This window comes from Deltaproteobacteria bacterium (genome assembly GCA_016235345.1).
Taxonomy (GTDB): Bacteria; Desulfobacterota; Desulfobacteria; order Desulfobacterales; family Desulfatibacillaceae; genus JACRLG01.
Genome location: JACRLG010000018.1, coordinates 1 through 41749, shown reverse-complemented (window position 1 = coordinate 41749; position 41749 = coordinate 1). Strand labels below are relative to the sequence as shown.

Annotated in this window: 28 protein-coding genes; 9 read left to right on the top strand and 19 right to left on the bottom strand. The window is 58.4% G+C overall.

Annotation, left to right across the window (positions count from 1 at the left end; all coding sequences use genetic code 11):
• From HZB23_09320 to HZB23_09310, 3 genes are all read left to right on the top strand, one after another.
• On the top strand, positions 1-1580 hold a 1580-nt coding region (locus tag HZB23_09320), incomplete at its 5' end, for a citramalate synthase (protein ID MBI5844852.1).
• 154 nt (positions 1581-1734) lie between these two features.
• Positions 1735-3285 (top strand): 2-isopropylmalate synthase, encoded by a 1551-nt coding sequence (locus tag HZB23_09315; protein MBI5844851.1) that lies wholly within the window; start codon positions 1735-1737, stop codon positions 3283-3285.
• A gap of 224 nt (positions 3286-3509) precedes the next feature.
• Positions 3510-3986 carry a cyclic nucleotide-binding domain-containing protein gene (locus HZB23_09310; GenBank protein ID MBI5844850.1) on the top strand — a complete coding sequence of 159 codons (477 nt, stop codon included), beginning with the start codon at positions 3510-3512 and terminating at the stop codon, positions 3984-3986.
• Positions 3987-4172: 186 nt separating this feature from the next.
• On the opposite strand, the gene HZB23_09305 is transcribed toward HZB23_09310, so the two are convergent.
• The 5 genes from HZB23_09305 to HZB23_09285 all read right to left on the bottom strand — a co-directional run bounded on the left by HZB23_09305 (position 4173) and on the right by HZB23_09285 (position 11835).
• Positions 4173-5042 (bottom strand): radical SAM protein, encoded by an 870-nt coding sequence (locus tag HZB23_09305; GenBank protein MBI5844849.1) that lies wholly within the window; start codon positions 5040-5042, stop codon positions 4173-4175.
• 142 nt (positions 5043-5184) lie between these two features.
• Positions 5185-6342, bottom strand: coding sequence for a TolC family protein (locus tag HZB23_09300; GenBank protein MBI5844848.1), 1158 nt, complete (start codon positions 6340-6342; stop codon positions 5185-5187).
• Positions 6343-6389: 47 nt separating this feature from the next.
• On the bottom strand, positions 6390-9611 hold the full coding sequence (locus tag HZB23_09295; GenBank protein ID MBI5844847.1) for an efflux RND transporter permease subunit: 3222 nt from the start codon (positions 9609-9611) through the stop codon (positions 6390-6392).
• Positions 9612-9614: 3 nt separating this feature from the next.
• Positions 9615-10862: an efflux RND transporter periplasmic adaptor subunit gene (locus tag HZB23_09290; GenBank protein ID MBI5844846.1), complete on the bottom strand. Its 1248-nt coding sequence runs from the start codon at positions 10860-10862 to the stop codon at positions 9615-9617.
• Between the two features lie 112 nt (positions 10863-10974).
• Positions 10975-11835: a hypothetical protein gene (locus tag HZB23_09285; protein MBI5844845.1), complete on the bottom strand. Its 861-nt coding sequence runs from the start codon at positions 11833-11835 to the stop codon at positions 10975-10977.
• A 306-nt stretch (positions 11836-12141) separates the two neighbouring features.
• On the opposite strand from HZB23_09285, the gene HZB23_09280 reads away from it, so the two are divergent.
• From HZB23_09280 to HZB23_09270, 3 genes are all read left to right on the top strand, one after another.
• The gene (locus tag HZB23_09280; protein ID MBI5844844.1) at positions 12142-12309 is read left to right on the top strand and encodes a hypothetical protein; all 168 of its coding nucleotides are present in this window, start codon (positions 12142-12144) and stop codon (positions 12307-12309) included.
• Positions 12310-12711 (top strand): hypothetical protein, encoded by a 402-nt coding sequence (locus tag HZB23_09275; protein ID MBI5844843.1) that lies wholly within the window; start codon positions 12310-12312, stop codon positions 12709-12711.
• A 100-nt stretch (positions 12712-12811) separates the two neighbouring features.
• Entirely contained in the window at positions 12812-13252 is a 441-nt protein-coding gene (locus tag HZB23_09270; protein MBI5844842.1) for a universal stress protein, read from the top strand.
• Positions 13253-13365: 113 nt separating this feature from the next.
• Here the strand turns inward: HZB23_09270 and HZB23_09265 are convergent, their stop codons facing one another.
• From HZB23_09265 to HZB23_09200, 14 genes are all read right to left on the bottom strand, one after another.
• The gene (locus tag HZB23_09265; protein MBI5844841.1) at positions 13366-14388 is read right to left on the bottom strand and encodes a DUF4101 domain-containing protein; all 1023 of its coding nucleotides are present in this window, start codon (positions 14386-14388) and stop codon (positions 13366-13368) included.
• Positions 14389-14563: 175 nt separating this feature from the next.
• Positions 14564-15709, bottom strand: a complete 1146-nt coding sequence (locus tag HZB23_09260) for a carboxypeptidase regulatory-like domain-containing protein (GenBank protein MBI5844840.1) — start codon at positions 15707-15709, stop codon at positions 14564-14566.
• A gap of 16 nt (positions 15710-15725) precedes the next feature.
• The gene (locus HZB23_09255; GenBank protein ID MBI5844839.1) at positions 15726-16535 is read right to left on the bottom strand and encodes a trypsin-like peptidase domain-containing protein; all 810 of its coding nucleotides are present in this window, start codon (positions 16533-16535) and stop codon (positions 15726-15728) included.
• Positions 16536-16637: 102 nt separating this feature from the next.
• Positions 16638-20639, bottom strand: a complete 4002-nt coding sequence (locus HZB23_09250; GenBank protein MBI5844838.1) for a hypothetical protein — start codon at positions 20637-20639, stop codon at positions 16638-16640.
• Positions 20640-20917: 278 nt separating this feature from the next.
• Complete coding sequence (locus tag HZB23_09245; GenBank protein ID MBI5844837.1) at positions 20918-21397, bottom strand: hypothetical protein; 480 nt, start codon at positions 21395-21397, stop codon at positions 20918-20920.
• Positions 21398-21507: 110 nt separating this feature from the next.
• On the bottom strand, positions 21508-23268 hold the full coding sequence (locus tag HZB23_09240; GenBank protein ID MBI5844836.1) for a hypothetical protein: 1761 nt from the start codon (positions 23266-23268) through the stop codon (positions 21508-21510).
• Positions 23269-23377: 109 nt separating this feature from the next.
• Positions 23378-24715 (bottom strand): hypothetical protein, encoded by a 1338-nt coding sequence (locus HZB23_09235; GenBank protein MBI5844835.1) that lies wholly within the window; start codon positions 24713-24715, stop codon positions 23378-23380.
• Positions 24716-24758: 43 nt separating this feature from the next.
• A complete protein-coding gene (locus tag HZB23_09230; protein ID MBI5844834.1) occupies positions 24759-26840 on the bottom strand; it encodes a hypothetical protein in 2082 nt (693 codons plus the stop codon).
• Between the two features lie 49 nt (positions 26841-26889).
• Positions 26890-28716, bottom strand: a complete 1827-nt coding sequence (locus HZB23_09225; GenBank protein ID MBI5844833.1) for a hypothetical protein — start codon at positions 28714-28716, stop codon at positions 26890-26892.
• Positions 28717-28773: 57 nt separating this feature from the next.
• A complete protein-coding gene (locus tag HZB23_09220) occupies positions 28774-30366 on the bottom strand; it encodes a hypothetical protein (protein ID MBI5844832.1) in 1593 nt (530 codons plus the stop codon).
• Positions 30344-33205 (bottom strand): Hsp70 family protein, encoded by a 2862-nt coding sequence (locus HZB23_09215; protein ID MBI5844831.1) that lies wholly within the window; start codon positions 33203-33205, stop codon positions 30344-30346. The genes HZB23_09220 and HZB23_09215 overlap by 23 nt, the downstream gene beginning before the upstream one ends.
• A gap of 825 nt (positions 33206-34030) precedes the next feature.
• Positions 34031-34948 carry a 4Fe-4S binding protein gene (locus HZB23_09210; GenBank protein ID MBI5844830.1) on the bottom strand — a complete coding sequence of 306 codons (918 nt, stop codon included), beginning with the start codon at positions 34946-34948 and terminating at the stop codon, positions 34031-34033.
• A gap of 25 nt (positions 34949-34973) precedes the next feature.
• Positions 34974-36731 (bottom strand): NAD-dependent epimerase/dehydratase family protein, encoded by a 1758-nt coding sequence (locus tag HZB23_09205; protein MBI5844829.1) that lies wholly within the window; start codon positions 36729-36731, stop codon positions 34974-34976.
• A 227-nt stretch (positions 36732-36958) separates the two neighbouring features.
• Positions 36959-37594 carry a TetR/AcrR family transcriptional regulator gene (locus tag HZB23_09200; protein ID MBI5844828.1) on the bottom strand — a complete coding sequence of 212 codons (636 nt, stop codon included), beginning with the start codon at positions 37592-37594 and terminating at the stop codon, positions 36959-36961.
• 564 nt (positions 37595-38158) lie between these two features.
• Here HZB23_09200 and HZB23_09195 point away from each other — a divergent pair.
• The 3 genes from HZB23_09195 to HZB23_09185 all read left to right on the top strand — a co-directional run.
• Positions 38159-39448 carry a GMC family oxidoreductase gene (locus HZB23_09195; protein ID MBI5844827.1) on the top strand — a complete coding sequence of 430 codons (1290 nt, stop codon included), beginning with the start codon at positions 38159-38161 and terminating at the stop codon, positions 39446-39448.
• A gap of 253 nt (positions 39449-39701) precedes the next feature.
• Positions 39702-40313 (top strand): TetR/AcrR family transcriptional regulator, encoded by a 612-nt coding sequence (locus HZB23_09190; protein MBI5844826.1) that lies wholly within the window; start codon positions 39702-39704, stop codon positions 40311-40313.
• 205 nt (positions 40314-40518) lie between these two features.
• Positions 40519-41749: hypothetical protein (locus tag HZB23_09185; protein MBI5844825.1), on the top strand; the 1231-nt coding region annotated here is incomplete at its 3' end.

Genomic DNA, 41749 nt, shown 5'->3' with positions numbered 1-41749 from the left:
ACACAACGCTAAGGGACGGTACCCAGGGCGAGGATGTCAATTTTTCTGCGGAGGAAAAGCTGCGCGTTGCCAAGCGCCTTGATGAAATGGGCATCCATTTCATCGAAGGCGGCTGGCCCGGCGCGAACCCCCGCGATGACCGCTTTTTCGAGCTTGCCCGGAGCGTCGTTTTTCAGAACTCCACCCTGGTGGCCTTCGGCTGCACAAGGAAACCCGGCATAGCGGCGTCCAAGGACGCCACCTTGAAGGCCATCTCCGAATGCGGGGTAAAAGCCGCCTGCATCTTCGGCAAAAGCTGGGACCTGCACGTTGAAACCGTGATGGAAAACACCCGCGAGGAAAACCTCGCCATGATCCGGGACTCGGTATCCCATCTGGCAAGGCGGGGCATGGCCGTCTATTACGACGCAGAGCACTTTTTCGACGGCTATAAGTCCGACGCCGACTACGCCCTTGCAACAATCATCGAGGCCGCCGAGGGCGGGGCGCGGTGCATCACACTCTGCGACACCAACGGCGGCACCCTGCCCCACGAGATCGAACTGATCGTCAAAGTGGTTAAGGCCACCGTGAAGACGGACATCGGCATCCACACACACAACGACTGCGGCCTTGCCGTGGCCAACACCATTGCCGGTGTCCGGGCCGGGGCAAAAATGGTGCAGGGCACCATAAACGGCTACGGAGAGCGCTGCGGAAACGCAGATCTCACCAGCATCATGCCCATTTTGCAGATAAAAATGGGCTACCGCTGTGTACCGGATGAAAACCTCGCGGGACTGCGAAGGCTTTCCAGGTTCGTGAGCGAAGCGGCCAATACAATACCCCGCAAGAACCGCCCCTTTGTGGGTGAAAGCGCCTTCGCCCACAAGGGCGGGGTCCACGTCTCCGCCGTCATGAAAGCTCCCAAGGCTTATGAACACATCAACCCGGAGTTGGTTGGAAACAAGCGGCGGGTGCTGGTTTCCGACCTCGCGGGCAAGAGCAACGTGGAGTACAAAGCCTGGGAGCTTGGCATTGATCTTAATGAAGGCGCGAACGGGAGCGACGTCAAAAAGATCGTAACCGACATAAAGCGCATGGAAAACCAGGGCTACCAGTTCGACGCGGCTGAAGGCAGCTTCGAGCTTTTTCTGAAGCGCAAGGTGGGCCAGTTCGTGCCGCGCTTCGAGCTTCTGTCCTTTCTTGTCACCATAAGAAAGGAAAAGGACCGGCCCTGCTTTGCCGAGGCCACGGTGAAACTTTCGGTGGACGGCCAGGAGCGCTTCACCGCAGCCGAAGGACGCGGCCCCGTTGGCGCGCTTGATAACGCCATAAGAAGGGCCCTGTGGAAGTTCTACCCGAAGGCGCTGGATACCATGAGGTTGAAGGACTTCAAGGTGCGAGTCATTGACGGGCGGGACGGCACTGCGGCCAAGGTCAAGGTGTTCATCGAATCCGGCAGCCATGAACAGACCTGGAAAACCATAGGGGTGTCGGAGGATATAATTGAAGCAAGCTGGCAGGCCCTGGCGGACAGCTTCCATTATCTGTTGATGAAATCCCCCCAGGAACAGCAGCAAGAGGATTGTAACATCTAACACGGAATATGGTCATGGACATTAATGGAGTAATTGCCGCCGGCAGGTTCGTTACAACCATCCGGCGGAGGGTGCTTGAATGACTTGAAGTCCCCGTGCTTGCAACTTTTTTTGATCAAGGCGTAAACACATTCATTTCAAGGAGACTTGAGTCATGGCGGATCGTCTGATTTTGTTCGATACAACCCTGCGCGACGGAGAGCAGTCACCCGGCGCGAGCATGAACACCAACGAGAAGGAACGGGTGGCGGTTCGCCTGGAGCGCCTTGGGGTTGACGTCATAGAGGCCGGTTTTCCCGCTGCGTCCGAGGGCGATTTCGAGGCGGTGAAGGCCGTGGCGGCCCGCTGCGAGCGCTCGCAGGTGGCGGCTCTCGCCCGCACCGGAAAAAGCGACATCGAAAAAGCATGGGCCGCAGTTAAGGACGCCAAGTTCCCCCGCATCCACACCTTTATCGCCACCAGCGACATTCACATGGTTCACAAGCTCAGGATGAGCCCTGAGCAGGTGATAGCCCAGGCCGTGGACGCCGTGAAGCTGGCCAAAAGTTTCACCGACAACGTCGAGTTTTCTGCGGAGGACGCCTCCCGCTCGGACCGCGACTTTCTGTGCAAGGTCTTCGGGGCCGTCATCGCCGCCGGAGCCACCACCATCAACGTGCCGGACACCGTGGGTTACGCGGTTCCCAACGAGTTTTCCGAGCTCATAAGCTACATAATCGCCCACACCGAGGGGATCGAAAAGGCCGTTGTCTCGGTCCACTGCCACAATGACTTAGGCCTTGCCACGGCGAACACCTTAGCGGCCATCCAGGCGGGCGCGCGCCAGGCGGAGGTCACCATCAACGGCATAGGCGAGCGGGCCGGAAACGCCTCCCTTGAAGAAGTGGTCATGTCCATCCTCACCCGCAAGGGCTGTTTTCCGGTGGAGACAAGCATTGTAACCCGCGAGATAGTGCCCACCTCCCGCCGGGTTTCCTCCATCACCGGAATGCTGGTACAGCCCAACAAGGCCATCGTGGGCGCCAACGCCTTCGCCCACGAGGCGGGCATACACCAGGACGGGGTCTTGAAAAACCCCATGACCTACGAGATAATGAAACCGGAACTGGTGGGCCTGGACCGCAACCGCATGGTCCTCGGGAAGCATTCGGGCCGCCACGCGCTCAGAAGCCACCTGGAGGATCTGGGCTACCAGCTCAGTAACGACGAACTGGCCACGCTCTTCACCCGGTTCAAGGACTTATCGGACAGGAAAAAGTACGTCACAGACGCGGACCTTGAAAACCTGGTGGCGGAAGTGATAGTAAAGACCTCGGAAGCCTTCGAGATGAAGAACCTCTACGTGGTGTGCGGACATCAGGTGGTGCCTGCGGCAAGCATGACCATGATGGTTCACGGCCTGGAGGTGAAGGCGGCTGATTTGGGCAACGGCCCCATCGACGCCACCTTCAACGTGATCTCGAAGCTCACCAACATGAAGCCGGAACTGACCCAGTTCCTCATCGCCGCCATCGACCCCGGAACCGACTCCCAGGGCGAGGTTACGGTGAGGCTGTCGGAAAACGGGTTAACCGCCCTTGGCAAGGGCACGGACCCGGACATCGTCACCGCCTGCGCCAAGGCCTTCATCAACGGCCTTAACCGGCTGGTGTACCTGAAACAGCATCCCGTGGCGTTTTCACCGGAGGAGCCTGTGGAAGTATAATCGCCTGTCCAAAAACGCGAACTACTGTGTCAGGTTTCGCGGCGCGGGTCGTCATGTACGAAAAGTACTATTCCTTCCCGCGCCGCTCACCTTCCTTGCATTTCATCGTTTTTGATCAGGCTTTGCACGTGCCTTCTGGGATGACACAAAAATAGCGACAGCGCCCGGCAGTGTGGAATTTTGCCTGCCGGGCGCTTTTACAAGCATTCACGAGGATTAAACCCATGACCAACCCGGATTTTCTGCAGCGGACGCTCATTTTCGATGGCCTGGATGACGGGAGCCTGGAAAAAATCGTGGCTTGCTGTTCGGAAATTCTCTGCAAGGCTGGTGACAGAATCTTCCGGGACGGCGAAAAGGCAGAAACCATGTTCATCGTGGAAGAAGGCAGGGTTGATCTGCGGAGCGAGGTACCGGACAGGCCCACGTCCCCGGAGGACACCATAAGCACGGTTCGCCAAAGCCAGGCCTTCGGCTGGTCGGCCCTGATGCACTCGCCCATCTACAGCCTGTCCGCCTACTGCGCCACGGAAAAGTGCAGGCTGGTGGCGATCTCCCGCGAATGCCTGCTGGCGCTTTTCGAGGAAGACCCGAAGCTCGGATTTACGGTGATGTCCAATCTCGCGGAACTGATACGAATCCGCTTCCACCAGCTTCAGGAGGAACTCTGCCGCAAAAAAGGCCGCATAATGCCCAGATAAGCAAAAATCCTTTAGCTTCCCCGCATCCAGGGCGATCACAAGCGATGAACACGGAGCACGAGCAGCGCGGGAGCAAGCGTACCCGCCCAAGAAATCGCAGAGTTCTTGGGCTAAATCAGGATGTTCGTACGTGGCGGACCGCGCCGCGATGTCTGACACCGCAGTTCGCGCTTGTGGACGCCCGAATCACAAGGCCCGCATCCATTCGGGCTTTAGCGCCACCTTGCCCGCCAAGGCGTCGCCGATGAGCTTTAAGGTCTTTTCCTTGTCCCTTGGAAGCTCGGCCCTTATGGGAAGATAGTTGGAGGCGTGGTTGGCATGGAAAAGGCCGCCGGTAAGGTTGGTGGCTGCGATCATGGCCCCCAGTTCCGACAAGAGACCCATCTGGTCTGGAAGAACGAAATCCCCCCTTTCAAAATCCGTGTACATTTCGGTTCCGGGTATCAGCATCAGCATGAGCGCGCCCACGTATTCCGGGTTTATGGCGGACAAGACCTCGCCCGTGGCTTTCGCGTGCTCCATTGAGCGGTCTTTGCCCGCAAGACCCAGAAGCACGGTGACGGAAAGCTTTATGCCCGCCTCCCGGCATCTGCGGCCCTGCTCGATCATCAAGGCCGCGTCGCCGTGCTTGCGGACTTTTTTGAGGGTTTCGTCGTCCCCGCTTTCAAGGCCCATGTAGGCTATCGCAAGGCCGTGGGCTTTCAACTCTTTCAGTTCATCCAGAGTCTTCATCTTGAGGGCCTTGGCGTTGGCGTAGGTTCCCACCCGTTTCACCCAGGGGAGTTTCCTTTTTATCTCGGAAAGGATGGTAAGAAGCCTTTTCTGGGGCAGGATGAGGGCGTCGCCGTCGCACAGGAAAAGCCGGTCCTGGCGCTTGCAGTAGCGCTCCGCAAAGGCGATGTCCTCCATTATTATGGAGTCGTCCTTGATCTTGAAGCGTTCGCCCTTGTACGCCCCGCAGAAAGTGCACTTGTTGTGGGAGCATCCCACGGTGACCTGAAGAAGGATGCTGTCGGCCTCGCTGGGCGGCCTTATGATGTTGCCCTCGTAATGCATGTTTTTCCCCGTTCTGAGAAATTTGAAAAAGCGACCCAACCAAGATAATCAGCCCAAGGCCTTTTTTCAAGCCCCCTAAAAGAAGCGGGCGAAAAGGCCTTTTCGCCCCTTCGCCCGCCGAACCGCTTTAAATTTCACTCCGCTATTTCGATTCCTCTCCCAACACGCCCATTGACCAGAGGAATTTGACCCTTGCAACGAGGTAGTCCCGCCGGGCCTGGGCAAGGCCGCCCTTGGCCTGCATGAGGCCCAGAAGCGCGTCCTCGACGTCCAGCCTGGTTTTCACGCCGTAGTCGAAGCCCTTTTCGGCCATGGAAAAAAGCCGCTCGGCCTGGGACACGGTGCCTTCCAGGGAGGCCACTATCTGGGCCGCCTCCCTAACCGAGGTAGTCCCGCCGGGCCTGGGCAAGGCCGCCCTTGGCTTGTCTGCGGAAGATATCACCGTCACGTATTCCTTGGCCATTTCCGCCTGATGCGAAAGCCCGACCAGTTCCGGCCTGTTGGAAAGGGCCTTTTTGTAGGCGTCGTCGCAGGTCATGGAGCATTCCGTTACCGGGCCCGCAAGGGAGCCTGCCAGGGAACCAGCTATCCTTGACGGGATATCGTCAACTCCAAGTAGAAAGGCCAGGCGCTGGCGGGCGGTGACGGCTCCGTTTTCGGTGCGGATCACATCCGGGCGGGCATTGTCCACTGCGACCCTGGCGGCCAGTACGTCGTAGTCCGTGGCGAGCCCGGCCCGGAGCCTCTTTTCGGCGGCGTCTTTGTGGCGTTCCTTCTGGGCGAGGTTTTCCTTCGCAATGGAAAAAAGCTCCTGGACCAGGAGCACGTCGTAGAAGCCTTCGGCCACGTCCCGCAAAGCCGCCTGCCTATAGAGCCGAAGCTCGTCATCTGCGGTGGCGAGCCCCACCTTGGCCCCGCGAATGGCCGCCCCAACCTGGCCCCATGTGAAGAGAACCTGATCCACAGAGAGAATGGCGCTTGAAGTGGCGTGGGTGGTGGGCATGTACGGGCCGCCCACCGCCTTCTGGCTCTCGTCCCTGTCCCGGTAGTGTCCGACCTGCAAGGTGAATTTGGGAAGAGCCGTGGCGCGGGCCTCCACGTAGATGCCGCGAACTTTTTTGGCGTATTCCCTGGCCGCCGCAACGTCCTTGTTATGGGAAAGAGCGAGTTCCCAGGCCGCGTCCAGGGTAAGGCCGTCCGCCGCGTCTGCGGCCAAAGCCTGTGCTGCAAGACAAAAAACCAGGGCCAGCGGCAAGGCCATGCGCAGCCCATGGGCGCGAATCAATTTTATCGATATCATTTTCGCACGCTTTTCGTGGGTTAACGGATCATGTTTCGCTTGTTTCATCAGGCCCCGGCCTCTGGATAATCGTGAGCCCCGACCTTTTCCCCTCTTTTTTTGTGCAGTTGTTCCGCCTGTTCCTCAACGCTCATTTTCGGGCGCAGGCGGCGGTAGAATATGACCAGATCGTCCAAAAGGGTATAGACCACCGGCACGACAATAAGCGTAAGCAGGGTGGATGTTATGAGGCCGCCTATGACGGCCCTGGCCATGGGGGCGCGCATTTCAGCTCCCGGCCCGATTCCGAGCGCCAGGGGCAGCATTCCGAAGATCATGGCCAGCGTGGTCATGAGAATGGGCCGAAGCCTTATTCCGCCCGCCATGACAAGGGCCTTTTTGCGCACGCGCCTTATTTCGTCGCGCACGCACTCGCCCTCAGCCGGGTTGCACGGGTCTTCCAGCCTTCGTATCTGCTTGGCGAAGTCGATGAGAAGGATGGCGTTTTTGGTCACGAGCCCCATGAGCATGATTAGTCCGATCATGCTCATGATGGAAAGGGTGTCGCCGGTGAGAGTGAGTATTCCCGCCATGCCAACGATGGAAAGGGGAAGCGAGAACATGATGGAGAAGGGATCGATGAAGCTCTCGAACTGGGCCGCAAGAATCAGGTACACGAAGACGATGGCCAGAAGCAGGGACTCGAACATGTAACCGAAGGATTCCGCCATGTCCTCGGCCTCGCCGGTGTAAATGATGCCGTAACCGGGCGGGAGATCGAGCAGCTTGACCTTTTCCTTCACTTTTTCCATTGCGGTGCCAAGGGCAATGTCCTTGCCGAGCCCGGCGGAAACAAAGACCTGTCGGGAAAGGTCCCAGCGGGTGATTTCGGAGGGAGTGGGCTTCTGCTCGATCTTCACGAACTCGGAAAGGGGCAGAAGTGCCACCTCCCCCTTTTGCTGAGGCACGGTGATGAGGAGGCTGCCAACCTGGGCGGGGTCCTCCCTCTGGTTTTCGGGAAGCCGTATGCGAACGTCAACGGCGTCGCCGTCCTCGTCCTCGTAAGTGGTGACCGCGTAACCGCCCACCAGGGCCGAAACCGTGCGGAGGATGGCTGCGGTGGAAAGGCCCGTGGCCCTGGCCCGCTCGCGGTCCACGATGAAACGCACTTCCTGGGTTTCCTGCTCAAGGGTTGCGGAAACGTCCTCAAGGCCGTTTATGGTGAGCATTTCCTTTTTAAGCTGGGCCGCCAGGAGCTTCAACTGCTCCAGGTTGTCGCCCCTTATGCCCACCATGACGGGCTTTCTGCTGTCTGTGTCCCCCACTTCCTTGATATCGATTTCAATGCCCGCGATGGTGGCCATTTTCCTGCGCACTGCGTCCTGGAGTTCGAGCTGGCTGCGCTTGCGTTCATTCTTGGGCGTAAGTTTCACGTAAACCGAGGCGTCCCGCACGGTGCTCTGGTCGCCTGCTCCTATGGTGGCGAAGGTTTCCGTGACTTCGGGGAATTCCTTCAGGCCCTTTAACACGGCCTCCAGCCGGTTTTCGGTCTCGGCCAGGGACGCGTAGGGCGCGGTGGTGAAAATAAGCTGAAACTCGGCCTGGTCCTGTTCCGGCCTGAAAGAGGTGGGCAGATTCCCGAAAAGGTACATGCCCCCCACAAAGGCGGCAAGGGCCGCCGACATGATGAACACACGGTGGGACAGGGCCCATCCGATGGCCTTCTTGTAGAACTCGCCCAGCTTGAAAAAGGCCCCGTTGAAGTAATCCAGGAGCCGGTAAAGGAGGTTTCCGGTTCCCGGCTTCCTGTGGATGTCCGGGTCGAACCAGCGGGACGAAAGCATGGGGTCCATGGTGAAGGAGACCAGAAGCGACACCAGCACCGCGAAGGCCACCGTAATACCGAAGGAGAAGAAAAACTTGCCGATTATGCCCTTCATGAAGGCCACGGGCACGAAAACCGCCACCACGCTCAAGGTGGTGGCCATGACGGCAAGGCCGATCTCGTTCGTGCCGTCCCGGCTGGCCGTGAAGTGGTCCTTGCCGCGTTCAAGATGCCGCACGATGTTTTCCCGCACGACAATGGCATCGTCTATCAGAAGCCCTATTGCCAGCGATAATGCCATAAGCGTCATGATGTTTAAGGTCATGCCCATGAAATACATGACGGAAAACGAGCTTATGACCGAAATGGGCAGGGTGATGCCGGTGATGATGGTGGAGCGCCATGAACTCAGGAAGCAGAACACGATGAAGACGGTGAGAATGCCGCCCAGGACCATTGTGTGCTCGACTTCGGAAACAGAGTCCCGGATGAACTGGCTGCCGTCCCGCACGAGCTTCACTTCCACGCCCTCAGGAAGGTCCTTGCCCAGCTTTTCGGTGATCTTCTTTATGGTGTCCACCAAAGCGACGGTGTTGGAGCCCGATTGCTTCAATATATCTATGCCGATGGCCGGAACCCCGTTCACCATTGCAAGGCTGTCGGGCTCCTCCATCCCGTCGACGATCCGGGCGATTTCCCCAAGGGTGACGGGCCGGCCCGAACGGGAGGCGATCACCATGTTCTCGAAACCGGCAACGTCTTCGGGCTTGCCGGATATGCGAAGGGGAAACTCGGCGTTTCCGCGTTTGAGTGAGCCTAGGGGCGCGTTCACGTTTTCGCTCTGAAGGCCGCTGATGACCTCGTCAAGGCCCATTCCCAGGGATTCCAACCGGGTGCGGTCAATGACTACGTTGACCTCGCGCTTGGAAAGTCCAACGAGGTTCACCTTGCCCACGCCTGATATGGTTTCCAGGCGCGGCTTTATCTTTTTTTCCACGAAGGTGGAAAGGGCCACCGGGCTCATGGATTTGGACTGGACGGAAAGCGAGGCCACGGGCAGGGCCTGGAAGTCCAGCTTGTCCAGTATGGGCTCCTCGATGTCGCCGGGAAGCTCGCCCCGTATGGCGGAAACCTTGGCGCGGGCGTCCTGGATGACCTCGTTGACCTTGGTTTCCAGGTTGAATTCCACGTAGATGATGGAAACGTTTTCCAGGGATGAGGAGGATACGTGCTTCACCCCGGCTATGGGGTTGACCGCCTCCTCGATGCGCTTGGTGACCTCCCTTTCCACCGTTTCGGGAGACGCCCCCGGATACTTGGTGATGATGGAAACCACCGGGATTTCCACGTTGGGAAACTGGTCCACCGCAAGGCGGCGATAGGAAAACATGCCCAGCACCATCAGGGCCAGCATGATGACTGTGGCGAAAATCGGCCTTTTTAATGAGACATCTGAAATAAGCACGGTTTATTTGTCTCCCGGCTGGGTCGTAACTGCCACTTTGTCGCCGTCCTTCACGCGGTAGCCTCCACGGGTGATGACCAGAACGCCGGAAGAAAGCCCCTGGGCTATTTCCATGTTTTCGCCGTAAACCGATCCCACGAGAACTTCCTTTTTCCTAGCGATTCCGTTTTCAGCCACAAGGAGCTCGCCCTTTTTCGTGATGAGGTCCAGAGAGGAAAAAGCGATTCTGGGAGCCAGGAGCACCCCGGTCTTCCGGCTGGTGACTATCCTGCCCTTCACGAAGAGCCCGCCTTTCAGGACGCCCTGCCTGTTGTCCACGTCGGCCTGCACCTTTATCGCCCGGTCGGTCTCGCTGACGGTGGGGTTCACAAAGCGCACCGTGGCGGTGAATTCCCTTCCGGGATAGGCGTCTGCGGTGAACATTATGGTCTGGCCCCTGGAAAGCTCAGCAAGGTGTCTTGACGGAACAGCCACGGTGAGTTCCAGGAAGGAGTCGTCCACTATCCGGAACATCACCTTGGGGGAGGCCGGGTCACCCACAAGGTCTCCGGGGCTCACGCCGCGATAGGCCACCACCCCGTCCATGGGGCTTTTTATGAGAAACTTGGAAAGCCGGGTTTCTGCGTGGGCAAGGGATTTCTCGTTCGCCACCACGCCGCTTTTCGCCGAAGAAACCTGGGCCTGGGCGGACTCGACACCGGCCCTGGCGGCCTCAACCTGGCTTTCGGCCACTTCCAGGGCCGTTTTGGCGTCGTCAAGGGACTGCTGGGTCACAAGCCCCGCGTCCTTGAGATTCGTAAGCCTCGCGTGCTCACGCCTGGCCCTGGAAAGCCCGGCTTCCGCCTGGACCAGAGAGGCTTTTGCAGCCGAAACCTGGGCGCGGGCGGTGGCCTCCTGGGCGCTTGCGCTGCCCACCTGGGCGCGGACGGCCTCGACCTGGTCGCGCCCCTCCCTGGTGTCCAGCTCGGCAAGGAGATCGCCCTTTCTCACCCTCACCCACTCGGTCACGAACACCTTCGTCACAACGCCCTGGTACTCGCTTTTCACGATGGTGTCGTACTTCGGCGCAAGCGAGCCTACGATGTCGATGCCTTCCAGGGTATCGGAGGCTTTCACCGCCACCGCCTCCACCGCCACGGGCGGGCGGGCCGCAATCTGATCTTCCGGTTTTTCCCCGCCGGACTTTCCGCAACCGACAAGGGCCAGGGCGAGGGCCAGCATGGCGGCCCCCAACGCGCAACGCGACTTCATGGGTTTTTTCGCCTTTCGGATGATATTAAAAACGTCCGGGGCCTTTCGCCGCGAACGTTTGAGAGTACATAGACGAATTCCGAAAAAGTGGTTCAGGATTCGGGGAAAGCCCTTACTGGATCAGCATGGTTTTTCCGTCTTTCAGGTCCGCCCTCTTTCCGGGAGCAAGGCCAAAGGCCCTCACCACCTCCCTTACAAGGGCGTCCACGGCGTGGGCTCCCTCGGCGTCAGCCTTGCCCGACCCGGCTACAACGGTAAGAAGGGCCGCCCTCTTGTCCTTGTCCCCAAGGTCCACCTGCTTTTCGATGAAGCCCAGGCGGTTTTTGTCCGTAACGTAGAAAACGCAGGGGCCGATAATGGCTGTTTTGGCGCGGCTCTGGGTGAACCTGCCCATGGACTCCACGCCCGGCGAATCGAAAACGTCGGAGGGGGTCTTGTTGTAGCCCAAAAGAGCCCCGAAGAGCGCCAGATTTTTCACCAGGGCCGGGGCGTCGGCGGTTTCAAGGCAGGCCCTGGTTTCCGCCCCCATTTCCTCGATGTCTTTTTGGGTGAACGAAAGGTCGAGCTGATCCAGGATTTCCCTGTGAACCGCGTTTACAGTATCCTGGCGCTTGGTGGACACAAGGGCCTTGTCGTTGTAGAGAATTTTTACAAAATTGTGAACCATTTCTTTTACGGTAGGGCTTTTGTGCACCAAAACCTCGTCAACGGTGGTGTTCCTGTAAACCGGAAGATCACCGTCCATGACCATTATATCCTTGCGGCCCGTGGGAAGGAGCGAGGTGTAAAGCTCAAGGTCCCTTGCCCGCTCCATTTTCCGGTCAGTCTCGGCCAGAAGGAGCCTCATGGCTTCCTTGTCGATCTTCCTTGGTCCGTCCGCCTCGGCTGGCAGCGCGTAAACCTGCCGGGCCAGGCGGTCCATCCTCATCTTTTTCCGCAGACGCTGCGCAAATGTGGCAGTTTCGGTGTTCACGGCATCCCTTTCAAAAAGCGATCGTTCGCCAAGTTTTCCCGAAACCACCTTTACCACAGCCCTTGAAACCTGTAAAGACGCTCTTTTGACGCATATTGTCAAACCGGTTTCCGCTCCGCCTCCGGCGGAATAGCGAATTGTGATTCACAATGCACTATGGCTCCTCTTTGTGTCAAGTCAAAAGTATGAAGGTCTTAAGACCTGTTTGCAAAAAATTTTTCCTTTTCGGCAGGGCCGACTTGGGCTATTCTTTCAAGACTGGCAACAAGCGTTCATTTACGTTCAACAACCCCAAGAGGATCACCCATGTCCGATATAGCGATGCGCACCTACAGATCTCCAGCCGAATTCGCAAAAATCCTGTTCGATTTTTTTCGCGGCCCCACCTTTTTGATGACATTTCGCCGCATGGACCCGATTTTCCGGGAAAAACTGATCCTGGCCTTTTCCTCCACCAACAATTGCGCCCTCTGAGTGAATTTCCACTCAGCCCTGGGCGTGTCCCAGGGTCTTCAAAAAGACGAGATCCCAAGGCTGGTGAGCCTTGACAAACAAGATTTTTCCGAAAAGGAGTGGCTGGCCTTGAACTATGCCCGGAAATTCGCAGCCCTTAGGGGACGCGAACCCAAGGGCCCCCAGATTTTCGCATACGAGACGGCCTATTCCAAAAAGGAGCGGGCCGACATAAAAAAAATTCTGCGGATGATGCGCCTGGCCAATTATTCCGCCAACCTTTTTTTCGGCCTGCCTTTTCGGGACGCCCTGGAACCCGGAAGGGATTTTTCCCGCACAGGGCTTTTGAAACGCCTTCCGGGCAGGTTGAAAAAGATATCCGCCCTGGCCGAAAAAGCCCTGAAATCGGTTTCTGTTTCATGACAGAGCATCGATTTATCAATTGCGCGTTCGATCACCCATAAAGGGCCGTGAATAAATCCAGGCAGGGACTGCCCATCAAATTCAGCGAAAGGAAAACATCATGCTGATAGCAGTGGATCATTCCGAAAACGCCGAAAGGGCGGTCATGTATGCGGCCCGCATGGTGGGAAACCATCCCGAAATCGCAGTCACCATCCTAAACGCCATAAGAAGCCCGGAAGAGGACGCTGAGCGGGACCCCAAGGCCCGCTCCCTGATCCTTGAAGAAAGGCGGCAAAAGGGACAGGCCCTGGTTTCGGGGCTGGCCGGCCTTTTGGCCGACGCCGGGCTTCCCAAGGAAAGAATCAGGACTAAGGTTGCCGTTTTCACAGCGCCCCAGACGGCGGCGGACGTCATTTTGAAGGAAAAGCACGAGGGCGGCTACCTTACTGTGGTGGTGGGCAGAAGGGGAGTGAGCAGAAAGGAGGAATTCATGTTCGGAAGCGTGTCCGCGCGGGTGATGAGGGAATCCGGGCCACAGGCCGTGTGGGTAGTCTCCTGAAGCCTTTTCAACGGGCTGTTGGGGACCTGTGCGGAAGAACGGAAATCACCCGCTTAAAAACCGGATATCCGGTATATGATAGTCAGTCGGCTTTTTAGGGCAGGCGGCCCGATTCAGGGAGACAGACATGCGTTTTCACCGGCCATGTCCTGCTTTTCCATCTCCCCTATTATGCTGTTTTCGTCGCAATCAAGAGGGTCCCCTGGCTTGAGGGCCTCCAGGCAGGAAATGTACCACGAGCCGTTGACCTTTTTAAGCCTGTAGGCGGCCTGATAGGTGGATTCCTTCATGGGCCTTATGGTGGACCCGTTCATGCGGTACCGGCCAAGGGATTCGGTTATAACCGCTGTCACGGTGGCCGTGTCGCCGTACTGCACCACGCTTCCTATGCTAACGTCCTGCCTGCCGAACACGTACCTCTGATCGTGCTTTCTGAGCCAGCATGTGGAGCGTTTCTGCTTTTCCAGAATGGGATACACCAGTATCCCGTCCCACACGCTGTCGTTCAGATCGCTCGTCCCCATGCGCTTTATTTCCGGGTATCGCATGACGATTTCACGTATCGCCGCCTCGTCGTTCACGGTTTCGGAAGAGGGCGTGGGGGCCTGTTCCAACCCCCCCGCCCTGGCATCCACAGAATTTTCCCCTGCGGAATACGGAATCATGGGCTCATTTCGCCCGTCCCTTTTCCCCACCCCGGCAAGATAGGCCACCACGCCCGCCAACAATATGCAGGCGAAAAGGAAAAAGGCGGTGAGAACGGCGAATCGGTAACTTTTCCCCTTTGGGGCGGATTCGTCCCCATCGTAAACATACCCTTTGCCGGGCTCTTCGGGCGACCAGCCATCGGCGCTTTCGGAACCGGACTCCTTGGGCGCGGGGGTCCCAAGCCGACCTCCGCATTTGCTGCAAAAGGCTGCGGAACTCGATGACCGTGGGCGCACCAACTCGTAATCGGAGCAGTAAGGGTTGTTGCATACCAGGGGCAGGAAAACGGGCGCTGGTTCCGGCTCGGAAGCGGGCAGGAGGCGGCTTCCGCAGGAGGTGCAGAAAAAGGGGTCTTCCGATGGAAGCGAATGGACTTCCTTATACTGGCTGCACGAAGCATTCCGGCAGCACATGTTGACGTTGGGCATGGCGTTTACCTGTATGGAGCGCCCGGCAAAATCTCGGCGTTGACTGTTTTATGGAATCTTCGATTTCATGAAAGCCGGGTTCTAATTAGCCCTTCCTGAAAAAAACTTCAAGTGGCCGTCAGAGGGGCCGGGGCGACTTCCCCGCCCCGGTGCTTTGAGCGGCTGCAATTATACCTTACGGCCTGCGGCCTTCGGTGGCGGGCGCGGCGGCTGCAGGTGCCGGGGAGGCGCTCCCGGCGTCATCCTCGTCCTTTTTGGTGGCCCTTATCTGCCAGTCCTTGGGAAAGGACTCCATGCAGACATTCTTGGGAATTATCCTCATGTCCGGGGTGAGGTCGAAAACGTGCCACACCCTGCCTGAGCAGCCTGCGGGAGGCCGGAAGGTCTCCTTTCTGCAACCTGCCGAGACCACCTCCACGGTGGCGTCCGAAGCGGCAATGCTTCCCTGGCCCGCGAAAAGATGCACGGCGTAATGGGTGGTATAGGCCAGAGGCGTGAAAACCGTTATGGTTTCGACCCCTTCGGAGTTGGTGTTGTCAACGTCCAGCATGGCCAGGAGTTTTCCGTTCTTTAAGCTCACCTTCTTGTTGGCGAAGTAAACCCAGCCCTTTCCCTGTATCTCGGAATGCCGCTGCATGAGAAGATGGGAGTCCAGGTCCCTGGGATCGGGCCCCCAGTCCAGCATGATCCTCATTCTTTCCCGGCTTGGGTCGAGTTCCGGGGAAAGCGGCGCGACAAGCTCGGTCACCCTGCCCTTTTTCACCACGGCCTGCCTTTCCTGGTCGCAGTAACCCTGGGCCGTGACGTTCACGAGGTAATTTCCGGCTCCGATATCAACCTGCCTGAAACCGTTTTCCAGGGCCGTGAACGTGACGTCCCTATCCTTCAGCCTTATGGCCGCGCCGTCCACCACCCGGCCCTGGACCCTTGCGTCCACGGGTTTCACCAGAAGCCTTCCAAAGTCGGGGGTTAGCGAAACGGAAAGTTCCGCAAGGCCCAAGGACGGCACCTCGATCTTCTGCGGAGCGCTTTTTTCAAAACCGGCGACCTTTACGATCAGGGCCTGCTCGCCCGCTCTGATGTTGGCGAGAAGGCACCTGAATTTTCCGTTTTCAAGGTTTATGACGCCCGTTGCGGAAATTTTATCGTCGGCGGAAAAAAGGGCCATCTCCCTTCCCCCAAGGTCGGTGGAAAAGGCCGCGTCTTTAAGCGTAACAAGCACGCTTCCCGGCGGCGTCAGAAAAAGGGGAAGCGCGTTCAACCCCACACCCATAAGCGCAAGAAACATCACGAAATAAAACACGCCCTTGTTGCGACCCATCTTTACCCCCTGGCTCTCAGCCCAACTGCTGACCGGTCTTGTCCCTGAAAAAGGCCTTGTAGGTGTTGATGGGGATCACGCAGTCAACGGAGCGTATCTCCACACCATCCCTGGATACCGGCCTGTAGGACACCACGAGCCCCACCACAAGGCCGGTGGAAGTCAGAAAGACCGGCCCGCCGCTGTTCCCGTGGTTGAAATTGGTGCCCGAAGGATAGAAAAGGCCCGCAGGGCCGTTGTAGTTGAGGCTTCCTGCGGATGACACCATGGGCTTGTCCTTTTCCGTGAGATCATCCACAAAGGGAAAGCCGATTGTCAGAACCTGCTCGCCGCTGACGCCCTGGTATTTGGACGAATCGGCCAGTTTGAGCGGGGCCATAGAGGTGTCCCGAATTTTCAGGACCGCCATGTCCTGGCTGGACCCGTTGGGCGCGCCAAGGCCCTCTATTTCGGCCTCCTGCCTTTCGCCCTTTGAATATACGTAAATTTTTTCGGCGTTTACGAAGTCCCTGCCGTCCTTTAAGCACATGGCCACGTGGGCGTTGGTGGCGACGTAGCCGGGCCGCACGATGAAGCCGGTTCCGCTGCCGCCCTGGACCCCGGCCTGGGTGGAGAAGGTTTCGATAAGGACCACGCCGTTTTTCGCCGATTCCACAAAGGGATGTTTTTCCAGGTTTTTCGGCCGTGCCTCATCCGAAAAAAAGGGCAGGAAACCCAGGATTCCCCATTTTTCGTGGGCCGGAACCAAAAGGTTTAAGGCGATGCCCATAAAAAACAGCAGGAAAAGGAACAGTTTCACCTTTCCGGTGGGCCTTTGGGCTTGCATGATGGCGTCTCCACTTTTTTGGACGGGCCGGGCGGCCCCTCAAAAAACATTACAGAAACATTGGATCAATCAGGCTTCCGCGAGCCTTCCCGCGAACCGGCTTCAGATCACGGTTCCGCAGGCAGGGCAGACGGCCTGGCCGGGCGAAAGCGGATTCTGGCACACCGGGCACCTGTCCTTCGGGTCTTCCTGAAGGGCATCCGTCCCCCCCGCGCTGGTCGGGGCGTCGGAAGCGTCCGCGCCGGGGGCGTCTGCGGGCCGGGAGTCAACGCTACCCACGTTTGCTGCTTCTTCTTCAGGCTCGTAACCGCAGACATGGCATGGAAAGCCCGCGCCCATGTTCTTGCACATGGGGCATTCCACGTCCTCCACCCAGGCGTTTCCACCGCATTTTGCGCATTCGCGGGCATCGTTCGGGGTCTCCGCTCCGCAGGCCATGCATTTCACATGCTCCGCCACTATCTTCTTCTCGAACCTGCAAAAGATGGAACTGGCCGGTATCGGTTTTCCGCATGAGGGGCAGGGCCTTGTCGCCACGTCGGCGGAGGGAGCCGGTGAGGCCGCTTTTTCCGGGGCATGTGCCATTTCGGGATTTTGTGCAACGGCGCTCGTTGCGGCCTGAACCGGCTCTGCCTTGGGCGCTGAGGGCCAGGCGGCATCGGGCTCTTCCGCCTTAAGGTCAAGGGCTGGCATGGAGCGATACATTTTGCCCACGCCCGCCGAGGTCCTGATGTGGGCCAGGAACTTGCCCGCCGGCCTGGTGAAGGGCCGAAGCGCCTCCTCGTACTCCTCGAAGGTGAGGGCCTGGGCCGTGGGCTTTCCCCTAAGCGCCAGAAATTCCCGGCTCAGGCGCTCCTTTTCCTCCCGGCTCGGGGTGAACTCGTCCAAAACGCGGTTTTCCTCGTTTTCAAGAACCAGATATTGCAGGGAATACCTGGTGAGCGGAGGCTGGCCCTCGATCCCGCAGTCAACCTGTTTGGGCGGATAAAAATGGGTCTTGAAAAAGTCGATGAGCAGAAGGTAGGCTGGAAGCCATCCCTTTGTCTGGACCATTCCCAGGGCCTCCTCCACCTGCCCCAGAAGCACCTGCCTGTGGGTCTCGTGGGCGGGGCGCCTGTCTCCGTAAATGATGTCCAGGGAATGATTTTCGGAGCCTAAGGAAATCTTCTTCTCCCAGGGGCCGTTCATGATGATGTAGCCGAACTGGTTGTAATGGCTGTGATTCTTCTCGTCTCCCCCGTCCGTCACCGAGAGTATCCCCAAAAGCCACGCCCTCATGAAATCGCGCACGCCCTCGATGTTCTTGCGCACTTCCTCGTCGGTCTTGGGAATGATGTCCGAGAACTTGAAGCGGTTCTTGTCCGTGTGAAGATCAGCGCTTCTGCCGAATCCCGGCTCGTCCGGGTTTTTCCAGAAGGCCTCGTAGCACTCCTTCATGCCGAGCGTCTGGGTGACGCTTGTGGGATAAAAGGCGGTGACGCCCGCAAGCTCGTTGTAAAAGACTATGGCCCCCTTCTTGGGGGTGCCTATGTTGATGAAGGCGTGGGGCGGGTCGCCGGGATGCACCACACCGGAAAGCAGTTTCCTGAACTGCTCGGTTCTGACGGGCGAGGATTCGGTATCTAGGCCGATGAGGCAGGGCTTCTGATCGTTGCCCACGGAAAACAGGGCGTGGCCGATCTTGTCCGACTGCCTGAGCCAGGGCCGGGCCCTTCGGTACATGGTCTGGATTATGGACTTGCGCTCGGCGTCCGAGACCCTCTTGTCGTCGAAAAACATGTCCAAGGCCGAGGGCTGGACCGGGTGGCTTTTGAATATGGCGTGGCAGAAGCCAGTAACCTGATCCTCAATGGTTTCGAGGGAGGTCTGCCTTATGTAATTTAAGGCATGGGGCACGGATTCCGCGTGAAACACCGCGTCCAGCATGGAGGCCCCGGTTGAAACCAGCCTGGCCTTCCTGGCCTCCCCCTCCCCCATCCACCTGTCGTACCAGGCGTCCACGTCACCCTCACGGTACAGGTCGCGGTGGTTGCCGTATTCCCGGCTCGAAATGAAATAATCCTCCCTTTTCTTCAAGTTGGCCTTCAGTTCGTCCAGGTCGGCGAAAACAGTGCGGTACTCGGCGATAAGGCCGTAATTGGGCGAGTCCTTCTCCACTATGGCGTCGACTCCGAGGAACCTGTCTATCTCCTCGCACAGGCGCTGGCCGCGCTTGGCCGCCTGCCGCATCACCCGCGCCATTACGTAGTTGTAGAGATGCCCGGGGTCCCTGCTGTCGCGGGTCACCAGCTTACCAAGGCAAACTGCGGTCTTTTCCTTTTTGTGGAAGATGTCCTTTTCCACTCGGCCCAGATCGTCGATAAGGGCGGAAAGCCTTGAGTTCGCCTGCTGTATGTTGGCGTCCTGCCTGGGCTCCTCTGCGACGTAATAGGGAAGGTAGCCGTAGTTGGGATTTTTGAGAAGGCTTTTAAGCTCCCTTAAGATGTCCAGAACGTAGGCCACGCCCTTTTCGTTGTCATCCTGAAGCGCAAGGGCCCTGGCCCTTATGCCTTCCTTCACCTTGTCGGCGTAAATGGAAAGATTGTCCTCAAGCCTCCTTAGGTCCTGGCCCCATTTTTTCCGGTCAGCCTCGCCCTCCCCCGCCAGCTTCAGGTCCCAGTCCCTGAGGGCCGCGTTAAGGATGCCGGATTTCTGCCCGTAGGGGGCGCTGTCCAGCTTCGAGCGAAGGGAGAGGCACTCGCGCCATACGTAGGCGGGGAAGCGCTCGGCGTTGCTCCTCTCGTACATCAGAAGCTCGTCGTTCAGCTGGTTCCAGACCTTCCTCTCCCTTGTGTCCGGCCTGGTGTAGGTCCCCTGGGCGAAGACGACGGGCGCTTCGCTTAAAAAATCGGTGAAAAGGACCTTCAAAATATCGCCGTGCTGCTCTTTCTGCCAGATGTCCAGGATATCCTGGGCCATGCGGCAGGACGCGGCCCAGTGCAGCCTGTCGGTGGGAAAGCTGATGGAGGACATGCCGAAGGAGCAGAAGCGCGTGGAGTAGCTCTCCTCCTCGCCCACGGCCACCTGGGAGCCGTCGGAGCCAGCCACGGTGTGCAGAAAAACGTCGTTGACGAAATTCTGCAAATTGACCCTTATGGCCCGCTGCTTGCCGGAAAAAGCCCCCTGGGAGAAAATCTGTGCGAGGATTTCCGCCACCATCTGGTACATGGCGTATTCCTTGCCCGCCGTTCCCACCCCTTCGCCCACCTCGTTCTGGCTTTCCAGAAGGTAGGTTTCGTTGAAGGGGGGAGGCCCCATGTTGGCGGGGTTCTGCCTCGTGGGGAGGATGAACCTGTTGGCGAAGGAGTAGTGGTTGAGCTCCTTCAAGGCCGCGTAGCCGTTGGCCATTATCCTCTTGCTTCCCGAATAGCCGGTGAAGAAGGAGGGCAGGAAAAGCATCCCGGTCCGGTGGTAGTCGGAATACATCTGCGCTACGAGATAGGCCGTGTCCAGAAAGACGCCCGCCCCGGTGCCGCCGCCTAAGGAGCATATTATGTAGGCGTCCTTAAGGTTCGGGTTGTAATCCTCCCCAAGGCCCTGGCCTTCCAGGGTCTTTCCCACGTTGGGATCGGCCAGCGCGCCCTCGGCCTTCTGGAGCGCCCCCACGATGGTGTCGAAATGGTGGTAGAAGGCGAGGCGGGAGGCCATGCGCACCTGTCCCGCGCCCTTGCCAAGGTCGCCCAGGTCGGCCAGGTTGCCCTGGGTGTTGAGCCAGGTCTTTATATGGGGATAGTTGTTGATGTTTTTGATGTAATTGCCGATTCCGCCCGGAAGGGCCAGATCGACCCTCTCCACGTTGTTGAACTTAATCTTCCTGTAAAGGGGATCGTCCAGGATGGTCCGGTCGTATTCCTTGCGGGCGTCCTCTGTGTTGTCCGTATCTATGCAGATATATTGGATGCATGGAAGGGCGTCCAGGCTGCCGAACTTTTCCACCACCAGCCGCCGGAACCTTAAAAGCACCTCCTTGCCCGTGCCCCCCAGGCCGATCAGGAGGGTTTTTCCAAGCTGTACGTAATCCTGCTGCGTCGGCGGCTGATCACCCCGTAAAAGTCTCATTGCCATGGACGGATCTCCTTGATGTCCGCAACTTTATCGAAAATTGATCATCAAAAAAAATCGATCATCAAAAAGCAAAAGGCCTGCCCGGTTCAATGGTCGGCAAGCTGGCCGGGTTTTTAGGGGCTGTTTCCAAAAAAATTTGTCGCACTTAAGGTTGCGATTTCGCCCCGCCGACAAGGCGCGTCTCCTTGCGGCATACTTAACGTATTCCGCAAGAAGCGCAATAAAGTCGGCGGGGATGAAGGCGCTACCGTTTGCAAAAGTTTTTTTGGAAACAGCCCCTAATACTTGTGGTAGACGTCCGATCTGAAAATCACGGCGAGGAACCAGATGAGCCACAGGCCGGAGAGAAAGAGCGACACCCACCGGGCCCAGGGCCAGACCTCCCAGACCCCGAAAACCACGTAAAGGCTGAAGGAAATCCATCCCAGGGAATAGAGCACGGACATGGTCCAGAAAAGGCTGTCCGCGTAATCGAAGGCGTAATACTGAACAATGTAGGGATATACGATCGTGTAAAAAAGGAACCAGATGGCCGCCAGGACCGCCAGGAAAATGCCCCATCTGAACACCCAGTTTTTGGGGGCCGCAAGGCTTGCCCCGGCTGCCTGGGGCTCTGCGGGGGCCACGACGGCCTGATCTGCCACGGCTGCGGAAATTCCGCATAATGAGCCCTCGCCGAAAGGAGCCATCATCGTAAATCCGGCCGATAGCCCGCAAACAAGGGCCAGAAAAACCATGCTCAGGGTGAAAATCCGCATAACCGATCTCCTTGTAACCAGTCGTAATATTTGGTCGAAACCATCAAAACCATACGTCCGCATCGCTTTCCGCGCCGCCACGGACGAAAAAACGGCCTTACAGGGAAACCTCAAAACGGAAGCGGCACCGAAGGGGGGCCACCGCCGGAATCCGGGCCGGGTCCGCCGCCCCTTCTTTTGGGGGGCCGAGGCCCGCCCGTGGGCCTGATTATGGTGGCGTCGTCGTCTCCGCCCTCCCCTTCGCCCCAGTCGCGCTCTATGCGAAGGAGAAACTCCCCGGTGGCGTCGTTGGGCGTCACGAGCCAGGAATCGTCGCTTTCCCTGATGGAGGATACCGTGCTGTTGGCCTTATAGACCACGCCGCTTTTCGGATTCCGCGACACCCTTCCGATGGCCCTTCCCCGGTAATCCACCGGCGCGGAACCTATGGCCCCCAGGCTCACCATCTGGTCTCCGTCGGGCTTTCGGATTATGAACACGGCCCTTTTGCCGCCCATAACGGAGCGGGCCGCGAAAAAACCGACGATCAGAAACAGGATGAGAAGGGCGATGAGAAAAAGCCCCTTGCCGCTTCCGGTTTCAAGGCAGAAATCCACGTAGGTGTAACCGGGGTTTATGTTGGTGATCTCCTGTTCCCGGTCGAAATCGAAAACCTCGCCCGCGTGCTCTATGCCCCAGATGCCGGAGAGCCTTTCATCGGAAAGCCTCACCCTCACGTCGTCGAGCCTTATCTCGACCTTGCCGCTGTAGCAGGCCCTCAGGCCGAAGGCGGACTTGAGCCAGCCGAAAAAGCCCACGGTCCCGATTTTCACGGGCCGGACCGAGCTTACGTTCACCTTTATGGGCTGGGTTCCGCGCGGCTCCATCTCGCTTAGGGGCATGACGGAGGGCTGTGTGGAGAAATTCCCGCTCCCTATGGGCCTTATTTTCACCCTGGCCGAGGTTTTGACCGGAACGAAATCCTCCACCACCGCCACCGAGCAGACACCCTGGATGATGCGGTGCTGGGTGAGACGGCTCTCTATGATTCCCGTAAGATCTACGCTCACCTTTCTGTTCTCGCCGAAAAACCCGTCGGGGATTTTTGTCACGTTGACCTTCACTGCGTCGGTTTTGAGCTTAACCATGCCGACGCTTAAATCCTTCAGCTTCAAGTAGCTCGATCCCCGGGGAAAAACCGAAAGGCTTTTTCCGATCCGCTCGTCAAAGGGAGCAAGGTCCTCCTCCCTCTCCTTTTCGGAAAAATCCTTGTGGCAGACCAGGATGCAGTAGATGGAAAGCGCCGAGCTGGCCCCGTCGGCTATGAACGGATACTTGAACACGTGGACGGATTTGAAGGCCGGATTGTTGTTCAGGGACTGGAAAAAGCCCCGGACGTCCCTGTTGTCTGCGGTGCCGGGCCGGGTGTCCACAATATTGTCGGTCACGAGCCACAGAAGCCCCTCGAAGTCCCTTGTGAATGCTTCCAGGTTTTCGGTGAGGAAGGTTCTCTGCCCCGAAACTGCGGGTATGGCCGAAAGGTCGCTTGAAGCGTCGAAAGAGCCTATGGGCGCTTCTGCGGCCACGATGGTCCTTATAAGTTCGGTGAAGGCCCAGAACGATACCGAAGACGCCCCGTTGTCCGCCTGGGAGCGCACCAGCCCGTTGAGGAATTCCTGAAACTGCGGGTACTGGTGAAACATGCGGGCCTGGCCCCGGCCTTCTTGGGCTCCCGGCTGGTAACCGGGGTACATGCTGCCGGAGTTGTCGTAAAGCACCCTCGCTTCCATGGGAAGCGCCATCGGCCCCAGCTTCGCGTTTGCGGGAAGGGCCATTGCGAAAAAAAGCGCGGCAACCGCCACACATGTTTTTAAAAATCCGGAAATGCGCATCCGCCCTCCGCCCTGGCCGGTTTTTATGGAGGCTTCCCGCAGCGTGCCGACTGCATGGGAGCCTGTGAATGAATTATTGATGCGTATGTAAGAACCGGTTCAATACCGTTTACAGGACAAGCCAGACTTTTGCAAGCCCGGAGTCGCTTACGGCTGCAACAATGTTTCGGGAAACAGCCACGGAAACCACCGAGCGCCCGTACTCCACCTGAAGGGTCTTTTCGTGGGACAGCCTTTCGGGATGATAGAGCCTGATCTCGCCCTGCCCCAGGCCCAGGATCAGCGCCTTGTCGCCCATGAGGACCGGCGGCGCGGTGATGTTCTCACAGGGGCCTTCAAGCCTTATCCTGTTTGCGCCGTCCAGCCTGAAAACGGCGTTGTCGGCGGCCACGATGGGGGTGTTGGGGGAAAGAAGCGCGAAGTCCCTCAGCCCGCCAAAGTTCCCCATGCGCTGGCCGGTGCGCTGGACCGCGTTGAACCTGAAAAGCGCGCCGTCCCCGGCCAGAACGTAAACGATGTTACCCACCGCCGCCACCGGCATCAGGGACGGGTCCTTCACGGGCAGGTTGATGTTGAAGGTGTGGGAGCCCATGGTAAGGGAGCAGTCCACGGGATTCACGTCCACCTTGTGAACCAGGGTATCCCTTCCGTTCGACGAAAAGAAGAAAAAGTAAAACTTGCTCTCTCCGGCAACGCCTTGCGCGTAAAGGGAATTGCCCGCAAGGGAGCTCACTGTGGCCGCCTTGTGGATGGGCAGATAGTCAGGGGGCCGGTTTCCCGAAACGCCCTTTAGAGCCCCCACCTCCCACAAGCCGTCGGGGCTCTTCGAGGTCACGGCCAGAACGTCGCCCACCGGCATTATGGAATGGACGGCGGCGCGGTCCAGGCTCTTTTTCCATCGAGGCTGCGAGCTCTTTCCTTCCAGGAGCATGGACATGGAATAGGCGAAAATGCTGTTCCCGGCCCCCACGTAGAGGCTTTCGCGGCTGATGGCGGGCGAGGAGTAGAGATGCTCTCCAAGTTCGATGGAGTTCACCTCAGGCGCTGCCGCGCCTGAGCGGGCGGACAGGTCGAAGATTCTTATGCAGCCTGCGGCGTAGCCGGTAACGAGACAATCGCCGTATATCAAAAGGCTGGGCCACTGAACCCCGGCCTGGCCTTTTGCGGGGGGCGCGATTTCCGACAGGGGCGAGAGCTTCCAGTTGTGGATGTCGGTCTCTTTAAGGCACGGGGCCCTGCCGGTTCTCTGGCAGCCCCCCCTTGCGCAGGGCCAGTTGAAGGAGACCTCGGCCAGAGGCTCGCCGCAGGCGGTGCAGTACCTGGCCCAGAAACGGTTGGACGCCCCGCATCCGGCGTTCTGGCAGGTCTTTATTATGCGCCGGCACTCAGGACAGGACTGCCCGCCCGTTTCAAGCGCCCCGCCGCAATCGAGATAAGGACAGTTCATGAAAACTCCCGCTGAATTCCTAACCATTGAGAGACAACGGCCCTCATTTGTCCAGTTGCGGCGTCACAAGGGGCTTGCCGTAGTAAGGGCAGAACCTGAAAGTGTCGTCACAGTTGAAATACATCCCGCCGCATTTCCGGTTTTCGCAGTCCCCCTGATCCTGACAGGTCCTTGTTTCGGAAAGGGGGACGGGCTTTCCGTCCGGGGCCGCCGCGCCACACTTGGGGCAGCGGGAAAAGCTTGCGGGTATGACCTCCCTCCACTTTTTGCTTGGGCAGGAAGGGTTGGGGCACAGGCGACCGGCCAGGGCCGCCGACGTATAGGAAAAGCTCAGGGTCTGGGCGGCGGCCCCCGGTTCGTTGGTTGATATCAGGACCGCAGACCGCCTGACTTCGCCGTCCTTCCCGCCGCCCTTAGGGGCTTTGACGGTAAGGGTTGCGCCCATCCTCTCGCCGGGCCTTATGGAAAGCCGGGCCGGGACGACCGCGATACCAGGGCCTGCGGGCTCCATTACTGCGTGAAGGTCCCCGTCCCCCCTGTTTTCCAGCACAAGGTCGAAAAAGGCCTCCTCCCCTTCCAGGAGGCTTCCCAGATCGATGTGGCTTTTTTTGAGGTAGAGCCTTGGAGCCGTGCGCGAAAACCGGACCCTGACATCTTTCTGAAATGACCATTCGGGCTGATCCAGCGTTATTCCGGGGCCGTCGAGGAAAGGCTTTCTCTCGCGGAAATTTTCAGGCTCCCCAAGGGTGGCGGTCAAAAGGCCGTCCGGGCCGATTTTGGCCTCGATCTGGCCTGCGAGCCCCTGAACGGGAAGGGCCGCCAGCCCCGTGATATCTATTCCGGGCTCGCTGGCCCTTATGGAAAGGCGTAAAGTCGATGATTCACCGGCGTTCACCACTCCGAAATCGAGCATTTCGGGATTCAGGCGTATGGAAAAAACCCTCAAGTTCACGAAAAGGGTCAGGCCGTTTTCAGCCTGGCCGGGAATTTTGCCTGGGATTTTGAAAAAGACGGGAATCCTGTGGACGCCCTCGTCCAGGCTAACGGTATCGAGTTTGATTTCAACCCTCGCCCTGCCCGGCCTGTCACCGGAAAAACCGGGAACGGTGACCGAGCCTTCAAGCTCAGCGCAGCCGGACCCGCTTTCGCATGAGACCGGGGCGTCTTTTGCGCCCCAGTTCACAAGGGTGGTCTTTACGGCCAGAACCGACCCCATTAAGGCGTCGGCAAGTGGAAGCTCCATTTCGCGTTCGGCTGACGGCCCCAGGCCGTTGACGTCAAAGGTGACGAAGGCCTCGTCGCTTTCCCTGATTATCTTGAAATCCAGGTAAAAGCTCCTGAATATTTCCAGCACGTGGTTGGTGGAGCAAAGGACCCTCAGTTCCGTGACGCCTCCTCCCGCAAGGGCCGTCGGAAGCGCTGGCTCTATGAAAACGCTCCCGGAGGCTCCGGGAGGCAGTTCCACGAAAAGATCGCCCCCTTCGTTTCGAGCCCCGTCAAGCCCCATGCGAAGCAGGGCGGAGCTTGACGAGAAGCTGGCCTGAAAGGGCCTGGGGCCGTTGCTTTCCATGTCGAGCCGGAAGGCCAGGGCCTCCGGAAAATGAAGCATGGCGGGCCTTATGCGAAATTCGTGGACATGGGGGGCCTCCGAACCGTTGTACCCGAAGCGGGCCGATGCGTAATCCCTGCGGGCGTCAGCCGCCAGCAGCACCGGAAAGGCCGCCAGCGCGCCCTTGGAGTTCTTGGCCTTGAACATGGCCTGGGCCGTGTTTTTGCCCTCGGTTCCGTCAGCCCGGAATACCAGTGCGATTCTGGCGGAATCCTCCGGCCCTATGACCACCCCGCCGCTTTCCTTTCCGGCGAAGGAGAGCCCGAAGCAGGCGTGGGAAAAGGAAATCCCTAAAGCGACTGGGCCGTCGCCCAGGTTTTCCACCTCGATTTCACGGCTGACCACGCCCCTGGCGCTTACAAGGCCGAAATCGTACAGGGTGACCCTGCTCTCGAAAAGGCTTAAGCCCTCCCCCTTGAAGGCCACCTGGGGCTTGTCTGCGATGGCGAGGCTTAAGGACGGCCCGTCCTCCGGCCCCAGCCCTTCAAAAAATCGCTTCAAACCGTTCCTGTCCATGCGGAAAACGCCCCTGTCCGGCCTGCCCGCGATCTGCAACGCGCTGGCTCTATGCCCTTGACCTGTTGACTATCACCTCGGCCTGCTGGATGCTTCGCCCGTCCTTGTGGAAAAAGCCGTTGCGCACGACGTCGGTTATGACCCCATCGGGCAGGTCGGTCCGGTTGACGGTGGAGCGCACCACGTGATTTTTGGAATCGAAGCGGGTCTCGCAAAGAACTATGGTTTCCGTCTCCACTCCCGCCCTGGAAAGGACTTCCAGCGCCAGCCACAAGGCCCTTGAAAGATTTGGGGCGTCCTGACCGGGCGAAAGCCGCTGGTGCTCCTTTATCACAAGGTCAGCCACGCCCAGGAAGGATTCGCGCACCCATTTTTCGGGCTTGAACCCGGCTATCACCGGAATCTGGCCGGAATACTGGAAAACGTCCATCTGGTTGAGAAAGGTGTTGATGAGATGATACCTCTCAGGCGTGTTGGGGGTGGCCGCCCTGTCCTCCTCTTTAAGGGCCCTTATGATGGCCTCCAGCACCGCCACGTTCGACTGGTAGACGGCCAGTGCGGCGGATGCGTCCGCGAAGGAGGCGGCAACCGCGCCGCTTTCCGCCAAAAGCTCTGGCAACTCGCTTATGAGCTTTCGGTAAAGCTCCCTGTCGCGGGACTGGACCTCGTTCACCACCACCTCGTAAAGCGCCCGGTTTTTCTCGAAAAAGGACTTGGCGCGGACCTTGAAGAAGCTCTTCTGGGAATTATGGAAGTCTTCCCTGGACCTTGAAACCAGGGCTTCGAGCCTGCCCGATACAGAAGACGCCTCGCGGGCCGCCGCGCTCCTTTCCGCCTCCGCGAAGGCCCTGAGTTGAACGATTTCGGCATAAAGCCCGTCAAGCCTCTCGTTTAGGTCGGCCTCCTGGTTTTTGGTCCACGTCGGCTGTTGCGCCACGGACTGAGCCGGTTCCGGCGCAATGGCGGCGACGGGCGGAGGGGGAACGGCCCCCTGGACGACGTCGGCATTTTCCCGCCCGGAGGACCTGGGAAAGACGCTTTTCCCCACGCGCCTTTCCGCCCTCGAATTTCTCCTGAAATTCCGGTCCGTTTTTCTGCGCCACACAAGGAAACCAGCCGCCGCCGCAACTAAAAGAAAAGCCGCAACTGCGGCCAGGAGCACGGGAAAAGGCATTCCAGTCCGGCCTGCCGGGGCTTCGCTCTTAGGTCCTGTTCCGGCATTCACCGCAACCGCCGGTGCTGTTGCCGTAAGGGCGGCTGGGGCCGCCTGGGCGGAGGAGACCGCCGAGGCTTCCGCCTTTGCCGTGGAAATTCCGGCCAGGATGGCCGTGAATTCATCCATTCTCTTTTTGTACTCTTCGGGTGGAAGCCCTTCCTGCCTGCCGAGCCAGTAACGGCATTTGTCATCATTGCACAGGGTCTTTGAATAAATCCGTTCCTTCAGCGCCTTGTCGCCTTCCAGCCGGTTAAAAAAACTCTCGGTGAATCCTGCGGAAAATTTTTTGAACGCCTCCATGTTGTTGCCGCCATAAAAGCCCGCCTGTATCTCCTGGGCGAATTTGAGAACAGCCTGCTTGATCGCCTTGTCATGGATCACGCTGATAACGTGCTGGGCGACGTTGTCCCCAAGAACACTGGCGTACTCGTCATCCGGCCCGGCGCTTTTTCCCCAGCAGTCACTGAACCTGGCGTCTTTGATGCTGGCGATTATTTCCAACCTGCATTTTTCAAGATCGCCATTCACCACGCTTTGGGCGGCGAATTCCCGGTCCAGCAAGCCGGAAATCTGCCCGCAGTCAATGCAGAAACCGCGCGGAACGAAAAAAACGGGGGAAAGCGCCAGAACCCACGCGAATATGAAAAGCTGCTTTTTCATTTTCGTTTCACTCCGTAACGTTTGTGAAAACAGAGGCTTACAAAGCGATCCTGCTTTTTAGGGAAACAGGAGGGGCGCGCTTGCCTCCCTGCCTGTTCCCAAAACGCCCCCCACGGTTCCGGTCACGCCGGTCACGCCGCCCTTAAGATGAAACGACAGGCCCGCAAAGTATCCGTTTTGGTCGATGGCGGGTGAAGGCGGAAAGAAAAGGCGGGCGAGCACTGGATTCAAGGCCGCCACCGGATGCTCCCCCCAGAGAACCTTGAGGCCGAAGGCCCTGCCGGGATCGGGCAGTCCTTCAAGGCTCCGGTGGATCACAAGGTCCTGGCCCGGTCCCATCGGCATCAGGCGTGCCGGGACCACCGGCAGAACCCCGCCGTGGCCGTTTTCGACGCTTATTCCAAGGCGATGGGCCACGCAAAGATCGAGGTCCGGCTCCCTTTCCTTAAGGCGGAGCATTCGCATGACCCCCGCCGTGGCCCTTTCCCCGCACACTATGGAGCGCACCCTGTAGGGCTCAGGAAGGCCCGCCCCGGAAAGCACGGCCCGGCCAAGGCAGGGGGTCATGAATATCCCATTGTGGGTCACAACCGACCCAAATCGGGCGCTTCCCGCGAAATCCGATACCTTCCCGGAAGCCTCGCCCATCCACCGGGACAGGGTTTCCCCGGAAAGCATCTCCTGCAGGAGGCCGTGGGTGAGGCCAAGGCCCGATGTTTCGGACACCATCGGCGACGACGCGCCGCAGCCCAGGGCGAAAAAGGCGTTGTCGAGCCGCGTCCTGTCGATGATTTCGCCCTGCCCCGCCCTTTTTTCCAGGGACCGGGCCAGGGCGTCGATGAAGGCCCTTGTTCCCAGGCCCGGAAATGCGCCGGAACTCATTATGCCCGCTTCAAGGCGGTTTTTCCCGAAGGAAAATCCCACCACCCTCGCAATCAGGGCGTCCTCGTGGCCGGTCAGAACAAGCACCCTTTCGGTTTCGCCTTCCCCGGCAAAGTGGGCGAAGTTCATGGCAAGGGCAGTGGCGTCGTCCAGAACTGTCACCCTTCCGAACCGCAAGCCGGAGAAAAACGCGGCCATCGCCGAACGCTCGCGGAATCCCGCGTGAGCCGGGACTATCACCGCCACGTCGAGCCCTTCTCTATGCACGTCGTTTCTGTGCAGAAAGGCGAAAAGGGGCTTTGCCGCGAAGGCAAAAAGAGCGCCGATGAAATGTTCCATTGCCCTTGATCCGGAGTCATCCGCCCCGGAAGATTCCAGGAGGGACAAAAGCAGCAAGGGGTCACGGTGAGGCATGTCAAGGCTTTTCGAATCCGCGTCCCAGGCGGCAAGCCATTCCATGTCCTTTAAGGCGTTAGCCGCAGTTTCGGGCAGATGGGCCGAGGCTGCGGCCAGTTTTTGAAGTGACAGATCCCCCGATTCCGCGAATTCCTTTTCGGAGACGTGAAAGTGCGACGACACGAAGCGCCACAGGGCTCCGTTTATATCGAAAACGCAGGGTTCGGGCCTTCCCCCGCCGCGAAGGAGCATGGCGGAAAAGGCCCTGCCCGACCAGTCAACTATGAGCCGGTCGCGGGCCAGGCCCTTTTCCAGCCAGCGGGAAAGAGACTGGCCCGATCGATCCGGGCTATGCAATCCACCTGTCAACATCCTCGAAACGCTCCGTTTCCAAGGGAATCACGCTTCCGTTCACACGGACCGTGTACATCTTGTTTTCGTCGATGTCGAACTCCACCGAAAGCGCGTCACCGGTTTCGGGATCATGCCCGGTGGGTATGGAAACCGTGGCTATGTGCTTCAAATGCCTGTTGCCCCTTATGAGCACGTTGTCGTTTTCCGCCTCGCCCGGAAGGGAGGACCGGAAAAACTTGATCACGCGGGTGTCGCTCAGAATCATGTCCTCGAATTTGTGCTGGTATTTGTTCGGATAGATGGAATTTATGGGCACGATGGGCACGTAGACCTCTCCGAACAGGGAGTCGTCGGCGCAGACGCCGTAGCCGTGCGGAAGCTTCCTGCCCTTGGCCTTGCTGAGATAGACGCCCCGGCTGACGTTGGCGGTTCCGGTGAACTGCGCGCCGTACATCACAGCGCCCTTGGCCACACAGAACTTCAGTTCGTGCTCCTCCAGGATGTCGTTACCTGGGGGAATGGTGGGGAAAATTTCGCTCACCCGGCTCCTGGCCGATTTCATGAGGCTGGAACGGCCCGTGTGAAGGATGTAGTGGATGTCTTGGGGCTTCAAGTCCGAAAGGTGGACCGCGCTTCTGATGACCTCCTCCATCCTCATGAGAACGTCAGAGATCCATCCCTCGAAATCCGTGCGCCTTATGTTGAACCTGAAATTCCTTCCGGCTGCGGCCACGGCCTCGTTGCCGTTCATGCGCAGTATGTAGCCGCCGTCTATGTTGAACTGGGCCTCGCCGCTATTGGAAAGGGCGATCTTGGCGCTTTCCGCCGCGTTCTTCCATGCGGCCCTTGCCGCCAGCACCCTGGCCCAGGACCCTGTCTCGTCCCAGTTGCCGCGCTCCTTGCGCTTTAGGATATCCTCGTACCTGTCGGAGATGAGGGTGGGGTCCATGTCCGGGAACTCCTCGGCGCACTCAGGGAGCACCCTCTTGAATATCCTGTAATCTATGGCGTCTCCGCCTATGTCGTTGTCCCCGTCGTGGCCAAGGGCCTCTATGAACCAGCCGCCCTTTTGAAGACGACTGGCGCAAATCACCACCACGTCCAGGGTTCCGCCGCCGTAGTCAACCACAACGAAGTTGACCCGCTCGCCCCTTTTGAGGCGCTCCGCCAGGTCCCCGCCGCTCCTGGCCAGCTTGGGCACGTAATAGAAGGCCGCAGCCGACGGCTCGTCCAGGATTATGCCGGTGCGGGCCTCTATGCCCAGCTTGTCCTTCAAAAGGCCGTCCAGCCTCCGGGCCACGTCCTGGCGGGTTTCCAGGCCGCAGCCGTCGCAGGCGTTCAGTATGGCCTGAATCTCCCGGTGCTCGAACTTGACAGGAACCGTGACTATGGCCTTTTGCATGTCGTAATATGCCCCGGCCATTTTTATGTGGGCGTCTTCGGCGTAGTCCAGAAGCCGCCGCAATATGCGGGAGGCCAGCTCCTCCGGCTTGAAGTTCCTGCCGAAAAAGGGCCATTCGGTCTTGGCGCCCATTATCCTTTTAATGGAATGCGCGCTCGATTCGGGATGGACAACCGCCTCCTGCACAGCCTGCCTGCCGATGATGTAGTTGTCCGGGCTTCCCCGAAACACGAGAACGCTGGGGATGAGGGCGTCGGAAGGCCCGCCGCCCTCGTCGGGGGCTATGCACACGGCTTCGCCCCTGTCCGGATCGTACACCGCCACCACGGAATTGGTGGTCCCGAAATCGATGCCTATGAAATGAGGGCACTTCAAGGGGGTGACCACGTTGATGTCAACGGGGATTTCAACCGATAGGGACACGTGATCGGCAAGGGCGGTCACCCGGCCCCTTGCCGGCCCTTCTGGAAGGCCTTCGGGCTTCACCATCACCGTGAATTCGTATTTGTCGAAAAAACTTCTGTAATCCGGCCTTTCGCCCGCCTCAAGCGTTTCCCTGCACAAAAGGGTGACTGTGCGGCTCTGGCGGGCCACCGTAAGCCAGGGCTGGTCCGTTTCCAGGGAGTGAATCGTAACGTCGGCGTTTCCGGTGTTTGTAATGGCCACCTTTGCAGGAAACGAGCGCCTGGCGAAGGCTTCGGGAATGACAACGGCGGCTGGCTCGGCTTCAAGGGAAAGGTTCACGATGCCGCCTTTGGCCGGAAGAAACACCGGCTTGTCGAATCCCTCGAAATAAAAGAAAAAGCCCGTTTCGCCCCCTTCGGCCTCGCCCGGAACAAGCCCGGAATCCCAGGCCAGGGCTATTGAAAGCTCCTTTCCTGGCGCAAGGCTGACGGGCGGAGCGAGATTGTCCTTCACCTTCAGGGCCGTCCTTTCGGAAGGCTCCACCCCGCGAAGCACCAGGGGGGCGTTTCCCGCGTTTTTCACCGCCACCTTGAGGACAGTCTCGCCCTCGTTTGCCGCCATACGCCCGAAATCGAGAAAAGCGGGGACAAGTTCCGGCCTGGGGCCTTTTTGAACCACCACCTTCACTGCCCTGGTCTTTTTCGGGTTGTTGTTGACCCTGAAAAAATAGGTAAATTCCCGGCGGCTGACAGACTCGGGAAAAAGCGAGTCGTTGAGCACGAAATGGACGGTTTTCGATTCATTGGCAGGAAGGTTTATAGTGGAAGCCGAATCGAAGGACAGGTAGGGGGCGCTCTCGCCTGTGTCCACGGACAACGTGATGTCATGGGAGGTGACGTTCTTGAGAACGCATTGCCTGGAAAGCGCTATGCCCGAAACAAGCTCGATGGAAGGCGGCAGGGCGTCCAGCTCCATGAACATCTTGCGGCAATGGCCGCAGTAAAGCTCGTCCGCCTTCAAAGTCCACTGGCTGCAGCCGCTGCAAAGCATCGTTCACCCCGCTTGAAACGCTTTTCGTGGAGGATGCCGACTGAAATAAAAACGTGGCTATGAACTTTTTACAGCTCGGTCAAGCGCCCTCACCCGGCCTTCGGCCCCCCTCTCCCAGAGGGCGAGGGTAGGGTTATCTATAGGAACTCAATTCTCCCTCTGGGAGAGGGCCAGGGTGAGGGAAAAATCGGCTCGACGTGCTGAGAATAGTATAAAGCCACAAATAAAAACGTGGCTCTGAACTATTCGCAGCAATGCGGTTTTTCCTGGGAGCGCGGGCGTCCCGCCCGCTTTTGCCGTCCAATGCGGGCGGGACGCCCGCGCTCCCAGGGTGAAAGTTCCCTGTTCATTTCACGGACAAGCTGAAAATTGTTAAGGGCCACAAATAAAAATGATGCGTTGTCTTTGAGGGAATCGATTCACTCTTCAATTCATACTAAATTACGAACGGAAAAACAAATCTTTCAGCATGGCCGGGACACCGGGGAAGATTATCTGTGGGGGGAGCCGGTCGAAACAGTTTATGAATAGCCAAAAGGCCGCGATATCCTTTATGAAACCGGTTTGTTGAAAGGGCTGCATCCCAAAGGGCGGCCCCCTGCCCTCCTTGGAATATTTGCCCCTTCGGGCTCAATGTTTCAAGAAAATTATCGGCGCAGAGGGCCTTGTCGACGTGCTCAACGGTTAAATAAAATCAATGGCGTCCGGGGGCCTTGCCGGTCATTGCCCCACATAAGGGACGTGGCCGGAAAACCCGGGACGCCATCGGTTTTCCAACTGAAATCATGCGGGACGCAAAAACTGTCCCTGCCGGTTCTCCATGAATCAGGCGAGTTTTCTTACGTCCATGGGCAGGCCCTTTTTTTCATCCAGAACCAGGGAGCGCGCGCCCGACGGGCAGGTGGAAACGCAGACCCCGCAGCCCATGCACTTTTCCCACGAAACCGCCGCCTTCCCGTCCAGTGTGCTTGCGCCGAACATGCACCGAGTCACGCATTTGCCGCAGGCGGCGCATTTTTCCGGGTCAACGACACACGCGTACCCGGATGGCGCAAGCTGCCTTATTCCGTGTCTCATGCTCTCGAAGCCCAGGCAGCAGCATTCGCAGCAGTTGCAGATGACGTAGAACTGATCCTTCAGGCAGTCCTTGAAGAAAGCGTTGTGAACCAGCCCCATTTCGTGGAACTCCGAAAGGCGAGTGAGGGCCTCCGCCTGGCTTATCCGCTGGCTGTGCAAAGGCTTGTGCTCCAGAAGGTAATCGGTGAGGGGGCTTCCTATCAGCATGCAGGTCCGGTAAGGCGGGGCCACCTTTTTGCAGGAGTGGTCCGAGCGGGTCTTGCAGCCGCAGGAGGTAAGCACGATGTCCTTGGATGCCGACAGCACGATGTCCCTTGCTCGTGAATATGGGATGATCTTCTCCCCCAGGTCCTGCAGGGGGATGTCCCTGTCGCAGTTTATGACGGCCTTGGCCAGCTCCGGCGTGAGCACCTTGCCGTGGTAGGTCTCCTCCAGCCACTTTGCGCGCCTTGGATTGTTCATGAAAAACCTGCTCAGAAACTTTAAGTAGGTCTCGATCCAGCGCCCGTAAAAAATGGCGTTCACGCTCTCCGGCGAAAGCACCCGGCGGATGCCCATCCATTTCAGGGCCGGAATCGTGGAAGGCAGCAGAAGATGCCAGCGCTCGATCCACATCCAGAACACGAGGACCGCAACGGCGAGTAAAAAGAGCAGAATCCATCCCATCGGAAAAGTCCCTCCGTCCGGCTGTTCATTCAAAATCAACGTAAGATGAAATCCGGTTTTCGACGTCCTTTATGTAGTTTTTGTTGGCGATGGTTATGGATACGGCCCCGTTGGGGCAGGTTCTTTCACAGCGCCCGCATCCCCGGCAGTGGTCGTCGTGCACGGCCCGTCCGTTCACGATGGAGATGGCTTTGAAGCCGCAGGTTTCAAGGCATTTGCCGCAGCCCACGCACTTTTCGGTCACCCTTATTTCCAGGCCCTCTATCCGGGGCATTATGCCATCCAGGTAATCGCCCGGAATGTGCTGAAAGGCGGTCATCATGCAGCAGCAGGGGCAGCAGAAGCAGACGCTCAAAAGCCTGGACTCGTCCGGCGTCAGGAAGATGAAGTTGTCCACCCTGACCTTGCCGGTCATGGGAACAAGCCCCACCTCCACGGCCCTGTCAACGTGCCTGTGTGCCTCCTCTTTGGTCACCCTGCGGGAAACGCCGTGGGGCATCTTGAGGGCCGTGTCGCCCATGAAAAGGCAGCCCACACTCGCGGTGAAATGCTCGCACTTCCCGGCAAGTCGACAGCCGCAGGTGTCCATGATGACGTGGATTTTTGCCCTGTCTATGAAGTCGTGCACCACCTGGGCGGGCATTGCCTCGTTGGCCACCTGTCCAAGGGATTTATTTATGGGCAGGTAGGTCATGGAATTTTTCTCGTGCTTCATCCAGGGGATCATCTCCCGCACTTTCGGCACCTTGCCCAGCCGGAAAATGTTCAGCACTGCCATTGTGGGCTTGATGCGCACGCCGCTTTTAAAAACCCAGGAAAGGGTGGCCTGGATGAAGTTGTCTTTGGCGTCGCGCTTGCGGGAGGCAAGATAGCTCAGAAAGGTCTCTTCGGAGCTGTACCTGGGCTTCCAGCCCGTGGCCGCCTTGAATTTTTCGGAAAGCCCGAAAATGGTGTACTCGGATACGCTGGCCCAGCCGCCGGAGGCGGGGAAAAGCCCGATCATGAAGGCGAGGTTGGCCACCAGGCGCAGAACGGGCGTGGGAAGCGGGATGATCAAGGCCCCGGATTTGGTGAAGCACCACCTTGTGGCCACGGCGTCGTCGGCGGTGACGTTGTAGATTCCTGGAATGTCCTTGGTGTAGGCGAGGTAGAGGGCCTCGCCAAGGTCGTCCTCGTGAATGAACTGGTTGTAGGATTCCCGCCCAAGGGGAAGCGAGGTCACCTTCATCTCCCAGAGCTTCGAGAACATGTTGTTGATCTTCGGCCCGCAGAGAAGGCCCGCGCGGATAACGGTGAGGATGATGTCCGGGTGGCTTTTGAAAAAGTCCGTTACGAAGTTTTCAACGTCCACCTTGCTGGAGTTGTAGTAATTGTCGGCGTTCTTGGCCAGGGGCGATTCCTCGGTGAAGCCCAGTGGGTTATTCTTGTGCGCGCCGTAAACCGTCATGCTGGAGGTGTAGATCACCTTTCGCACCCTGTTTTTCGCGCAGGCCGAAAACACGTTCTTCGAGCCGTTGATGTTGATGTCGAAGGTCTTTTCCTTGTCTTTTATCTCGCCCACCACGAAGGCCAGATGATAGACGGTGTCCACGCCTTTCAGGATGTCCGCGATCTTTTGGCTTCTTATGTCCTCCTTGAAAAACCTCACCTTGTCGAAGCCGCCCTTCCAGGGGGTGACGTCGATGCCTATTATGCTTTCCACCTCCGGGTCGGCCTGGAGCCTGGGCAGGATGGTGGACGCGAAGTAGCTGTTGACTCCGGTGACAGCGACAATTTTTCCCATTTTTCCTCCGAAATATCTGAGAAGTTGATTTCAAAACCTTCATGGCCGCGCCCTTACGTGGCGGGCGGGGCCGTAAAATGCGCTGCGCTGAAAGTCCGTTGAAATAGTTTCGATACGAAGCCTGGATAAAAACCATGAAATGCAAGGAAGGCAAACGGGCGGCGGCGGAGCGTGCTTTATGCACGTGAGTACGACGCCCGCGAAGCCTGACACAGCAGTTCGCGTTTTTAGACAGGCTGCCAGGTTTTCCCACCGAAAGGAATGTGCGAGGCCACAAGACCCCTTATGGCTTCCCTGCATGACTTCCAGACCTTCTCGTCCCCTGAAAGGCCCACATCGATGGCCATCTGCATTCCCAGGCCGTCCACCAGGGCGGTGAGGATGGCGGCCAGACCGTCGAAGCGATAGTCCGGGCCGGGGGCCATTCTGTCGGCCATTTCAAGAAGGCCGGTGCTTACGGCCTCCCGGAAACGTGTGTGAATGTCCTTCAGGAGTTCCTCGGCCACGGGCCCCTGCCGGGAAAGGGTCCAGCTTTCCAGAAAGAGCCGGAAAAACTGCGGGTCGCCTTCCAGTATGGCGCGCATGGACGAGGTCAGGCCGTCGGCAAGCTCGTCCGCGTCGCTGGCACCGGAAAAGCACTCCTGCATGTTTTGAAAGATGCCGTCCATGTTGTGGCGGATCACGCGGGAGAGCATTTCCTCCTTGTTTTTGAAGTAGTAATGGAGAAGTCCCCGGCTCACGCCCGCCTTGGCCGCGATCTCTGTGATGGTGGCCCCCTGGTAGCCCTTTTCGGACAATACTCCTGCAACGGCCTGCATGATGCGGTCGGTTTTTTCCTCCATGAAAAGTTTATTGATTCGCATTGGTTGGACGTCCATCCAACATTGAATCAAAATTTTACGCCCGTCAAGTTTTTTTTGAGAGCTCGCCTTTTAACCGTATTTCAAGAGACTTATCAAAAAATTCGAGCACTGCGGGACATTTGGCCGACAGCTTCGAAAATTTTGGGGCCAAAAACATCCCTCCGAAAGCCGGCGCGGGACAATTTGAGTCATTTTTTACCCAAATTGGGCGCATTACCCGGCCAAATTGGGTCTTTTCGATCCAATTTCCGGGTTTCATCTGAACTGGGCGCACGGGCCTTACCGGAACAGAACCTCATTCCTGAAAAATTTTTCCTGCCAAAAAGCCTTTTTCAACCGGTTGTTCGGAATAAAGGCCACCAGTTGACAGGGCTTTGACTCGAATTCTGACGCAGTGTGGCATCAGGTTTGCAATAAAATTTGCCGAGTGTCAAAACGCGCCGTTTTTTTAAACCGCACGTTCGGAATAAATACCGTATAATTTTCCGGCCTTTCAGCCTGCGGGCCGGAACCTTTTCATAACCTCACCATCACCGGCAAGAGCCATCGAAAGGACAAAAACCAATGCAGCAAAACAGCACCTACGACGCCATAGTGGTGGGCTCAGGCCCCGGCGGGGCTTCGGTGGCCCGCGATCTCGCCAAGGCAGGCAAAAAGGTCCTCATCCTGGAATGGGGGCCCAACGACCCGCTAAAGGGCACCATCGCCCAGGCCGGGGCGCTCATCGGAATGCCCGGAAAGGGCACGCTCTTCACCTACGGCGGTCTTGCCATGGTGCGGGGAATCACCAACGGCGGCTCGTCGGTGTTCTACTACGGCACGGCCTTCGATCCCCCCTATGACACCTTCAAAAAATACGGCGTGGACTTGAAGGACGATGTGGCCGAAGTGCGCGCTGAGCTTCCCATCGCCCCGCTTTCCGATCATCTCATGGGGCCCATGGCGAAACGCATCATGGAGTCGGCCCGGTCCCTTGGCTACAACTGGAACAAGCTCGACAAGTACTGCTTCCAGGACAAGTGCCGCGCAAACTGCGACAAGTGCAACCTGGGCTGCCCTTACGGGGCCAAGTGGACCAGCCGCTTCTGGATCGACGAGGCCGTGGCCGCAGGCGCGACATTCACCGCCAACGCCCGCGTGAGCCGGGTGATCTCCAACGGCACCTCGGCCCAGGGAGTCGTCTTTTCCCACAAATGGGCGGAACACCAGGCCTTCGCGCCCATAGTGGTCCTCTCGGCTGGCGGCATCGGAACCCCCGTGGTGCTGCGCGCCTCCGGCATAACCAACTGCGGAGACAACTTCTTCTACGATCCCCTCATCTGCGTTTACGGCACGGTCCCGGAAAAGATGGGCGGCAAGGAGTTCCCCATGGCCGCCGGAGCTCACATTTCGGACGAGGGATACCTCATGACCGACATGACGGTGCCCCAGGTGCTCTATCAGGCATTCGCCGCTGAGGTTGGCCGCTTCGACCGCCTGCACGTCCACAGCCGCACCCTTGCCATCATGGTGAAAGCCAAAGACAGCCTGGGCGGGCGTCTCACCAACTCGGGAGGCGTTCGGAAGAGCCTTAAGGACTCGGACAAGCAAAGCCTCCTCAAAGGTTATGAGCGCGCCAAGGGGATTTTGAAAAACGCCGGAGCCACCAACCTTTTCAAAAGCTGGTACGTGGCGGCCCACCCGGGCGGAACCGCCAAGATCGGCGAGGTGGTGGACTCGAACCTAGAAACGAAGATCAAGAACCTTTACGTGTGCGACTGCGCCGTGATCCCCGAAGCCTGGGGCCTGCCGCCCTCGCTCACCCTGCTGGCCCTTGGCCGCCGCCTGGGCAGGCACCTGAACTCCAAGGGTTAAGGGTTTTAATTCCTGATCGGAAACCCTCACCCGGAGGATGTGGGCCGTGGTGAGGGCGGGCGAAGCCTGACACAGCATCCGGCGATTTCAAAAAATCAGGTGGCGATTTCATCGCAAGCCTAGACGCCCTGGCTTTCTGAGATCGCCGCAGGCAAGGAAGGCAAGAAGGGCGTGAAGGAGCGTACGCTTTTGTACGTGACTGAACGAACTCTCGACGCCTGACGCAGCATCCGACGATCTCAGAAAGCCAGGTATGCCGAAGATTGTGGATCATAATTTGCATCGAGAGCTTCTCCTGGACCGGTGCTTCGACCTTTTCGCGGAAAAGGGCTTCGTTAGCGTCACCTTGCGCGACATCGCCAAGGAGCTGGACGTCTCCACCGGGGCCCTCTACCACTATTTCCCCAGCAAGCAGGCGATACTGGAGCAGATGCTGATTCACAAGGGGTCGAAAGACGTGGCCGAGGCAACAAGGCGAATGGCGGACACCGGCTCCTTCGAGGAAAGGCTCAGAATTTTTTTCAGCTACTTCGTGGACTCCGAGGCCCACTTCAAGAGGCTTCTTCTGGTGTCTCTGGATTTTCTGCGCAACACGCGAACCGAGGAGGCGAAGAGGCTCGTAAACCGCTGGAGCGAGTTCTACCTTTCAAACATGCAGCAGTACCTTTCCATCCCCAAGGAAATCGCCCAGTTGATCATGGTGTTTTTCAACGGCATCGTCTACCAGGCCATGCTTTTTCCCGAAACCATCTCCACCAGGGAGCAGATGGATGTTTTTTCCGAAATCCTGCTTGCCTATCTGCGGGAGCACCAGAACCCGGCCAACAGGCTTTGCCGGAGGTGCCCCTTTGTAACCGACAGGTAAGCCCGGATAAAAACGCGAACTGCTGCGTTGCGCTTCGCCTCGAGGCTCGGTCACGTACAAAAGCGTACGCTCCCTCGCCACTCGCTCGCGCGCCTTGCATTTCATCGTTTTTATCCAGGCTTACGGGTTGTTAACGGCGTGACCGGCATCGAGACATTCAGCGGGCATCCATAAAAATGATCACCACAAGTATACGGAGAGACCAGTGACACTTAAAGCGAAAGAATCGCCCGTCAACGGGCTGGCAGTGCTGGCCGAAAAACTGGCGGCCAGGGTGGGGGCGTCGAGGGAGGTCCTGGAGCTTTCGGGAACCCTGCTGCCCAGGCTCCTGAGGCGCTGGGCCGGGGATACGTCCTGGAAGCGTATGGTGGCGAGGCCAGTTGCAAGAACCATCAACAAGGCCGCCACCTGCCCCGCCAACATCGGTTCCGCCGAGCCCTTGAGTTCGGTGCTGTCCGACAAGGAACTGGTGCGGCTCCTGGCCCAAAACACCCCGGTTATACTAAACGCTGCGGCTGAGGCCATGAGCGGCTTTTTCAGCGCCGTGGACGACCTGCCCGCCGGAGAGCGGGAACAACTCGTGGGAACGGTGCTGGGCGGCCTCAATTACGCCTCGGTGGGCGAGATGCTCACCACCTGCGCCCGGATGGTGAACGAGGTCCACGAGACCAACCCCACCTTTCTTTCGGACCGGCTGATTCCCGCCCTTGTGGCGATGATCGAAAAGACGGATTTCGGCGAGCTTGACGACTTCTACTTCAAGAGCACCGCAGACATAGCGGCCCTTGCAGGGGCTTTAACCGACACCCTCATGAAGCACCCTGCTAAGATGGTGTGCCTGATGGGCCTTGGGCCCGGAATCGTCAACCTCATAGTGGCGGTGGCGGGCCAGAGCCTAGGAAAGGCCAATACCCTGGCAGCCGACATCTTAACGGAAATCCTTTTGTCTCTGACCAACGACATTGACGGAAAGGCCGTGGGGGAGCTTCTCAACCAGCTTTTCGAGGTGGTGAGAAAAATTCACACCGGCTCGGCCCTTCTGGGGCCTCCGGGCAGGCCCGAACTCACCACGCTATTGATTAAAAAATTCGGCCAGATCGGCAGTTCCATCGATCCGAATCTCCTGTGGAAAACCCGCATGGCTTTCACCGAACTGATGGAAGCCCGCCTAACGGCCCGGATCGAGCTTCTGCGGGAAAACCCGGAGCTTTTCAGCCAGCGCCTGCGGGAAAAACCGAGCCTCGGAAACGCCCACATCCGCACCATGCGCAAAAGCGCGGAGCTTGCGGACGAGTTCGACGACGAGTTTTTAAGCGGCGCGGTTGAGGAGGGGTTCCGGCAGATAGACGCAAAATCTTTGGCCGACACCATAAACGTATATTGCCGCATAGCAAACCGGGTGCGGGAAACCAGGCCGAAGTTCCTCACGGACCTTT

Bases quoted from the DNA above. Each gene is read 5' to 3' on its own strand.
- HZB23_09315 (MBI5844851.1), top strand. From the start codon at position 1,735: ATGGCGGATCGTCTGATTTTGTTCGATACAACCCTGCGCGACGGAGAG.
- HZB23_09310 (MBI5844850.1), top strand. From the start codon at position 3,510: ATGACCAACCCGGATTTTCTGCAGCGGACGCTCATTTTCGATGGCCTG.
- HZB23_09305 (MBI5844849.1), bottom strand. From the start codon at position 5,042: ATGCATTACGAGGGCAACATCATAAGGCCGCCCAGCGAGGCCGACAGC.
- HZB23_09300 (MBI5844848.1), bottom strand. From the start codon at position 6,342: ATGATATCGATAAAATTGATTCGCGCCCATGGGCTGCGCATGGCCTTG.
- HZB23_09290 (MBI5844846.1), bottom strand. From the start codon at position 10,862: ATGAAGTCGCGTTGCGCGTTGGGGGCCGCCATGCTGGCCCTCGCCCTG.
- HZB23_09280 (MBI5844844.1), top strand. From the start codon at position 12,142: ATGTCCGATATAGCGATGCGCACCTACAGATCTCCAGCCGAATTCGCA.
- HZB23_09270 (MBI5844842.1), top strand. From the start codon at position 12,812: ATGCTGATAGCAGTGGATCATTCCGAAAACGCCGAAAGGGCGGTCATG.
- HZB23_09265 (MBI5844841.1), bottom strand. From the start codon at position 14,388: ATGCCCAACGTCAACATGTGCTGCCGGAATGCTTCGTGCAGCCAGTAT.
- HZB23_09260 (MBI5844840.1), bottom strand. From the start codon at position 15,709: ATGGGTCGCAACAAGGGCGTGTTTTATTTCGTGATGTTTCTTGCGCTT.
- HZB23_09255 (MBI5844839.1), bottom strand. From the start codon at position 16,535: ATGCAAGCCCAAAGGCCCACCGGAAAGGTGAAACTGTTCCTTTTCCTG.
- HZB23_09250 (MBI5844838.1), bottom strand. From the start codon at position 20,639: ATGGCAATGAGACTTTTACGGGGTGATCAGCCGCCGACGCAGCAGGAT.
- HZB23_09245 (MBI5844837.1), bottom strand. From the start codon at position 21,397: ATGCGGATTTTCACCCTGAGCATGGTTTTTCTGGCCCTTGTTTGCGGG.
- HZB23_09240 (MBI5844836.1), bottom strand. From the start codon at position 23,268: ATGCGCATTTCCGGATTTTTAAAAACATGTGTGGCGGTTGCCGCGCTT.
- HZB23_09235 (MBI5844835.1), bottom strand. From the start codon at position 24,715: ATGAACTGTCCTTATCTCGATTGCGGCGGGGCGCTTGAAACGGGCGGG.
- HZB23_09230 (MBI5844834.1), bottom strand. From the start codon at position 26,840: ATGGACAGGAACGGTTTGAAGCGATTTTTTGAAGGGCTGGGGCCGGAG.
- HZB23_09225 (MBI5844833.1), bottom strand. From the start codon at position 28,716: ATGAAAAAGCAGCTTTTCATATTCGCGTGGGTTCTGGCGCTTTCCCCC.
- HZB23_09220 (MBI5844832.1), bottom strand. From the start codon at position 30,366: ATGTTGACAGGTGGATTGCATAGCCCGGATCGATCGGGCCAGTCTCTT.
- HZB23_09215 (MBI5844831.1), bottom strand. From the start codon at position 33,205: ATGCTTTGCAGCGGCTGCAGCCAGTGGACTTTGAAGGCGGACGAGCTT.
- HZB23_09210 (MBI5844830.1), bottom strand. From the start codon at position 34,948: ATGGGATGGATTCTGCTCTTTTTACTCGCCGTTGCGGTCCTCGTGTTC.
- HZB23_09205 (MBI5844829.1), bottom strand. From the start codon at position 36,731: ATGGGAAAAATTGTCGCTGTCACCGGAGTCAACAGCTACTTCGCGTCC.
- HZB23_09200 (MBI5844828.1), bottom strand. From the start codon at position 37,594: ATGCGAATCAATAAACTTTTCATGGAGGAAAAAACCGACCGCATCATG.
- HZB23_09195 (MBI5844827.1), top strand. From the start codon at position 38,159: ATGCAGCAAAACAGCACCTACGACGCCATAGTGGTGGGCTCAGGCCCC.
- HZB23_09190 (MBI5844826.1), top strand. From the start codon at position 39,702: ATGCCGAAGATTGTGGATCATAATTTGCATCGAGAGCTTCTCCTGGAC.